The organism is Pantoea wallisii, from assembly GCF_002095485.1.
GTDB lineage: Bacteria > Pseudomonadota > Gammaproteobacteria > Enterobacterales > Enterobacteriaceae > Pantoea > Pantoea wallisii.
In genome coordinates this window covers 1-57,032 of record NZ_MLFS01000026.1, presented here as the reverse complement: position 1 = coordinate 57,032, position 57,032 = coordinate 1, and the positions used below count along the sequence as shown (strand labels likewise).

Genomic DNA, 57,032 nt, shown 5'->3' with positions numbered 1-57,032 from the left:
CGAAGCTGGCGCGCGGCAACTATCGCTACAGTCTGTCGCCGGGCGAAGCGGGGCCGTACCCCTCCAGCTGGCGCGCGCGCGACGCGGTGCGCTCCCTGCAGGAGACGCTCGGCGGGCGCTATCAGATGAGCATTCATGCGATTCCGGGGCCGCGAGAGCATATTCAGGTACATCTGACGCTACACGATGGCGCACCGCTCACGCTCGATCTCTGGCCGCGTATGCCGGCAATTGCGCGCTGGCTGCCGCTGGTGCTGATTGGTCAGCTGCTGCTGCTGCTGTGCTGCGCATGGCTGGCGGTGCGGCAGGTGGTGCGGCCGTTTATGCGCTTTACCCAGGCGGTCGATGCGCTCAAACCGGCTGCCAGCAACGCCCAGCTGATGGCAGAGAATGGCCCGGATGAAGTGCAGCAGGCGGCGCGCGCGTTTAACGCTATGCAGCTGCGGATTCAGGAACACCTCAAAGCGCGCGCGCAAATTCTCGCGGCCATCTCCCACGATCTGCAAACCCCGATTACGCGCATGAAGCTGCGGGTGGAGATGGCGGAACAGCCTGAGCTGCGCGACAAGCTGCTGAGCGATCTCGATAACATGAGCCGTCTGGTACGCGAGGGCATCGCCTATGCGCGCTCATCGGAAGTGCTGGAGGAGAAGCGCCAGAGCGTCAGCCTCAACGCGCTGCTGGATAGCGTGGTCTGTGACTATCAGGATGTTGGCAAAGCGGTGAACTTTGTACCGTGCACGGGCCATGACACCTTCGCCGTGCGGCCGCAGGCGCTACGGCGCATCATGACCAATTTGATCGACAATGCGCTGAAGTTCGGCGGCGAAGCGGAGGTTGAACTCTGTTCACCCCAGGGTGACAGCGTGGAGATTCGGGTACGTGATAACGGGCCCGGCATCCCGGAAGAGGCGTTACAGGCGGTGCTGGAGCCATTCTATCGTGTGGAGAGTTCACGCAATCGCCACACCGGCGGTACCGGGCTCGGCCTGGCGATCGCCACCCAACTGGTGAGCCAGATGGCAGGTAGCCTGCAGTTGCGTAACCGGGCTGCTGGCGGGCTGGAGGCGTGCATCATCCTGCGGCAGCAGGATGTGTAACCTGATGTATCTCCCTGCCCGTTACACACATAACCCGACAAAACGGCGTTGCGCCGACACAGCCTGAACACATGCGGTGGATGTAATAGACGTACTGCCGGACGCGCAGACGTTTATCCACCGTATGAGGTTCTCTATGACACTGCTTATCGCTTTTCTCGCCGGGATGCTGACGCTGCTCAGCCCCTGTACCTTACCGATTATTCCTTTTGTATTTGCCAGCGTACGCGGCCGTCGCGGACAGCTGCTGGCACTGCTGAGCGGGATGGTCTTAATGTTCACGCTGGTGGCGCTGCTGGTATCGCTCACCAGTCACTGGGTCAGTCAGGTCACCAGCATTGGTCGCTATCTGGCGCTGCTGTTCCTGGCGCTGGCCGCGCTGACGTTAATCTCCACGCGTATCGCCCAACGCGTCACCCGGCCGTTTGTCGCGCTGGGTAACCGCCTCAACGATGCCAGCCAGCGGCGTAGCGGCGTGCTCGCCGCGCTGCTGGCTGGCCTGGCAACCGGTCTGCTGTGGTCGCCCTGTGCCGGACCGGTGCTGGGCGCGATCCTCAGCCTGGCCGTCGTGGGCGACCATCCGCTGTCGGTTGGCGTGTTACTGTTGGCGTATGGCAGCGGTGCCGCGCTGATGCTGGCGCTGCTCTATTTTGCCGGACGCTCGCTGGTAGCGCGACTGCGTCCGGGGCTGGCGATGAGTGCGCGGCTGCGTCAGGCGGCGGGCGTGCTGATGCTCGCCTCGGTAGGCGTGATCGTGACCGGCTCACAGAGCCAGCTGCAGGCAGCGCCCGCTTTTGCCCTGAACCTGGAGCAGCAGCTGAGCCAGTGGCTGACCACGCCGGCACCCAAAGTGCGCCTGGAGCCGGTGAGCCTGCCGCAAACCAGCAGCGCCTTACCGTCGCTGGAGGGGGGCACGGCCTGGCTGAACGGGACGCCGGTGACGCCTGCCACGCTAAAGGGCAAAGTGGTACTGGTCGATTTCTGGACCTGGGATTGCATTAACTGCCAGCATACGCTGCCGCACGTGCGCGACTGGGCCAATAAGTATCAACGTGACGGGTTGGTGGTCGTCGGCGTGCACACGCCGGAGTACCCGTGGGAGCGGGATGAAAAGGCGCTGCAGCGCGCGATTACGCGCTGGCAGCTGCCATATACCGTAGTGGCGGATAACAATTACAGCATCTGGAACCGTTTTGGTAATCAGTACTGGCCCGCGCACTACATCTTCGATGCACACGGCCAGCTGCGCTACACCGCGTTTGGTGAAGGCAACTATGAAGAGCAGGAGAAGGTGATTCAGCAGTTGCTGAAAGAGGCGCGAGCATGACAGGCATGGCGGCCCGCCCGGACCGCCAGATCAACCGCAACCCGCCTCAGGCGAGCGTCAGCGCACGCGGCTCAAGAAACGCGCTGATGCCCCACTGGCCCATCTCCCGGCCAATGCCGGAGTGACGGAAGCCGCCAAACGGCGCGCGAGGTTCGTGCGCCAGCGTATTGATCATCACGCGTCCGGCCAGAATCTGTTCACCCACTTCCCGCGCACGCTGTTCATCTTTACCGATCACCAGCGCCGACAGGCCGTAATCGGTGTCGTTAGCAAGGGCGATAGCGTCGGCTTCGTCGCGATAGCTGATGATGCTGAGCACCGGGCCGAAGATCTCTTCGCGTGCAATGGTCATATCATTCGTGACATCCGTGAACAGCGTGGGTCGGATATACCAGCCCTGGCGCAGGCCCGCCGGGCGGCCGGGTCCACCCGCCAGCAGACGCGCACCCTGCTGCTCGCCCAGCGCAATATAGTGCTGCACGCGCTGCCACTGCTTCTCATTCACCATCGGCCCGATGGTGGTGGCTGCCTCTGCGGGATCGCCGGAGATCTGAGCCTCGACGGCGGCCGCCAGCGCGCGTTCGAACTCCGCTTTGCGCTGCACCGGTACCAGAATGCGCGTGCCGGCGATGCAGGCCTGCCCGCTATTGATGAAGCCGGCCTGCACGGCCAGCTCAGCGGCCTGCGCAGCATCGGCATCCGGCAGAATCAGGGTCGGTGATTTGCCGCCCAGCTCCAGCGTGACGCGTTTAAAGGTGTCAGCGGCGCTGCGCAAAATCGCTTTGCCGGTCGCGGTAGAACCGGTAAAGGAGATCTTCGCCACCTGCGGATGTGTGCTGATGGCGCTGCCGGTGGTGTCGCCGCGGCCGGTGACGATATTGAACACGCCGGCGGGCAAACCGGCGCGGTGCAGCGCTTCTGCAATCACTCTGGTCTGTAACAGGCTAAACTCGCTGGGTTTGATGACCGTGGTGCAGCCCGCCGCAATGGCGGTTGCCAGTTTATGGCAGATAAAACCCGCATTGCTGTTCCAGGGGGTGATCAGCCCGGCAACGCCCAGCGGCACCATCCGCACGCGGGCGCGTCCGGCCTGCTGTTCAAACGGATACACCCGCAGTTCATCAATAACGCTGCGAATCACGCTGGCCGGGTAAGTGCTCATCCACGCGGAGCGCGAAGCGGGGGCGCCGTACTCCTCCAGCACTGCGGCGTGCAGCTCATCCTGGCAGCGGGTGACGGCCTCATACATCTGCTCCAGCAGCGCAAGACGTTGCGCCACGCTGGTTTGGGCAAAGGCAGGGAAGGCGGCGTGTGCCGCAGCAATGGCGCGTTCGGCATCACGGGCATCGGCAAGGCGTGCTCTGCCTATTACGCTGCCGTCAGCAGGTTTGATAATATCCAGCCATTCGTTCCCCGCCGGGGTAACAAAACGGCCATTAATGTAGATGTGTTCGATGACGTGCATGGCTAAGCTCCTGAGGGAATATTGCGTGGCTGAAAACGTAACATGCTCCCGCTGTAGCGATAATCCGCCTTGCCCTGCAAAGGGTATTACGTGAAACGGAATAATCCATGAACCGGACAGGTATCACTGAACTGGAGATCGTGCTGGCGGTAGCGCGGCGCGGTACCTTTACCGCAGCCGCCAGCGAGCTGGAGATGTCACCTTCGGCGGTGACCAACGCCATTGCCGGGCTGGAGCAGCGGCTGGGTGCGCGCCTGTTTAATCGCACCACCCGCAGCGTGGCGCTGACCGAGGCCGGGCAACGCTATGTAGAGAAAATTACCCCGGCGCTGGCGATGATCCGCCGTGCGGCAGAGGAGATCGCCAGCGAACCGGACGATCCCGCCGGGACGCTGCGCCTCAACGTGCCGCCAGAGAGCCACTCGCTGTGGTATTCCTCTATTCTGCTGCCTTTTTTACAGCGCTACCCGCGCATCCGCGTGGATATGTATAGCCAGCGCAGGAAAGTGGACATTGTGGCCGAGGGATTCGATGCCGGGATTCGGCTGGCTGAGGATGTGCCTGCCGATATGATTGCGTTAACGCTCACGCCTGCGCTGCGCATGGTTGTGGTGGCATCGCCGGACTATCTGGCCCGCGTGGCGGCGCCCCAGACACCGGAAGCGCTGCGCGAGCACGCTCTGCTGTGCATGCGGATGTCGGATGGCAGCGTCTATCGCTGGGAGCTGGCTAACCAGCAGCAGCGCTATAAATTGCAGGGGGATGTGCGCTTTGCGGTGAGCGATATGGCTTCCCTGCACCAGGCGGCGCTGGCGGGATTAGGCGTTGCCTGCCTGTCGGAGCTGCATATTATGGCGGATCTCCAGGCGGGCCGGTTAGTACAGCTGCTGCCCGCATGGCAGGTTAACCTTGGCGCGCTCTGTTTATATTATCCCGGTCACCGGCTGGTGCCTCCGGCGCTACGGGCGCTCACCGCATTTATCTGTGAACGACGATGAAAACGCCCGGCTGGCGGGATGATGTGGGTTTGGTTGTCGTGGCGCGCTTTCGGATCGCCATCACAGGATCATGGGGGTAACCGTCGTAGTGGCGACCCGACAGGGCCGCCAGCGGGCATAAAACACAATCTTCACCGTCATCAGCCCTGTAACAGCTTCAGCACCTGCTGCGGCAGCTGATTGGCCTGCGCCAGTAGCGAAGTGCTGGCCTGTTGCAGAATCTGCTGACGCGACATATTTGACACCTCCGTCGCGTAATCTGCATCCTGGATGCGTGAGCGCGCGGCGGCGATAGCGGACGTTGCGCTACTCTGCAGCGTCTGCGCGGAGGTTAACCGGTTGGCAATGGCACCAAACTGCGTGCGCTGGCTATCCACCCGGGCGATAGCGCGATCGAGCGTCGCGAGCGGATCATCAGGATGCTTCAGGCGGATCGCTGTGCCCATCTCTGACACGCGCGTCGTGGTGATATTGGACGACACATCCGTGGTGGATGAGATGCCGGCCTGGAAGTAAATCTGCACATCACCCACGCCCTGCAGCGTTTTCAGCATCATCATGCCGGTATTATCATTACTGACAAAGGTGGCCGTCTTATCCAGCGTACCGTTCGGCACATCCATATAGTATGCGCCGTCGGCATCGAGCCTGAGCACGTCACTGCTGCTGTTGCCCTCGGTATCGGTGTAACGCACCTCCACGTTTGCCGGATCCAGCGTGATATAAGAGGTGCCGGTCACGCTGTTGACCGCTGAAAAACTGTTAATGCTGCTGGCGCTGCTTGCCGCCACGTTGAGCGTGTTGCTGCTGCCGTCAGAGCTGGCGGTCACGCTGGCATTGTAATAGCGGTAGTTGCCGCCGCCGTTATCCACTTCCAGCACATACTGCGACCCGCTGCGCAGCAGACGGCCGTTACTGATGGCATTGCCGCTGGCATCACTGAAGTTGACGGTCGCGCTGCTCAGCGCGATATCCGGTGTGCTGGTCACGGCTGCTGGCGGCGTAGCAAAATCGCTGTCGGTTTTTGACGGCGCGCTGCTCATCTGCGCCGTGATGGCGCCGCTGCTGCCAAAGCTTAGGGTCGCCGGGTAGTAGGTGCTGTTTTGCTCAATGTAGTACTGACCGTTATCCAGCGTTAAGGTCGCGGGCGGCGTGGAACCTAATGCGTTGCCGCTATCGTCCTGGAAATTGACTGCCGGAATGCTACGGGCGGGCACGCTGCTTACCGTGTTGTACAGCGGTGTCGGCGCGCCGCGACTGATCAGCACGTTACCCGCCGCCGTGGCCGTATCCCAGCGCGCGCTGACCGCCGCAAGGTAGTAGAGTGGCTTACCGTCAGTGTCGGTGCTCTGGATATACTGGCGATTATTGGCGCTGCTGCTCACCAGCTGAGACGCATTGCCCGCCGGCGAGTAGTTAACGGTAATGGCCGGATTGGAAAAGGCCATATTGGTGGCAAGTCCAATCAGCGTTGTCACGTTGGTCACTTTGCCGCTGATACCGCTGATCACCAAATCCTTCAGGCCCAGCGCATCCACGTCGAAACCCGGCGCAGAGAGATCCAGCATGATCTTTTCGTTATCGTTAGCGCCCACCTGGAAGCCAAGTTTCCCGGCGCTGCCGTCAAGCAGCCGGATGCCGTTAAAACTGGAGGTGGTATTCAGACGATCGATCTCTTTCAGATTGAGGTTGATCTCCGCCTGAATTGCATCTGAATCACTCTGTGAGTTGGTGCTGTTCAGCCCCTGCACCGCCAGCTGACGAACACGCTGCAGGCGGTTGTTGATCTCATCCAGTGCGCTCTCTGCGGTCTCTACCAGCGATAAACCGTCGCCGGTATTGCGCTGCGCCACGGCTAATCCGCTCTGCTGACTGCTGAAACGGTTAGAGATGGCCTGGCCTGCTGCATCGTCGCGCGCACTGTTAATCCGCATCCCTGAGGATAAATTACGAATCGCCTCGCTCAGCGCCGCGCCGCTTTTAGCGGACTGCTTGTTGGCACTGAGAGCTGGCATGTTGGTTTGCAGACTGATCATTTCGGGCTCACTGATAAAGGCACTGTTAGCGTTATCGGCATACGCGGGCTTTCTTTAAAAAATATTTGGGCTAAGGCACTCGTCCTGGCCCCAGGTCAGGGAAATTTTCAGCAGAAAATCGCGCAAAATTGCCTTAAGAGTACGATAACGATCTCTGTTTTTATCGGGTGTGGCGGTTTATCCAGTTTGCGCTTGACGACTACTAAATCTGGCAGGTCCGACGGTTTCTGCTGTCTATTCTGGCGGGCCCGGCTTGCACTTCGGCCGCATCTCAGGTGAAATAGCGGCCATGCAATCGTTTGCGTGCATGTTTCATGCGTTTTTGCTGCTTTAATCGCCATGTTGCGCATTTTTACTCCCTTTGTGATGCATGTCTTGCATTCAGCCCAACCGGAAAAGCGAAAAGCGGTTAGCATGTGCGCGGTGACTGGCCGGGGCGATTGACGTGCCCGTATCCTGATTGTCAGCCGTTGTGCCGGCTGCATGTTGAAGATGATTTTGGAGAGACAGATGGACAACTCACAAACCGGTACCCTGGGTACGGTTGAGGCTGCTGCTAAGGGCTGGCAGAAGAGTGACACCGTATGGATGCTGGGCCTGTACGGCACGGCGATTGGCGCTGGCGTGCTGTTCCTGCCCATTAACGCCGGGGCAGGCGGCCTGATGCCGCTGATTATCATGGCGCTGCTGGCGTTTCCGATGACGTTCTTTGCGCACCGCGCGCTGACCCGCTTTGTGCTCTCCGGTAAAAACCCTGGTGCAGATATTACCGACGTGGTGGAGGAGCACTTTGGCCGCGGCGCCGGTAAAATTATTACCTTGCTCTATTTCTTTGCTATCTATCCCATCCTGCTGATGTACAGCGTGGCGATCACCAATACCGTCGATAACTTTATCGTGCACCAGCTTGGGCTGGTAGCGCCGCCGCGCGCGCTGCTGGCGCTGATTCTGATCATCGGCATGATGACGGTGGTGCGCTTTGGTGAGCAGATGATCGTCAAAGCGATGAGCGTGCTGGTGTTCCCGTTTGTTGCCGTGCTGATGCTGCTGGCGGTTTATCTGGTGCCGCACTGGCACGGGGCCGCGCTGGAGACGCTTTCATTCAGCCATAGCAGCAACGGCAGCACGCTCTGGATGACGCTGTGGCTGGCCATTCCGGTGATGGTGTTCTCCTTTAACCACTCACCGATTATCTCGTCGTTTGCGGTGGCGAAGCGCGCTGAGTACGGGGCAGGGGCAGAGAAGCGGTGCTCGCGCATTCTCGCCAGCGCTCACCTGATGATGGTGGTTACCGTGATGTTCTTTGTCTTCAGCTGCGTGCTAAGCCTCTCGCCGGCTGATTTACAGGCGGCAAAAGCGCAGAACATCACCATCCTGAGCTATCTGGCTAACCATTTTGATGTACCGATGATTGCATGGCTGGGGCCGATTGTGGCGATTGTCGCGATCACCAAATCCTTCCTTGGTCACTACCTGGGCGCGCGCGAAGGCTTTAACGGCATGGTGGTTAAGTCGTTACGCAGCCGCGGCAAAAGCATTACGCCGCAGAAAATGAACCGTATCACTACGCTGTTTATGCTGCTGACAACCTGGCTGGTGGCGACGCTCAACCCGAGCATTCTTGGCATGATTGAGACGCTGGGCGGTCCGGTCATTGCCATGATTCTGTTCCTGATGCCGATGTATGCGATTCAGAAAGTTCCGGCGATGCGCCAGTACAGCGGCAAAATCAGCAATGTGTTTGTAGTGATAGTGGGTGTGCTGGCGATCTCATCGATTGCCTATTCGCTGCTAAGTTAAGGTACGAGTAGCAGCGGCAGCGCGTGGCGCTTCGCCGCTGTTACCCTGGCGACCCGTTGGGCCGCCATTCTCCTGTCGGGCAAATCAGACGGCTGCAGTTTTGAACACGCTCATCGACTGCGCCAGACGATCGGCCTGCTCCTGCAGGGCCTGCGAGGCGGCTGATGCCTCCTGGACCAGTGCGGCGTTCTGCTGCGTTACGGCTTCCATCTGAGTAATCGCCAGGTTGATCTCACTGATGCCGCTACTCTGTTCGCTGCTGGCGATGGTGATTTCACTCATGATCTCCGCCACGCTTTTCACGCTGCTGACCACTTCACCAATGGTAGAGCCGGCGTGCGTGACCAGCTGATTACCTTCATCCACCTTCACAACGGAGTCCTCAATCAGCACCTTGATCTCTTTAGCGGCGGACGCGGAACGCTGCGCCAGATTGCGTACCTCGCTGGCGACAACGGCGAATCCGCGCCCCTGCTCGCCGGCGCGCGCGGCTTCCACCGCCGCATTAAGCGACAGAATGTTAGTCTGAAAGGCGATAGAGTCAATGACGCTGATGATATCGACGATCTTCTTCGATGACAGCGCAATGGCCTCCATCTTCTCAATCACCTGCTCCATCACTTCACCGCCCTCTTTCGCCACGCCGGATGTCTTCGCCACCAGCGAGTTGGCTTCACGCGCGTTCTCCGCGTTGTGTTTCACCGTTGCCGTCATCTGCTCCATCGCGGAGGCGGTCTCTTCCAGCGAGCTGGCCTGCTGCTCGGTGCGTGAAGAGAGGTCGATATTGCCGCTGGAGATCTGATTTGACGCCACGGCGATGGTATCGGAACCGGCGCGCACGTTAGAGACGATGGTCAGCAGATTATCGTTCATGGTTTGCAGCGCCTGCATCAGCGCCCCGGTCTCATCTTTGCTGCGCACCTGAATGTGTGAGCTCAGATCGCCCGCGGCAACTTTGCCCGCGATGGCCACCGCTTCATTAAGCGGCTGCACAATGGAGCGCGTCAGCATAAAGCCCAGTACAATGGCTGCAGCGATGGCGATCGCTGAGAAGATCAGCGTAACCTCAATCGCCACCGATCCATCTTTAATGATGCCGAGCCCCTCCTGCTGCAGCTGGTTCGACTGGGAATCTGCAAACGCCACCGCGCTGTTCAGATAGGCATTCTGCGTGCTGGTGATCTTCTTCAGGACGTAGTAGCTGGCTTCGTCCGCTTTACCGGCGCGAACCAGATCGAGCACCTCATTTTTCTGCTGCTCAAACAGCTGGCTGGCAGCCAGAAGACCGGCGATCTTCTTCTTACCTACCGCAGTGATCTGGATCGCTTCGATCCTCTTCATCGCCCTATTGGTCTGCGCGGTCGCCTCTGCCAGCTGCTGGTAGCGCTGCACGTTGAACTCGGGACGCGTGGTATCAATGACAATACCGCGCAGATATTTAATCTGATCGTTAACGCCGTCGCGCACTTCAAAGCCAAGGCGCACTTTGACATAGCGATCTTCAACGATAGTGGTGATGCCGCTTTTAATATTGTTGATTTTCATGATGGAGGTCACGCCTACTACCACCAGCAGTGCCACGACTAAACCAAAGGCGATGCCCAAACGGACGCCGACCTTCATATTTTTCAGGCTCAACATTGGTTCTCCCTGTGATGTTAAAAAGTACGGATATAAAACGCAAAAGCCGGCAAGTTACCGGCAGTATCTCGATGTTCTGTATAGAAAAGATGCTTCTGAACGTCAGCGTGCTGGTATGGCAGTACTGGCGCAGGCGCTACAGTTATCGGTTGCTAATGTGTTAACTTTAATTTTTTGATGTGCGTCACAAAATGGTAAGGCGGGCTAACGCTTGAGTTATCGATGGTCCGGAAAAAGGGAGCGCATGGCGTTGAGACGAGGCGTAAAAAAGGCGCGAAAGTCGCGCCTCAGGGAGAGCAGAATCGGGCGAGCGGCTTAGCGCTTCTTCTCCAGCACACCGTGAATCACGCTGGAGAGTTCGTTGATCTCAAACTTCGCTACGTAGCCGTCAGCACCCACTTTGCGCACGTGATCTTCGTTGGCGCTACCGGATAGCGAAGAGTGAATAACCACCGGGATCTGACGCAGCCCTTCGCCGCGCTTAATGTTACGCGTCAGGGTAAATCCATCCATCTCCGGCATTTCAAGATCGGTCAGTACCAGCGCAATTTTATCGTTGATCGATTCGCCGTTGGCCTGCGCCTCTTTTTGCATTTCGCTGATTTTTATCCAGGCTTCCAGGCCGGTATTAAACATCATGGCCGGAATGCCCATGCTCTTCAGTCCCTGCTCCAGTAGCTGACGCGCCACTTTGGAGTCTTCAGCGACAATCGCCACCTGACCCGGCTTAAGGTTGAAGTTTTTCACCGTCTCTTCACCCGGCTCCACGCCGCGCACGGAAGGATGATGTCATACAGAATCTGCTCAACGTCCAGCACCAGCGCCAGATTATTGCTCTGCCCGTCGGTATCGAGACAGGCGATGCTGGTGATGTTACGGCTGCCGATGCCCGCTTCTGCGGTGTGCACCTGGTTCCAGTCAAGACGGACAATGTTCTCCACTGACTCCACCGCAAACGCCTGCGTGCTACGGGCATATTCAGTCACCAGCAGGAGATTCAGGCCGGTTTCCGGTTTGCAGCCGGTGATCGCCGGCAGATCAATAACCGGAATAAACTGGCCGCGGATGCTCGCCATCCCCAGCAGCGGCGAGTGCATGCCGGCGGCGCGGGTAATGGTGGGCATCGGCACAATTTCACGCAGTTTGAATACGTTGATGCCGTACAGCTCAGATTTGCCTTTCAGCTGATCGGAACCCAACCGGAATAGCAGCAGTTCGAACTTATTGGAAAGCGCAAGATTGGCGCGTTCATCGATCTCTTTCTGAAAATTATCCATCATGGCCTCGGGGCAGAATCTGGGCGGAAAAAGGGCAGGGCAAAAGTGCCATGATTAACTTATCGGCAGCGAGGGGAAAAAATGAAGGGAGCAGAAGTGAAATTTTAGCGCAAGGGCGATCGCCCTCACGCCTGGCTGTAACTATTTCAGCAGGATAGCGCGTACGCTTTTGCCTTTGATCTTGCCCTCTTTCAGCTTGATCAGGGCTTTCTTTGCCAGTGCGGCGTCAATGGCGACATAAGCGTGCGTCTGCGTCAGATCGATTTTACCGATACGATCGCCACTGAAACCCGCTTCACCGGTCAGCGCGCCCAGAATATCCCCCGGGCGGATCTTGGCTTTGCGGCCGCCATCAATGCATAACGTCATCATGGCGGCGGGCAGCGGTTGTGCGGCGTGGCCTTTCAGCGTGCCAGACGGCACCCAGTTCAGCTTCTGCTGCAGATAATCTTCCAGTGCATGCGCGCGCACCATCTCATCGGCCGCGACAAAACTGACTGCGAGACCTTTCTCACCCGCGCGGCCAGTACGCCCGATGCGGTGAATGTGCACTTCCGGGTCCCAGGCCAGCTGGAAATTGACCACCAGCGCCAGTGATTTGATATCCAGTCCGCGCGCGGCAACATCGGTGGCAATCAGTACGCGAATGCTGCCATTGGCGAAGCGAATCAGCACACGCTCACGGTCGCGCTGCTCCAGATCGCCGTGCAGCGCCAGTGCGCTGATGTCGCGATCGTTAAGCACCGCGGCGATGTCATCACATTCGCGCTTGGTGTTGCAGAACACCACGCAGGAGGCTGGCTGCTGCTGGCTCAGCAGGGCGCACAGTAGCTGGCTACGCTCGCTGGCACTGGCTTCAATAAACTGTTGTTCAATGGCCGGCAGTTCAGTCGCATCTTCAGTGGCAACCGCCAGCGCATCACGCTGAAAGCGCTGGCTCAGGCTGGCGATGGTGTCAGGCCAGGTGGCGGAGAACAGCAGCGTCTGGCGCGCTTCAGGGGTAAAGCCAATGATCGCTTCCATATCATCCCGGAAGCCCATCTCCAGCATGCGGTCTGCTTCATCCAGCACCAGCGTTTGCAGCTGAGTCAGATCCAGATTATCGCGCTTGAGGTGATCAAGGATACGTCCCGGCGTACCCACGACAATGTGCGGCGCGTGCACCAGTGAGTCACGCTGCGCGCTCATGGGCTGGCCGCCGCACAGCGTCAGAATTTTAATATTACGGGTGAAGCGGGCCAGCTGACGCAGAACGTTACTGACCTGATCGGCCAGTTCGCGCGTCGGGCACAGGATCAGCGCCTGGGTATGGAAGCGGCTGTTATCGATGCGGTTGAGTAGGCCCACACCAAAAGCAGCCGTTTTGCCACTGCCGGTTTTCGCCTGCGCACGCACGTCGCGCCCGTCAAGAATCGCGGGCAGGGAGGCCGCCTGAATCGGCGTCATGGCGTCGAAGCCCATCTCGCGCAGGTTGTCGAGCTGGCTGGAAGGCAGTTGCGTCAGGGTAGAAAAAGCAGTCACAAAAATGTCTCTGATAGCAGGGAGGATGGCGGCGGCCAGTCTGGCAGAAAGGGCCGCTATCGGCAATGGCAAATCGCGCGACCCAGAGCGGTACGAAAACCTCTGGCAGATGGATCGTGCGAATAAAATTACAGCAGTAATTATCGCAAAGTTTTAATGAATTTTCCGAATTTCGCTACTGCCGCTCTGACGCCGCATCTTGCGTTTTCAAGGCAGGAAATGAAATTAGCCGCAAAGAAAAGGGCCGGATGGCGCGATATCCCGGCAATTTCATTGATGTTGTGCTTATATTTTCATGCCGGTGCGTAAATTCTGATTAAAAAATTGCCGCGCATTGCTTTATATTTAGCGCGCCATTTGGCGATCGATTAAAACTTCAGAGGTCATTTCATTGAGTCATTACGTCCAGGGACAAAACGAGGACATTCTGAAAATCGTCGGCCGCGCCGTGTTAACCCTGCACCTGCATGGAGAGTCCTTATCCTCGGATAAAGTCAGCTCGATGATTGCCTGTTACGCGGAAGAAGAGCCTGTCAGTGACGATGAGCACCAGCGTTTGTATGCGCTGGCCATTCAGATGTTATCGTAATCCAGCATCCAGATGGGGCGCGTGCCGCCCCGGTTTCGTCTCACAGCCTCCGCACGGAGGCTTTTTGCATTGGATGTGTTGTCTCAGCCTGTCACGCGGCAAAGACCGGCTTACCTTTGCTGAAGGTGGCGCGTACCGGTGAGATGCGAGCGATGGCTTCAGCAGAGCAGCTGGCCTCCACCAGCATCATGCTGGCTTCATCCTGCAGCATCGGCCACTGACGTTCGCCACGATCAGACAGCGGTAACAGCCCGCCGGTGGCGATATGCAGCGCACGGCTCAGGCCAAACTCATCCGAACCCCGGTAAAGCTGCGCGTAAAGATTCGCTTTCTCCAGCATGCTGCCAGTGCCAAACGGCGACCAGTGATCGATGACGCTATCGGTGCCTGTCATGACCGTGACGCCCGCGGCCTGGAGCTGTGGCAGCGGCATCGTCAGTTTGCCAATCGGAAGGGTTGAGGCCACGCTCATCTGCTGCTCCGCCATGCCGGTAATCAGCTGATCCAGCGCGCTGCCCTCCAGCGTCGCGAGGGCAAAACCGTGGCTCAGCGTCACTTTGCCTTTTAGCGACGGGTTTTTAGCGATGGTATCGACCATATACTGAATCGCCGCGACACCGGAGGCGCTGGTTTCATGCAGATGGATATCCACGCCGCGATCGAAATCCAGAGCGATTTGGAACATCGCATCCAGTGACGCCTCCATCGCGTTATCAACGTTGGTGGGATCCAGCCCGCCGACATACTGCACGCCCATCTGCATCGCTTCACGCATCAAACCATCCACCTGCGAATGCAGTAAACCGTGCTGCGGAAAAGCAACAATTTCGCAGGGGAACGCCGGGTTTTTTGCCAGCGCCAGTTGCAGATGCTCCAGGCTCTGCAGACCGCTGACCGGATCGATGTTGCAGTGGCTGCGCGCTTCGGTTGTCCCTTTGCTGTGCAGCAGGCCAATCAGTGCTTCAGCGCGCGCCTGCGAAGTGGGCAGCAGTTGAGGGATCAGCACCTGCTCGCGCGCAATCATATCCATAATGGTTTTGCCCTGGCGCGGGCGCGGAGCCTGCCACGGCCCGCCGTAGAAGGTTTTATCCAGGTGAATATGCATATCACGGGTGCGCGGCAGCAGCAGCGCGCCTGCCGCATCCCACTGCGGTCGCTGTGCGTTACGCGCCGTGCCGGCCGCCTCAATTGCGCTGAATTTACCCTCGCGTACCGTGAGATCATACAGCGCGGTACGCGTAGCAATTACCGCATTGCCGTCGCGCTCAAAGCCCTCTTCGAGGCGGACATTCAGCAGCTGATAGTGGTCGCTGACCGGCAAGGGCGCCTGCGGTTGTTGAGTCGGGGCAGCGGCCGTCTGTGCGGCATAGCTCATGCCGGCAGCCATCAGGCTACCGGCGGCGGTAAGACGGACGCTCTGGCTCAAAAAGTCGCGCCGGCTGGGGGAAGTCATGCTCATCAGAGGCTCCTTTTACAGGGGAAACGCCTAATCTGGCAAAACCGCGGCCGTCGCGCTGCGATATTTCCCACTGCTAAGCAGTGGAAAAATCACTGCCACTGCAGATGACAGAACGCCACTAACGCGGCGGCCAGCGACTGCTGCAGCGCATCCTGCGGCGCACGGCAGAACAGCGCCAGTTCGAAATGGGTAACAGGCGGCAAGCCTTGTGCGTCACCGATAACGCGATGGCCGGGCTGACGGCAGCTGGCAGGCAGTAGCGTGAGGCCCAAACCGGCGGCGCTGGCGCTGGCGAGGGCGACCAGGCTGGCGCTGCTGTAACTGATGCGCCAGCTGCGACCGAGGCTATCCAGCGTCTGACACATCTCTTCGCGATACAACCCGAGCTGCGGAAACACCACCAGCGGCACGGGCGTCTGCTCAAAGCAGGGGTGCGCGGCACTGTCCAGCCAGAGCAGCGGTTCCGGACGCGAAGCCAGCGGGCGCTCACCGCCCGGCTGCTTGATCAGCATAATATCCAGCTCTTCACGCTGCCATGCCCGATGGAGATCGACATACATGCCGCTCATGACATCCAGGCGCAGTTGGGGATGGGCGCGGCTGAACTGCGCCAGCAGGCCGGCGGTGGGCGCTGCAAAATCTTCCGGCACGCCCAGGCGCAGAATGCCGTCACGCCATGTATTGTTCAGGACATCGTGCGCTTCGCCATTCAGGGCAATGATACGCCGCGCATAGCCGAGCAGCTTTTCCCCCTCTTCGGTTAGCACGACCTGGTGCGAGGTCCGCTCCAGCAGCGCTTTACCCACCATCTCCTCCAGCCGCCGCACCTGCTGGCTAACGGTAGATTGTGAAAGGTGCACGCGCGCGGCGGCGCGGGTAAAGCTGGCGGTTTCACAGACGGCAACAAAGCTCAGCAGCTGCTGCGGGGTAAACATAGGCTGGCGATTCATTTTTCCACTGCTCGCTATGGTGATATTTCATTTCCAAATAGTATCGTCTGCGGTAATCCTGACAAGCTTTCCACAGCAGAGTGATATATGAATCGACAATCCAGCGGACTGACGCTTGCGGCACTGGTGCTGGCCGGGCTGAATATGCGTCCGTTACTGACCTCCGTCAGCCCGTTACTTGGACAGCTGCGCCAGGCGATGGGCCTGACGCCGCTCATGGCTTCACTGCTGCCCGCCGTGCCAATGATCATGATGGGGGTGGTGGCGCTGATGAGTGCTTCACTGATGCAGCGGGTTTCGCTGCAGCGTCTGTTACTGGCCGGGTTAACGCTGCTGCTGCTGGCGCTGGCGGCGCGGGGCGCGATCGATGACGGCCGCTGGCTGGTGGTCAGCGCGCTCTTCGCCGGGCTCGGCGTGGGCGTGGTGCAGATGGCGATGCCGGGCCTGATTCGCCAGCGTTTTGCCCGGCACAGCGCCCCGGTAACCGGCCTGTGGGCTGGTGCGCTGATGGGCGGCGGCGGTCTCGCGGCGGCGCTGTCGCCATGGCTGAGCGCACAGCTTGGCTGGTCGCTGGCGTTGGCCGGCTGGGCGCTGCCCGTGCTGCTGGCGGTTGCGCTGTGGCGATACGTGTGCGTACCGGAGGGACCACGCGCCGCGAATGCAGCAGTGCCGTCGCTCTGGCGTAAGCCGCGCGCCTGGGCGCTGGCGCTGAGCTTTGGGCTGGTGAACGGCGGCTACGCCACCTGCGTGGCGTGGCTGCCGGATGCCTATCATGCGCTCGGCTGGTCAGCGCAGGCGGGCGGCTCGCTGTTAGGGGTGATGATTTTGTGCCAGGTGGCTGGCGCGCTGCTGATGCCGCTGCTGGCGCGCAGAGCCGACCGCCGGCCTCAGCTGATCGTCAGCCTGGCCTGTCAGTTAGCCGGCATGGGTGGTTTTCTTTGCGCACCGCTGCTGGCGCCGTGGCTCTGGGCCGCCATCGCCGGCTTTGGTCTTGGCGCGGCGTTTCCGCTGGCGATTGTGCTGGCGCTGGATCACCTGCCGCATCCGCAGGCCGGTGCGCGGCTGGTGGCTTTTATGCAGGGCGCGGGTTTTATCATCGCAGGCTGCATGCCCTTTATCGCCGGACAGCTACAGGCGGTGACGCACAGCTTTCACAGCGTCTGGCTGCTGCAGAGCGCCATTACGCTGGGCCTGATTGCGCTAAATCTGCGCTTTCATCCGCACAGCTACCGTCGCGCTTTTGGTTCAACCAGCTGATAATTGGTCCTACCAAACACGTTGAAATGTTGCCACATCGTCACATATCGCGAAAAATAACGCCTGCTTCGTTGCAATGACTTAACAATGCATTAACTATCTGGAGCCAGAAAGCCCGCCTGCTGAAATGTGGTCCTACCAATTTCACTGAGAAGAGGGCAAATCCCTGCGGCGCACCCTAGATTTTGCCGATGCGCTGCAGCAATCTGGTGATCTCTGGAGAAAACGGCATGCAGGTGTGGCAACAAAATTACGATCCGCTCAACAATCTCTGGCTATCCAGCCTGGTCGCGGTCATTCCGATTGTATTCTTCTTCTTCGCGCTGATTAAGCTCAAGCTAAAAGGCTATCAGGCGGGCACTGCCACTGTGGTGCTGGCGCTGCTGGTGGCGCTGCTGCTGTATGGCATGCCAGTGGGGCAGGCGCTGGCTTCGGTGGTGTATGGCTTTTTCTACGGTCTGTGGCCGATTGCGTGGATCATTGTGGCAGCGGTGTTTGTCTACAAGATCTCAGTGAAAACGGGCCAGTTCGATATTATCCGCGCTCCATTCTTTCGATAACCCCCGATCAGCGTCTGCAAATGCTGATTGTCGGCTTCTCGTTTGGGGCCTTTCTTGAGGGCGCTGCGGGCTTTGGCGCACCGGTAGCGATCACCGCAGCGCTGCTGGTCGGACTGGGTTTTAAGCCGCTCTACGCGGCCGGGCTCTGCCTGATCGTTAACACGGCGCCGGTGGCGTTTGGCGCCATGGGCATTCCCATCATCGTCGCCGGACAGGTGACCGGGCTGGACAGTTTTCAGATTGGGCAGATGGCCGGACGTCAACTGCCGTTCCTTACCCTGATTGTGCTGTTCTGGATTATGGCGATCATGGATGGCTGGCGCGGCATCAAAGAGACCTGGCCGGCGGTGATCGTGGCAGGCGGCTCGTTTGCGATTGCGCAGTTCCTCAGCTCTAACTTCCTTGGCCCGGAGCTGCCGGATATCATTTCGTCTTTGGCTTCGCTCATCTGTCTGACGCTGTTTCTGCGTCGCTGGCAGCCGGTACGTATTTTTCGCTTCGATGAAGAGACGGCGGTGGATCCCACGCGCAGTGGACCGCGCTATACCCTGGGCCAGATTGTGCGTGCATGGATGCCGTTCCTGTTCCTGACGGCGACCGTCACGCTGTGGAGCATTCCCCCGTTTAAAGCGCTGTTTGCCAAAGGTGGCGCGCTGTATGACTGGGTATTCACCGTGCCGGTCCCGCTGCTGCATGAGCTGGTGGCGCGCATGCCACCTGTGGTCAGTGCGGCCACGCCGTATGCCGCGCTGTTTAAATTTGATGTGGTCTCGGCGACCGGGACGGCGATTCTGGTGGCAGCGATTTTGTCGGTGATCTGGCTGCGTATGAAGCCGCGGGCAGCCCTTGCCACGTTTGCAGAGACGCTAAAGGAGCTGGCGCTGCCGATTTACTCCATCGGGATGGTGCTGGCGTTCGCCTTTATCTCTAACTACTCCGGCCTTTCGGCCACGCTGGCACTGGCGCTGGCGCACACCGGGCAGGCGTTCACCTTCTTCTCGCCGTTTCTCGGCTGGCTGGGCGTCTTCCTGACGGGTTCGGATACCTCCTCAAACGCGCTCTTCGCTGCGCTGCAGGCCACGACGGCGCAGCAGATTGGCGTCTCGGATGTGCTATTGGTCGCCGCCAATACCACGGGCGGCGTCACCGGAAAAATGATCTCACCGCAGTCGATTGCCATCGCCTGTGCCGCCGTCGGGCTGGTGGGTAAAGAGTCCGATCTGTTCCGCTTTACCGTCAAACACAGCCTGATTTTTACCTGCATGGTCGGGGTTATTACCACACTGCAGGCTTACGTACTGACCTGGATGATTCCATGATTGAACCCTCGCCGCGCTTAGCGGATACGCTGCGGGCGCGGCTTAGCGCCTGGATAGATGACCACCAGCTGCAACCGGGCATGCGTTTACCCTCGGAACGGGCGCTGGCTGCGGCGTTTGGTGCCTCGCGCTCGTCGATCCGTGAGGCGATCCAGCAGTTGATCAGCAGCGGCGTATTGATCAGTAAACGGGGCGGCGGCACCTGGCTGCGCCAGCCGCAGGAACCCTGGTCAGAGCAGCGCATCGTGGAGCCGATTCGTCAGCTGCTGGCGGCCGATCCCGACTACCGCTGGGATATCCTGGAAGCGCGTCATGCCATCGAAGCCAGCACCGCCTGGCACGCCGCACTGCGCGCCACGGAAGCCGATAAAGAGCGGCTGCGGCTGGCTTTTGACGCGCTGCTCAGGATGAATGACTGCGACGACCCCGATATCGCCGCGCAGGCCGATCTGCGTTTTCACCTCGCGATTGCCGAAGCCTCACACAATCTGGTGCTGCTGCAGACCATGCGCGGCTTTTTCGACCTGCTGCAATCGTCGGTGCTGCACAGCCGCCAGCGCATGTACACCCAGCCGGTGATCTTCAATCAGCTTAACGCGCAGCATCAGGCGATGTTCGATGCGGTAATGGCGGGCGATGCCGAAGCGGCACGCCAGGCGGCGATGGATCACCTTGGCTTTGTTCATACCACCATGAAAACGCTGCATGAAGATGAAGCCCGCCAGGCGCGCATAACCCGCCTGCCCGGTGAGACGCCAGCGAATCGCAAGGAGACCAACTGATGATCATTTCTGCTGCCAGTGACTATCGCGCTGCCGCGCAACGTATCCTGCCGCCGTTCCTGTTTCACTATCTGGATGGCGGGGCCTACGCTGAACACACCCTGCGGCGCAACGTGGCCGATCTCTCTGATGTTGCGCTGCGCCAGCGCGTACTGAAAAACATGTCCGCGCTGAGCCTCGAAACCAAACTGTTCAACGAAACGCTGTCGATGCCGGTTGCGCTGGCCCCGGTCGGGCTGTGCGGGATGTATGCGCGGCGCGGCGAAGTGCAGGCGGCGCGGGCAGCCGCGCTGAAAGGCATTCCGTTTACGCTCTCAACCGTCTCCCTTTGCCCGATTGAGGAGGTCGCGCCGGCGATCAATCGCCCGATGTGGTTCCAGCTCTATGTGCTGCGCGATCGCGGCTTTATGCGCAATGCGCTGGAGCGTGCCAAAGCCGCCGGCTGTACCACGCTGGTGTTTACCGTTGATATGCCCACGCCGGGCGCACGCTACCGTGATGCGCACTCTGGCATGAGCGGCCCGAATGCTGCGCTGCGTCGCTACTGGCAGGCGGTCACGCATCCGCAGTGGGCCTGGGATGTCGGCCTGCACGGCCGCCCGCACGATCTCGGCAACATCTCGACTTACCTCGGTAAACCTACCGGTCTGGAAGATTACATCGGCTGGCTGGCCAATAACTTCGATCCCTCTATTTCGTGGAAAGACCTTGAGTGGATCCGCGAGTTCTGGGACGGCCCGATGGTGATTAAAGGCATTCTGGATGCAGAGGATGCGCGCGATGCGGTGCGCTTTGGCGCCGATGGCATTGTGGTCTCCAATCACGGCGGACGTCAGCTGGATGGTGTGCTCTCATCGGCGCGCGCGCTGCCCGCCATCGCCGATGCGGTAAAGGGCGATATCACTATCCTGGCCGACAGCGGTATTCGCAATGGCCTTGATGTGGTGCGCATGATTGCGCTGGGGGCGGATAGCGTGCTGCTGGGGCGCGCCTTTATCTATGCGCTGGCGACGCACGGTCAGCGCGGGGTGGAGAACCTGCTCAACCTGATTGAGAAAGAGATGAAAGTGGCGATGACGCTAACGGGGGCAAAATCTATTGCAGAGATCACCCAGGATTCACTGGTGCAGGCTAACGCGCTGCTTAGCGAGGCCGGACTAAGTCCGGCGCGTGCGCACAAGGTGAGCTGAATCGGGCAAAGCGGGCAGGCTTGTCTATACTGAATACCTGTCTGACTAACAGGAGGAATGACATGACCATTCATAAGAAAGGATCGGCCCATTGGGAAGGCGACATCAAAGGCAAAGGCACCGTGAGCACCGAGAGCGGCGTGCTGAACAATCAGCCTTATGGATTTAATACCCGTTTTGAAGGCGAGAAGGGCACCAACCCGGAAGAGCTGATTGGTGCAGCGCATGCGGCCTGCTTCTCTATGGCACTGTCGCTCATGCTGGGCCAGGCCGGTCATCCGCCGGAAAGCATCGACACCACTGCAGATGTCTCGCTGGACAAAAAAGGCGAAGGCTTCGCGATCACCAAAATTGCGCTGACCAGCACCATCGGGCTGCCGGGCATTGATAACGCGAAGTTTGATGAGATCATTCAGAAAGCCAAAGCCGGCTGCCCGGTTTCACAGGTGCTGAATGCGGAGATCACGCTCGATTATACGCTGAATAATTAATCGCCCTGCGGGGTGACCAGCGGTAGACTATGCGATGCGCCTGTGGGCGCATCGTTGCTTTCTGCTGTCCGGAGGATACGTGGCAAAAAAACTGGCTGCGACAAAACACTGGAAAATGATTGTGGTGCTGCTGTGCATCTGCGGCGCGCTGATGCTGATCCGCTGGGCGGCCATGATATGGGGCTGAAGGATTGGGTCTGCCGTCACAAGCTGGGCGTGCTGATGATGGTGATACTGGTGCTGGAGCTGGTGCACTATCTGCTGACGGCTTCATGGCTGCCGTGGCAGTTCTGAAGCCTCAGGCGTACTCACTCTCATGCAGCGACTGACGCACATTACGCACGCTGCTGCGCGCAATGCGATACGCTTTGTCCGGATCGCCCGCGACAAACTCAAAGGTGGGCGAATAGTAAAAGGGCAGCCAGCCGCCGAAGCCGCTCTCCCACTCCCAGCGCACCGGGCAGGGCCAAAGAATGCCATCATACAAAATGTAATAAACCCAGCGTCCGTTGGGACGACGGGGGCGAGTTTTCTTCATGGGGTTCACAACGATAATAGTGTAAAACAGCTTATATTTTGAACGCTGCAAGCCATTCTTGCAACGCTGTTTGCGTGAAAAATGTGCGACTATGACAAAAAGACGACGCCATTAACGGTGCACTTCACCACAGAGTAACACCACATTGGGCCGGACCTTATGAATGCGATCGGCCATCTGTTCACAGGCGGCTTTTGTGGGATAGATACGCTCCGATACCGGCAGGGCATCACAGGCATCATGCCCGCACGCGCTCACTAACAATACAAAACCAATCAACATAACCGACTCCTTTTTGCCCCTTTCTGCGCTACGGACCAGGGGGCCGTGTGTTCCTTTTTTTAATCAAGTATAGCTAAACCGCTTAAACGTCAATTACCCGTCAGAGCGGCTTTTTTGTCCGAACAGGCGGATGATAACCAGCGGTGCGCCCATTCACAGCATAATCTGGGCTAAACTGTGCGACACAAACACACTGAGGAGTAATGAACCGATGTCTCATGAGATTGCCCATCCGGCGAGCAGCCCGAAGCAGGCTGCCTTGCAGCTGGTGATTGAACTGGTACGCGCTGGCAAACTGAGCCCGCTGCATGGCGACGCTTCAAATATGATCTCTATCTACGAACAATTTAAAGCGCATTTCGAAGCCGATAAGCAGAAAGATTCCGCCATCTCCTGATCGCCCCTCCGGCACGGCGCGCAGCAGCGCGCCGTTGTTTGTGCTTTCACTCCCGCGTATTTGCATAATCTCTCTGATCAATTATTGCATCACTAATAAAATTTCAGTGCGGTGTTTGATATTTCTCACAAATCCTTAAACCAAATCTGAAACCGGTTGCAGAAAATCTTTAGGCTGTGTATTCGTTAATTAAACCTCACCTAAAGGAACGCATCATGCCAAAGATTTTACTCTGCTGTGCCGCCGGAATGTCCACCAGCATGGTGGTGCAAAAAATGGAGAAAGCCGCGAAGGAGCAGGGCGTCGATGTTGAGATAAAAGCAGTTGGGATTGAAGAGTTTAATGATGAAATTGCCCACTATGACTGCTGTCTGCTGGGGCCACAGATTAAATACAAGATGGCGGACTTCCAGCCGCTGGCGCAGCAGTTAAATAAACCTATTTCCGTCATAAATAGCATGGATTACGGCATGATGAATGGCGCAAAAATATTAGAGGATTCACTTAAGCTGATTCACGCCTGAGTACCTGGCCGCCCGCAAAATAATTGTCTGAGCCTGTGGCGATCTCTGCAGGCTTATTCTCTTGTCGCCTGATGCAAGGAGCTCACTCATGAGCAGCATTAGTGAATCGTTATTTGGTGTGATTGAAAATCGCATCAGCCCGCTGGCCGGGCGTCTCTCCAGTCAGCGCCATGTGATCGCTATTCGCGATGGGTTTATCGCTTCAATGCCCTTTCTGATTGTTGGCTCGTTTATGCTGCTGTTCGCGCATCCGCCGTTTTCTGCCGACAGCTCATGGGCGTTTGCTCAGTGGTGGCTGGGGATGGTGAAAGTACACGAAGCGCAGATCATGATGCCCTATAACATGACGATGGGCATCATGGCGCTCTATATCGCCAGCGCCATCGCTTACAACCTGGCCAACAGCTATAAGATGAACGGCTTTATGGCAGCCAGCCTGTCGCTGATGGCCTTCCTGGTGGTGGCTGCCCCGCAGAGTGATAAAACCCTGCCGGTGGGATCACTCGGTGGCGAAGGGATCTTTACCGCGATTCTGGTGGCGCTGTTTGCCACCGAGCTGATGCATTTTCTGCAGAAGCGCAACATCGGCTTTAAGCTGCCGGAGCAGGTACCGCCGAAAATCCGCCAGTCGTTTGATCTGCTGATCCCTATCATCGCCATCTTTCTCACGCTGTTTCCGCTCAGCCTGTGGGTGCAGGCGCAGTTTGGCATGCTGTTACCGCAGGCGATCATGGCCATTTTTGCGCCGATCATCTCTGCATCCGATTCGCTGCCGGCGGTGCTGGTGGCTGTATTGCTGTGCCATATGCTGTGGTTTGCCGGCATCCACGGCGCCGTGATCGTCGGCGGGATTTTGCAGGCGTTCTGGCTGACTAATCTGGGGCTTAACCAGCAGGCACTCAACGCCGGCGAACCGATTAGCCATGTGTTTATCGAACCCTTCTGGCAGTTCTTTATTGTGATTGGCGGCTCCGGCTCAACCATGGGCTTAGTCCTGCTCTATCTGCGCAGTCAGTCGGCGCACCTGCGCTCTATCGGCAAGCTGAGCATCGTGCCGAGCATATTCAATATCAATGAGCCGGTGATTTTTGGTTCGCCGGTGGTCATGAACCCGATTCTGTTTATCCCGTTTCTCTGTGCGCCGCTGGTGAATGCGGTGATCGCCTGGACAGCCACCAAAACCAATCTGATCAACCATGTGGTGTCGCTGGCACCGTGGACGACGCCTGCACCGATCGGCGCGGCCTGGTCAACCGGCTGGGACTGGCGCGTCATCGTATTGATCGCGGTGCTGGTCGCAATCGCCACGCTGATCTACTACCCGTTTTTCAAAATGTATGAACGTCAGCTGCTGCTGCAGGAGCAGGAACAAGCCGTCGTAGCGCAACCGGTTAAGGAGTCATGATGGAAATTGATGAAAGTACGGTAATGGAGCTGATCATTCAGGCAGGAGAGGCCCGCTCCTGTTCGATGGAGGCGCTGCGGGCGGCACGACAACAGGACTGGACGCGCGCCGACGCGATGCTGACGGAGGCCACCCAGGCGGCAAAAGCCGCGCACCGCATTCAGACTGAACTGATCGGGGCAGACGAAGGCTGCGGCAAAATCCCGGTGAACCTGATCATGGTGCACGCGCAGGATCACCTGATGAACGCCATGCTCTGCCGTGAACTGGCGGAAGAGATCATCCAGCTGCGGCGCGAACTGGCCGCATGTTAATAAGGAGAGTGCATGCAACATCATAACCCTGGCGCGTTTCCGGACGGTTTTCTGTGGGGCGCATCAACTTCGGCGTATCAGGTGGAGGGCGCATGGAATGAGGACGGCAAAGGGCCATCGGTAATCGATAAAGCCACCTTCCATGACGGCATTACGGATTTCACCGTCACCAGCGATCACTATCACCGCTTTAAAGAGGATATCGCGCTGCTGGCGGAGATGGGACTGAAAACGTATCGCTTCTCAATTGCCTGGAGCCGCCTCTATCCGGACGGCGATGGCGAACTCAATCCGGCGGGTGTGGCCTTCTATCAGCAACTGATTAATGAGATCTGCCGTCAGGGGATTGAGCCATTGGTTACGCTGTACCACTTTGACCTGCCGTGGGCGCTGCAGCAGGATGGCGGCTGGTCGAACCGCCGTACCGTGGCGGCCTTTGAACGCTTCGCCATAACCTGCTTTGAGCAGTATGGTCAGCAGGTGAAGTACTGGCTGACCATCAATGAGCAGAACATGATGATCCTCAAAGGCGATGTGATCGGCACGCTGCCGCCGGGCACGCCGGACCCGCAGAGAACCTTGTACCAGCAGAATCACCATATGATGCTGGCGCAGGCCAAAGCGATGGTCGCCTGTCATCAACGTCTGCCACAGGCCAAAATCGGCCCGGCACCTAACATCTCCTGTATCTATGCCGCCAGCGCCCGGCCTGAAGATGTGCTGGCAGCGGATAACTTTTCCGCCCTGCGTAACTGGCTGTATCTCGATCTGGCCGTGCATGGCCGTTACAACAATGTGGTATGGGCCTTTCTGCAACAGCGTGGCTGGCTCCCCACTATTGAAGCCGACGATATGGCGACCATTGCTGCCGGTAAGCCGGACTTTATCGCCTTTAACTACTACGCGTCCGCCACGGTCAGCGCCGACATGCCGGAGGTCGCGCGTGGCGAGCTGAACAGCAAGCAACAGGCCGATCAGCAGATGGCAGGCATCGATAAAACGGTATATGTGGGTTGCAACAATCCGCATCTGAAGCAGAACCAGTTTGGCTGGTATATCGATCCGGTGGGTTTCCGCATCACCGCGCGTGAGATCTATGCGCGCTATGCGCTGCCGCTGATCGTCACCGAAAACGGCCTCGGCGCATTTGATACGCTGGAGGCGGGTAACAAAATCTATGACGACTACCGTATCGCCTATTTACGTGAGCATATTGCGCAGCTGCGGCTGGCGATTGCGGATGGGGTCGAGCTGTTTGGCTACTGTCCGTGGTCAGCGATCGATCTGGTGAGCACGCATCAAGGGATCAGCAAGCGCTATGGCTTTGTCTACGTTAATCGCGATGAGCAGGATTTGAAGGATCTGGCGCGCTACCGCAAGAAGAGTTTCTTCTGGTATCAGCAGCTCATAGCCAGCAACGGGACGACGCCTGATGCGCAGATAGAGTATTGACGATGACCCTGCGGATCTGGCGGCCCTGCGGCGGGTCGCTACTCCGAAACAAAAGCGTTGGATGTTCAGAAACAGCGACATGATGATAAAGGGAAGAGGGGAGCGTGAGGTAAGCCCGGACGTCACGCGGCAGGGATGCCGCGCGACGAGGCCCGCATGAACGCGGCCGTTAACGTTCCGTGCGTGCTCATGCGCTCCTCTGACCATACTCAGTAGCCGCAGCGATGAAATGTGTACAGTTACCGGCCTTTAAATGGCCCATCGGCAACCGAAGCGCGTTCGATTAACCGTCCGCTAAAAGGCGGCAGCGGGTTCACATCCTCACCTTCCAGCATCGCCACCAGCTGCGCCAGCGTATGCTGAATCATCTCCGCCACCGGCACATGCACGGTGGTCAACGGCGGCAGGAAAAATTCCGCCATGCGAATATCGTCGAACCCCATCAGTGACACATCCTGCGGCAACCGTCGACCGGCAGCACTCAGCGCCAGTGCGGCACCAATCGCCATGTCATCATTACTCGCCATTAACGCACTGAACGGCACGCCGGAGGCCAGCAGCTGCCGGGTCGCCAGCTGGCCGCTCTCTGGCGTCCACGCACCTGGCAACACGCGCTCATCGGCAAACGGCAACGCATGCGCCGTCAGCGCCTGGCGATACCCCGCCAAACGGGCGGCGGCAGTTGGCGAGCCGGGCAGGCCGCTGATAAACGCAATCTCATGATGGCCGCGCTCAATCAGGTAACTCACCGCATCAAACGTATTTTGCTGGTGCGAGGCCCAAACACAGTGCTCAGGGTGCTGCTGCAGCTGGCGATTCACCACCATAATCGGGATATCGTGCTGATCGATAATGGCTTCCAGCGCGGCGGTATCAAGAAAGCGGGGATAGATAATGATGGCGTCACAACGTAGATCGAGCAGAAACTCAATGGCCGCGCGCTCATCATCAGCACAGGTTTTACCGTCGGCAAGAATCAGCTGGCGGCCGTAATTGTTGGTTAACGTGGCGGTTTGATACAGCAGTTCACTAAAGTAGGGGCCGTTAAATAGCGAATGCGTCACGATAAGGCCAATATTCTGCGACTTCTGCGTGGCCAGGCTGCGCGCCAGCAGGTTGGGCCGGTAGCCGGTCTCCTCAATCGCCTTAAACACCTTCTGCTGCGTGGTTTTACTGACATAGCGATTGCCCGCCAGCACGCGCGACACGGTTGCTTTAGAAACGCCAGCCTTACGGGCTACATCCAGCATGGTAATCATCAGCGTTACGACCATCATTCCTTAATGCTTAAAACGCGATACTACCTGAAATCGCTGGCAAATTAAGGGCGGCGTGAATAAACAGTGAGGGCGATCAGGCGTAAAACCAGGCGGGCAAAATAGCGATAAGATTATTCAGCGTATGCAGGAAGATCGGCAGCGCCAGGCTACTGCTGCGCAGGCGTGCATAGCACAGCAGCAGAGAGAACAGCGTCAGCGCCACTACGGTTTCCCAGTGCACGTACTGCGTATGCATGGCGGCAAACAGCAGCGACGTCAGCAGCATACAGGCAAAGCGGCTCTTCGGTGCCCACAGCAGAAATGCCTGCAGCAGGAAGCCGCGGAACAGCACCTCTTCGAATACCGGCGCCAGCAAGACCGCCGTCAGCAGCAGGATCAGCATTGAGGTACGCCCCTGCTGGCTCTGCTCAATCAGCCAGCCCTCCGGCTGTAAAAACTGCGTTTGTGCCACCATCAGCACAAACAGCGCGCCGATAAATAGCAGCGCCTGACCGGGACGCAGAAAACCGAGCGGAATATCCGTGCGGCGCTGGCAGTAAAAACGGTAGAGCGGATAGATCACCGCGAACTCAAACAGACACAGCACCGGCACCAGTAAACCGTTATTACGCAGCGCCCCATAGTTGGGGAACAGCGTAATCAGCATGGTAACGAGGTAATAAACCACAAAGCTACCAACGTAGAACAGCGTTAACGTAACTTTGTCGGATTGGGTGTCCATAGGCGACTCAGCGGGCAGAGGAAACCGCATAGTAGCAATGGCGATCACCGCTGTCGAGGTGCGTAGCCGGACATTTCTGCCTGTACAAATATTCCACCCTGAAGACTAAATCTGTCGCCCGCTGCGCCGATAACCGAAAAAACGATGACAGGGCCGCGCGGCCAGCGCGACCACCTTTTTGCTGCCTCTGTTTCGCGAGCACGACGCATGAATTCTGAGTATCATCGGCACGTCAGCTTAGCTGCCAGAGCCAATATGGAAGCACACACGGTGCGCATCACGCGGCGCAGCTTACGCACGCTCTCCTCGCTACTGTTTGGCGTAATGCTGCTCTCCATGCTGCTGGTGTTGATTGTCGCCCACAGGCAGAACGCCGAAGCGATGCACCAGGATGAGAACCTGCTGCGCCAGGCGTGGCAGACGCAGCAGCATGAGCTGCTCACCAATGTACGCGACTACGCCACCTGGGGCGAAGCGTGGAAAAACCTGCACCTGACCGTGAACAAAGCGTGGGCGTGGGATGAAGAGAACTTTGGCGCCGATCTCTACAAAGAGTATCACTACGATGGCGTGTTCGTGATTGATGGCGCAGACCAGACGCGCTATACGCTGGTGCGCGGTGCACTGTCGGACGCGTCGCTGGAGAGCTGGCTGGGCGCACAGAGCGCCGGGCTGATCGCTGCCGCGCGCAGGCAGCCGCTGCAGGGCGTTGTGCACAGCGCCCTGATTAATCAACAACCGGCCATGATTGCGGCTATTCCGATTAGCGTTGGCAAAGTGCCGAATCTGCCGAACCGCCTGGCCCACCGTCCGTAATGGTGTTCATCAATATCTTCACGCCTGATAAATTACTGGCGCTGGGGAGTGCGCTTAACGTGCAGCACCCCCGGATAGCAAGCGACCTGAGCGATGCACTGATTGAGCCGCGCATGGTGGAGCCGACACTGAGCGGAGAACCGCTGGTAATTCGCTGGCAGCCGCGACAGCCGGGCATGGGGTTGATCTGGCTGGTCATGCCGCTACTGCTGTTTACCGCGCTGGCGATTGCGCTGGTCACGCGCCGGGTAATTCGTCACGCATTACATAATGCAGTGATCTCCGATCGGCGCTTTGAAATGCTGGTTATCAGCCAGCGCGAGCTGGCCAACAGTGAAGAGCGTTTCCGCGACCTCGCCGAGGCAGCCTCGGACTGGATTTGGGAGATCGACGATCAGGGCCGCCTCTGCTATCTCTCATCACGCTTCACGCGCGTGACCGGGCATGACGTGAAACCCTGGCTGGGGCGCCACCTCGATCAGCTCCTGAGCCACCCCAGCCATTCGCTGGTGGCATCGCTGATACGACAGTGTGACGATGTGCAGCAGACGCCGCAGCGCTGCCAGTTTCTCTCTGCCAGCGGCGAGCGGCGGATTGGTCAGCTGGCGGCAAAAGCGATTGTGCGTAACGGCCTGCGCGTCGGTTTTCGCGGCACGGTGTCCGATGTCACGCACGAAGTGGACGCTGAGGCGCGCATTCAGTTTCTGTCGCGCCATGACATGCTCACCGGGCTGGCGAACCGCATGCAGCTGCAGGAGTTTCTCACCGGCCATCTGGAGAGCGTAACGGAAGAGGAGCCGATCTACGTCATCAGCTTCGATCTCGATCAGTTCAAACCGATTAACGATACCTGGGGCCATACGGTTGGCGATGTGGTGCTGAATCAAACCTCGCAGCGGCTACAAAACCTGATCGGCCCGGGCGAACTGGCGGCCCGGCTGGGCGGTGACGAATTTATCCTGATTCTGCGGGCCAGCAGTCGCGCGGCGGTGGAGTATCGCTGCCGCGCCTTGCAGCGTGCGGTACACCAGCCGATTATCAGCGGTTCACATCAGCTCAACCTGACCGCCAGCATGGGCATTGTCTGCGCACCGCAGGATGCCGCGCAGCCGGAAGCGCTGCTGAGGCTGGCAGATATTGCGTTGGGCCAGGCCCGTAGCGACGGGCGCGATCGCTGGGTGTGGTACTCAACTGATATGGCCAGCCATTTGCAGTCGAAACGTGACATGGTGCAGGCGATCGAAGATGCGCTGCGTACCGATGCGTTTACGCTGCACTACCAGCCGCGCTATCAGCTGCAAAGTAGGCAGCTGGCAGGGGCAGAAGCGCTGATTCGCTGGCAAAACAGTGACGATCAGTGGATTACGCCGGATCGCTTTATCCCGTTAGCCGAGGAGAACGGGCTCATCGCCGCCATCAGTGATTGGGTGCTGATGCGCGCCTGTCACGATGCGCGTGACTGGGGCGAGCCACGCTACGTCTCCGTCAACATTTCGCCGGTCGAGTTTCGCCATCCCGGGCTGGTGGAGCGCGTAGCGCATGCGCTGGCGCAGAGCGGTTTACCGGCAACGCGGCTGGAACTGGAGATCACTGAAAACGTCACGTTTGAAGATCCGGATCGCGCGCTGGAGATTATGCAGGGGCTGCGGGCGCTGGGCGTACGGCTGACGGTGGATGATTTCGGCACCGGCTATGCGGCGTTGGGATACCTGAAAACCTTCCCCTTCAACGGCCTGAAAATCGATCGGTCATGGATGAAGGAGTTTCCTGAATCAAAACAAGCGCAATCCGTGGTGGCGGGTATCGTCGGTCTGGCGCGTGCCTTTGCGCTCACCATTACGGCGGAGGGAATTGAGACAGAAGCGCAGTTGAACGAGCTGAAAGCGCTCTCCTGCGAAGAGGGGCAGGGCTACTTTCTGGGGCGGCCGATGCCGCTGAGCACGTTCAACGCGCGTCTGCATCAGGAGCAAAATCAGGCTTAGCGGACCCGCACGGCGACGAATGTCATCAACGCGGCGAAGCCAATAAAGATTATCAGTTCCATCACTGCCTCCTCAGATAATTCTTAGTTAATTGTAGTGTCTGAATGCGTATTTTTTAGACAGAGTGTGCGATTAATCTGAAGGAGTGAGAGAAAGATCGCGCTTTTACCGCACTTATACGACGAGTCTGCTGGAAAAATTTCCGCTTCACGGGCACGCTTTGCTACTCTCTGCAAACCGGTTGTCTATTAATCCAGGAGGAAAAACTCGTGACCCATTATGGAAAAGCGCTGCTGCTCACGGCGATGTTCGCCTTAACCGCCTGCCAGTCTGCCAGCAAAACGGACACGGCCGCAGCGGCCAGCCACGATCCGGAAACCGATCAGTGCGGCGCCTCGCAGTTTCAGAATTACGTGGGCCAGCCGCTGAAAGCCCTCGACAACAAGCGTTTTGATGTACCGGTACGTGCCATTCCGTGGAACGGTGCGGCCACCATGGACTTTAATCTGCGTCGCCTGAACTTCATGGGCGATCGCAGCGGCAACATCTCTCAGGTTTACTGCGGATAAAACGAAACAGACATCGCATTGTCATTGGGCTGTCATAGCGCCGGGCGAGGATAGCTGCGCATTACGAAGATTTCCTCGTCACTCTCGAATATGCAATGCTCGTCTTGTTTATTCCCGCTCCGGCGGGAATTTTTTTACCTGCGGATTGCCGCTGCATGATGAATAAGCGATTTGAACGAGGAGCAATAATGAAAAACGTATCAAAATACCTGCTGTTAACCCTGCTGCTCAGCCCGCTGGCGCAGGCATCCAGTGAAGCCGCCTGGCAGCAATACGCTAAAACCCGGCAGCAGGCCTGCCTGAAAGCCAGCAGCCTCAACGCCGTGAAGGTGGTGGGCCAACCGGTTGAGTATGACGATAGCGTGGGCTACGATGCGCTGCTGCTGGAGGGGCGCTATCCGCAAAAGCATATGAAAAACCAGATCGGGCGTGAACTGTGCCTGTATCAGCGTCAGAGCGGCAGGGCGGCGGTAAGCGATGCCGACCACCTGCGAGCCGTAAAGTAGCCGCAAGGGCCGCTACGTCTGCGGCCCGGATTCGAGCAGCTGGGCCAGCAGATTGCGATAACTCTGCAGTCGCTGCTCATCCCCCTCAAATTCAAGCCGGGCGATCACGCGGGCAATCACCGCTTTGCTGGTGGCGGGTTGTCCGTCGTCCATCAGTTCACGCATGATCGCCGCCAGCAGATCGCTCTCATGCGGCGCGTGCCAGGCGGGGCTGTTAAAGTAGTCGGTAATCGCCCGACTGGCGCTATCAGGCTGCGTTCTCATAGCTGACCTCCGCAGAGACAACGATGCTCACCGCCTTGAATTGGCAGCATGGGAAATACGGGTTAAGCATGCGAACTGTCCAGAACGGGCAGCGCGTCGCCAGTGATAACTGGTGATTTTTTAAACATAGTTGCGGTGATGAATATTGTCAGTAATGAATAGACATATTTTTTCACGTTTAGTGAGTGTCGCGATGCGCTTATCTTGCGGAGATGAGTGTTATCGCACATAAAGCCACTACAAAACCGGCGCATCGCCCTATTTGCTGTGAGCAGAATCACGCTCAGCAGTGTAAAACTGCGTTTTTCCGCGCATGCCATGTTTTGCCGTCCGGCAATGTTGCAGGATTGTTAGACTGCAGCCTCCTCTTATTTTTTGATATCCGCGCCCATGTTACGCTCCCTTGAGTCCTGGAAGATCAACCTGATCTCGGTCTGGTTTGGCTGCTTCTTTACCGGACTGGCGATCAGCCAGATCATCCCCTTCCTGCCGCTGTATGTTGAAGAGCTGGGGATTCGCGGCGATAACGCGCTCAGCATCTGGTCCGGGCTCACGTTCAGTATCACCTTTATTGTCTCCGCTGCCGTCGCGCCACTCTGGGGCAGCCTTGCCGATCGTAAAGGGCGCAAGCTGATGCTGCTGCGCGCCTCCTTTGGCATGGGCGCGGTGATTTTGCTACAGGCTTTTGTTACGCAGGCGTGGCAGCTGCTGCTGCTGCGTGCGCTGATGGGACTCACCTCCGGCTATATACCCAACGCCATGGCGCTGGTGGCGGCGCAGGTGCCGCGCGAGCGCAGCGGCTGGGCGCTAAGCTGTGTCTCTACCGGGCAGATCGGCGGGGTGATCCTCGGACCGATGATTGGCGGGCTCCTGGCCGACTGGCTGGGCCTGCGCATGGTGTTTATCGTGACCGCCGTGCTGCTGATGGTGAGTTTTCTCGTTACGCTCTTCCTGATCAGAGAAACCGGCTACACGCCCGTCAGCAAGCAGGACAAACTGAGCGGCCGTGATGTGTTCCGCAGCCTCGATAATCCGCGCCTGATGATCTGCCTGTTCGTCACCACCATGGTGATTCAGATGTGTAACGGCTCGGTGAACCCAATCCTGACGCTTTTTGTACGTGAGCTGGCGCCGGACGCGCAGAACATCGCGTTCCTTAGCGGCGTAATCGCCGCGCTGCCGGGCGTCTCCGCGCTGATAGCCGCACCGCGCCTCGGCAAACTTGGCGATCGCATTGGCACGCAGCGTATCCTGATCGCCACCATGATTGTCTCACTGCTGCTGCTGATCGCCATGTCGTTTGTCACCAGCGCAACGCAGCTGGGTGTGCTGCGTTTCCTGCTGGGTTTCGCCGACGGCGCGATGATGCCTGCCGTACAGACGCTGCTGGTGCGCCACTCACGCGATAACGTCACCGGGCGCATCTTCGGGTATAACCAGTCCTTTATGTACCTTGGCAACGTCGCCGGGCCGCTGCTCGGCGCGGCGGTATCGGCTGTCACCGGCTATCGCTGGGTCTTTTTTGCCACGGCGATCGTGGTGCTGCTCAACGTGGTGTTACTGCAGCGCTTCTACCGCCGGCCGAAAACCGAGCTACCCGTGCGCCGGTGATTTAGCGCACTCGCCCGGACGCTGCGACTGGCGCAGCGTCAGCGCGTATTGCCAGCGCCGTCCGGAGAGTAAAAACTCCGGGCTGACGCTCGGGCTCCAGGAGTCATCGCCGCCGACGCCCATATGGAAGCCGTCGAGATGCAGCCAGCAGCCCGCTTCGGCGTGCAGCAGATGGCGGTGCGACGTATCACGCAGCTGTTCAAGGCTGTAGCGGCTAAGCGAGAAGGCGAAATTACCACTAACCTGCCAGCTTCCGCTGTCGAGCTGACGCGTACCGCAGCGCAGGCCATTCTCACCCGGGAACACATAGGCGGTGCTGAGTGCCGCCAGCGGCAGTTGCCAGCGGGAAAACTGTGCCGCCAGCTGCCGATCCGGATAGTTTTCATGCGGGCCCAGGCCGAGCCAGCTCACCTGCTGCGGTGCCCTGACCAGCTGACAGCGCAGACCAACGCGTGCCGGCGGCGGCAGGCCGGCCGCCTGCTCAACCTCAACGCTAAGCGAGACGTCGCCGCTGCCGCTGATAACGTAGCGCTTATGGCTGGTGAATAACGGCTCGCCGTTGCTCATCCACTGATGCCAGGTTTCGATCTGCACAGCGTGCTTCAGGCTGTCGATGTGCATCTCCAGCAACTGTGCTTCAGCCTGGTCATAACCGGCGCGTTTCCAGCGCTCCACCCAGGCGTTGGGATCGACATTTGCGGCTTCGCTGGTACCGATATCGTTATCAATCGGCGCGCGAATAAAGCACTCCTGCAGCGGCGTCAGCATGGTCTCCTCATCATTGACCCACCACTGCACCAGCTCACCGCTACGACGCGAAAAGTGCCAGCGCTGGTGCGGCAGCACCACGGCAACCAGATCGTGATGGGTGGTGACCTCCGGTGCCGTCACGCTGAGCGGGAAGGCGCGCGCGGGCAGGGCGGCAGGCAGACGCCACTGATCCCAGGCGACGCGGGCACCCGCTTCTGACCACGGCGTGGCGTCGGCTGATGCACGGCCAGATTGAGCCACGCCTCGCCCTGCAGCGGCCCGGGTTGCGGCACGGTAAAACTCTGGCTGCCCTGCGCAGGCAGATCGAGCGGCCACTCACCGCGGGCAATGGGCTGGCCCTCCTGCTCAATCGTCCAGTACAGCACTTCGTTATCGCTGTGGCGGAACAGATATTCGCTGGTCACGGTGAAGCGCCAGGGATCGGTGGCATCGGGCTGAAACTGGAAGAACTGCTGCGCACGCTGTGCTTCAAACAGCGCCGGGTGCGGTGAACGATCGGCGAACACCAGACCATTCATGCAGAACTGGCGGTCATTGGGGGAGTCGCCAAAATCCCCGCCGTAAGCCTGCCACGGCTGCTGATTTTCGTCATAGCGCGTCAGGCTCTGATCTACCCAATCCCAGACAAAGCCGCCCTGCAGGCGGGGAAACTGCCGAAACGCCTGCCAGTATTTGGCAAAGCCGCCCAGGCTGTTACCCATGGCGTGCGCATATTCACACAGAATCAGCGGACGCTGTTCGCCCGGCAGACCAATCCACTTTTTCAGCGACCACTTCGGCACCGCAGGGAAGGGTTGATCCTGATCGACGCGCGCATACATCGGGCAGACAATGTCGGTGGCGGCAGTGTTGGCGCCGCCGCCTTCGTACTGTACCGGACGGGTCGCATCGCTGCTTTTAACCCACTGCCAAAGCGCGTCATGCGTACTGCCGTGGCCCGATTCATTGCCCAGCGACCAGATAATAATGCAGGCGTGATTACGGTCGCGCTGCACCATACGCGTGACGCGCTCGCTGTAAGCGGCGAACCAGCGCGGGTCGGCGGAGAGTCGATTCATCGGCTGCATGCCGTGGGTCTCAATGTTGGCCTCATCCACCACGTACAGACCATAGCGATCGCACAGGCGATACCACAGCGGGTGGTTGGGATAGTGCGCGCAGCGCACCGCATTGAAGTTGTGGCGCTTCATCAGTTCGATGTCGCGGCGCATGCTGGCCTCATCCACCACCTGACCCTTTTCCGGATGGTGCTCGTGACGGTTGACGCCGCGAATCAGCAACGGTTTACCGTTAAGGCATAGCTGGCCGTGCTCAATGGAGACGCGGCGGAAACCGACATCATAGGCTTCCGCTTCAATCAGCGTATCGTTCTCATCCAGCAAAGCGACGACGGCGCGATAGAGATGCGGTGTTTCAGCGCTCCACAGCAGCGGCTGCATAATTGGCAAAATCAGCAGCGCGCGCTCGGGATAGTGACCGCGTTCGTCAACGATGCTGCTGCCCGGTGCCTGCTGCTGCTGTGCAATACATTCGTCGCCGCGCCACAGGCTGACGCGCAGGCGCAGCTGGCTGAGGGCGCGATCGCCCGGCTGGATGTTGACGCTGACGCGCAGATCGCCGCGAAGATACTCCGGGCTTAGCGCGGTCTCTATCTGCACATCACTGAGCCGGGTGGCGGGTTTATGCAGCAGGGTCACATCGCGGAAAATACCGCTCATGCGCCACATATCCTGATCTTCCAGATAGCTGCCGTCGCTCCAGCGCAGCACCATAACGGCCAGCCGGTTCTGCCCGGGCCGTAGCGCATGGCTGAGGTCAAACTCTGCAGGCAGACGACTATCCTGCGAATAGCCAATCCATTCGCCGTTGCACCACAGGAAGAACGCAGAGTTGACGCCGTCAAACACGATGCGCGTCTGGCCCGAGCCAGACCAACTCTCATCGACTTTGAATGTGAGCGAATAACATCCGGTAGGATTTTCCCGGGGCACAAAGGGTGGATTGACCGGAATCGGGTACTGTACGTTGGTATAGATTGGCGCGTCATAACCGTGCAGCTGCCAGTTGGCGGGCACCGGAATGGAGGCTGCTCCCGGTAGATCCTGCAGCAGCCAGCTTTGTGGCACCGCTTCCGGTCGGGCAAAGTAGCTGAATGTCCACTGGCCGTTGAGAAGCTGACATGACGAGGAGGGGCGATCGTCGCGCGCGCTGATCTCATCACGCCAGCTGGCGAAGGGCGGGTGCGCATCCAGGCGGTTAAGGCTGGTAATCACAGGGTTTTCCCAGTCGCGGCGCGCCAGGATGTCACTCAGAGAAGCAGCAGCTAAATTCATGGTACCCTCTCACTCATTGTAGTGCGCTCACATTGCGCGAAAATACGGTAGCTGTAAAGCAGCTATTACGTGTTATGCGCATCGTGACACGCCTGCAAACGCGCTCCGATTTTTTACGTCTTGATCTGTGGGTTTTTTGCCGGGCTCGTGTCACTAAAACGTTAAGCGTAGTGAGCAGAGATGAATAGCGCCGGGTTGCGGAGAATTCTGTATTGTCGGGCCATTTGCTGCCTCATACACTCAGCCCGTTTTCACTCTTCAGAGGTAATTATGGTGCGTATTATTAAACTGACTGCCGTCCTGGCACTGGTTACTGCGTTAAGCGGTTGTCTTTTCCCGCCGCCGGGCGGTGGCGGTGGTGGCTGGGGTGGTCCGGGTGGCGGCGGTCCGGGCCACGGCTATCAGGGACCACGTTAATTCCGCGCCAGCGGTGACGTAAACCAGACCTGCGAAACGTTTCAACCGCGGCACCGATCGCCAGTGAAACGTTTCGCCGCTAAATAGTGAAATTTATTCGTTTTTTTACGCTTCGCCTGGCGCGCTTTTTTCCGGAAACGCGGGCGAAAACGCTTGTTGTTTTATTCCTCTCAATGCTAACGTCAGGTCTCCCTCTCTCACCGGGTTAAGCGCATGAAAAACCTGATTGCGGAACTCCTGCTCAAACTGGCAGAAAAAGAAGAAGAGTCTAAAGAGTTAGTCGTCCAGGTTGAGGCATTAGAGATTGTGCTGACGGCCATGCTGCGAAAACTCGATCCTCACCATTTCGATGAGATCGTCACCGGTATTGAAACCGCTATGCCGCCTCTGGCACCGGGCGCGGAAACCACAGATACCCTCATGCTGCGAAATTACGTGGAAAAACTGCTGAAGCACCCCCGAATATAATTCTGCCTTTTTTGTTCTGTCAGACTCTTTTCCGCTTTGCTTATTCCGTGCCATGCTTAACAGGTAATCATTTCACGGAGATACCGGCTATGAAATCGTGGTTATCAGTAATGATGGCAGCAGGTCTGCTGCTGGCGGGCGGCGCAGGCGCGGCGGAAAAAACCGCGCAGCAGGAGACGATGGCGCTGTGTAGTCAGCACGCTGCCACACAAAATCTTAAAGGGGATGCGCGTAAAAGCTTTATGAGCGAATGCCTGAAGAGAGACAGCAAAGCGGGTAATATGACACCGCAACAAATGAAAATGAAAAGCTGTAATAGTGCAGCAGGCGATAAAAATCTCACCGGTGATGAACGTAAAACCTTTATGAGTAGCTGCCTGAAAAAAAGCGCATAACGTGACAAGCGGCCTGCGTGCCGCTTTTTTTATCCCCCGCATCAACTCGTTTAGCTCTGGTTTATAAAGCCCGCAGGAAACGGCACGCGCTGCCAAAACTTTACAAACAGCATACCTAAAATCCTCCTCCTTCCACTTTATCTCCTCTGCGCGTTGTAGCGCACAGATCTATTTAACGTGCAACATAAGGAACCCGTTGTATGGTCGCTGCGATCATTCTTGGTATTTTTATTATTAGCGTCATCTATGCCCATTCACGTGGTGTGGAAAAACAGAAATTTTCCCGACAGCTATTTGATCACTCCACGTTTATGGCCCCGATAAATATGTTTATGACCGGCCTGTCGACACTGCCGGCGAAAAAACCTTACTTTCCGACAGAAGATTTCCCCGAGTTACGTCAGCTCACGGAGAACTGGCAGGTTATCCGTGATGAGGCAATCCGGCTGCAGGATCACATAAAGGTGGCGCAGACGCATAACGATGCCGGGTTCAATACGTTCTTCAAACGCGGCTGGAAACGGTTCTACCTGAAGTGGTATGGCGAGGCGCACCCGTCAGCGCGTGAGTTATGTCCGGTGACGACCGCTCTGGTCAGCCGCATTCCCGGCGTTAAAGCGGCGATGTTTGCCGAACTCCCGCCCGGCAGCCATCTGGGCAAGCATCGCGATCCTTATGCGGGATCGGTGCGTTATCATCTGGGACTGCAGACGCCAAACGACGATCGCTGCTTTATTGAGGTTGACCGGCAGCGCCACAGCTGGCGCGATGGTGAAGCGGTAATCTTTGATGAAACCTACGTGCACTGGGCGCAGAACGAGAGCGAACAGACGCGTATTATTCTGTTCTGCGATATCGAACGGCCAATGAAGTGGCGCTGGGCGCAGGCAGTTAACCATTGGGTGGGTTCAACGCTGATGTCAGCGGCGGCATCTCCGAACGATGAGAGTGATCGGACTGGCTACATCAACCGTATCTTCAAATATGTCTATGCGCTGCGCGATGCCGGCCAAAACCTGAAAAAACGTAATCGTCGTCTCTATTACTGGGTGAAGCATGGGCTGATCGCGGCCATCTTTGCGGCTATCATCGTTCCCAGCGTATTCCTCTGACAGCTTCTGATCCCTCCTGAAAGCGGCGGATAAACAGTGTGTTATCCGCCATTGCACGCTGTTTTTCAGCTAAATCCCCATGTTTTGCCACACTTACTGTTTGCAGGGTTTTGTTGCATCGATACCGATAACAGAGAAGGAGCCTGATGTGAGCTATCAAACTGTCGTGGAACTTAAGGCGCTGGCGCAGCGGAAACCCACCAAATTTACCGTCGGCGATACCGATATGGTGCTGGTCCGGGACGGCGATCGCGTACAGGCACTGCAGGCGAAGTGCCCGCATGCGGGCGCGCCGCTGGAGCAGGGCGCGGTGTGCGACGACAAGCTGATCTGCCCGTGGCACAAAGCGGTGTTTCAGCTGAACGATGGCAAAATGTGCGAGCCCCTGGCGCTGGCTAACCTTAAGCGTTACCCGGTGCGTATTGAGCAGGGTAAAGTGCTGATTAACCCACAGGCGATGTCGCCGGCCCGCGCGCCGGCTACGCAGGGGCAAACGCCCGTGTATGTAATTCTGGGCTCGGGTGCCGCCGGCAGCGCGGCAATCTGGACGCTGCGTGATGAGGGCTTTAGCGGGCAGATTGTGCGTGTTGAGCGCGAAACCGCCGCCCCTTATGACCGCACCACGCTCAGTAAATTTGTGCCATCGGGCAAAATGGCAATTGAAGAGGTGCCCAAACTGCTCGGGCAGGATGTGCTGGGACCGGTGACGTTGCGCCAGGGCGATGTTGCACAGCTCAATGCCCGGCAACAAACCCTGCTGCTGAAGGATGGCCAGCAGGTGAAATTCGATAAGCTGCTGCTGGCTACCGGCGGCGTGCCGCAGCCGCTGGATATTCCCGGCAGCAATCTCGACGGCGTGCATGTCCTGCGTTCACTCAATCAGGCCGATGCGCTGCTGAAGCAGGTGGATGAAACGCAGCAGCTGGCGGTCATCGGTAACAGCTTTATCGGTATGGAAGTTGCGGGCGCGCTGCGCAATCGCAATGTCGATGTCACGGTGATTGCCCGTCATCCGCTGCCGTTTGCGAAACAGTTTGGCGAAGAGATTGGCCGCCATTTTTACGATCTGCACCGCAGTAACGGCGTGAAGTTTGTGGAGGGTGAGCCGGAGGCCCTTGAGGGCGAGGGCAGCGTGAGCGCCGTGCGGCTGAAGGGCGGTAAAACCGTACCTGCCAGCCTGGTACTCTGTGGCACCGGCGTGGCACCGGCGACGGATTTCATCCACGATCTCCCTCTGCAGGAGGACGGCAGCCTGCTGACAGACGATCAGTTGCGCATCACGGAGAACATCTGGGTAGCCGGGGATATCGCCAGCTATCCGGTCGCGCAGGGCGTGCAGCGGATTGAGCACTACCGCGTGGCGCATCAGCAGGGGCGCATTGCCGCGCTGAATATGCTGGGCAAAGGGATTGCATACGATCGCGTCCCGTTTTTCTGGACCGCGCACTACGGCACGCGCTACGAATATCTGGGACACGCAGAGGAGTGGGATAGCTATCGCCTGCTGGGATCGCTACAGGAGAAGCGCTTTATCGCCTTTTACTGTCAGCGGGGTGTTATTGCCGCTGTCTGCTCCGCCGGGATGTACACCCTGACTGCCGCGCTGGTGCATGAAATGCAGCAGCCGCTGACGCTGGAGCAGGGGGTGGCGCTGTACGAGGCTTATCAGGGGTAAACGGGCAATATTATACGTGCGCCACCTCTTCCGGCTGTAGGGAGAGGTGGCGCTCTGCGCAACGTTACTGCTTGCTTAGCGCTTCGGACTTCGCCATGCACTGCTGCATGGCGTTGATAACCGCCGCGCGGAAACCACTCTCCTCCAGCGCCTTAACGGCTTCGATGGTGGTGCCACCCGGTGAACAGACCATATCCTTGAGTTCGCCCGGATGCTTTCCGGTCTCCAGCACCATCTGCGCAGAGCCTTTCACCGCCTGGGCCGCAAACTGGTAGGCCTGCGCACGCGGCATACCGCCCAGCACCGCCGCATCCGCCATCGCTTCGATAAACATAAACACATAGGCCGGCGCTGAACCGCTCACGCCGACCACGGCGTGAATCAGGTATTCACTGACACGGCTGCCTTGCCGAAGCTTTCAAAGATGGTGACAACTTCATCGATCTCCGGTTGCTCAACCAGCACGTTAGGGGTAATTGACGTCATGCCTTCACCCACCAGTGAAGGTGTATTCGGCATCACGCGGATAATTTTGCGATCGTGGCCGAGCACCGACGCCAGCGAGTCCAGCGTCACGCCTGCGGCAATCGAGACCACCAGCGCATCCTTTTTCAGCTGGCCAGCCAGATCTTTCAGCACTTTGAGAATCACATTGGGTTTAACCGCGCCGAACAGGATGTCCACTTCACGCGCCATGCTCTCTGCGCTCTCAGCGGCAGTGACGCCGTACTGCTGCGCCATCGCCTGATTGATTTCGGCTTTACGATCGTGCACCCATATATTGGCCGGGGCTATCTGCCGCTGTTGACCAGGCCGCTGATGATGGCTTTTGCCATGTTGCCGCAGCCGACAAACCCGATTTTCTTCTCCAGCATCGCTCTATCCTTAACGTGGTTCGTTTTCTCAGTGGCTTAGCTTACGTCAGACACCATGAATAACAAGTCGCGCACAAATAACATTTGCCATTCCTGCACAGCACGGCAAGATCGGCGACATTTCCCGTCAACAAGGATCTCTCATGTCAATTTGGGTTGATGCCGATGCCTGTCCGAATGTCATCAAAGAAGTGCTTTACCGCGCCGCCGAGCGCACCCGTGTGACGGTGACGTTTGTCGCCAACCAGCCGCTGCGTGTACCGGGCTCGCCCTGGCTGAAAACGCTGCAGGTCGCTGCGGGGTTTGATGTGGCAGATAATGAAATTGTTAAGCGCGTGCAGCCGGGTGAGCTGGTGATAACGGGTGATATTCCGCTGGCCGCCGAGGTGCTGGAGAAGGGGGCCGCTGCGCTTAACCCGCGCGGTGAGCGCTACTCGCCGGATACTATTCGCCAGCGCTTAACCATGCGTGACTTTATGGAGACGATGCGCGCCAGCGGCATTCAGAGCGGCGGCCCGTCGGCGCTGAGCCCACGTGACCGCCAGCAGTTTGCTAATGAACTGGATAAGTGGCTGCGTCAGCGCTAATCAAACGAAGCTGTCGTCGTCATCGCTGTAGTCGCCGCCGCCAAAGTCGCTGAAGTCGTTGTTATCCGCGAAGCGGTTATCGTCCCAGCTGGCGTTATCGTTGAGGAAGGCGTTGTTGCTGTCGTTGCCATCACCACCGTTAAAGGTATCGAGATTGTTATCAACCTGCGGCAACGCCGGTTCGTTGATAATGTTAACGATCTCCTCCGGCTGTGAGTGATGGAACATGCTGGTTAGCATATCGGCCATCACCACACCACCGGCAACGCCTACGGCTGTCTGCAACGCGCCACCGAGAAAACCGGTGCCGCGCGCAGGCGGTGCGGCGTATTGCGGTTGTGGTGGGGCCTGCTGCGGCTGCTGCGGGGCACTGTTCCAGGCTGGCTGCTGCTGGCGGGAGCCGCTGCCAAACAGGCTCGACAGAAAACCGCCGCTGCTCTGCTGCGGTGCCTGCTGCTGCGCCTGCGCGAGGCGACTTTCCAGATCGGACACCTGGGCATTCAGCTTTTTCATCGCCGCTTCCTGGATCAGGATCGCCTGCGCCATATAGTACGGCGCGCCCGGCTGGCTTTGTAAAAACTGCTTAATCAGCTGCTCGGCGCCGGCATCGCGCGGGCCGCTCTGGGTCTCTGCCTGTTTCAGTCGGCTGAACAGGCTCTCAATCAATTGTTGTTCCTGGCTCTGCATGATGAACCTCCGTTTTGCGAGATACTTCACTATATGCGGGCGGCGCGGCGGAAAGTAAATCTCCGGCCTGGTAAGGAAATGTTGCCCGCGCTTACACTTTACACCATGCACGAAATGCGCATGTAATTCCTGATTAAATTCAAATGATTAACTTTTTACCGTACTGAAAGACGCGTAATTCGTGCTTCCCGGCTGGCTGATAAAATAAAATCCAGGTATTATGCGACGCATTATTGACCTGATGACCTTGCCCGTGCGGCAGAATACGGCGGAGGATGAGCCCGGATGTCATTACCCATCTATCTGATCGGCGCACGCGGTTGCGGTAAAACCACTATCGGCCAGGCGCTTTCACAGGCGCTGGGTTACGCCTTTCAGGATACCGATCACCATCTGCAGCTCGCCACGCAGCGCAGCGTGGCTGATATCGTGGCGGCTGAGGGCTGGGACAGCTTTCGCGCCCGTGAAACCGAATCTTTACGCGCCGTCACTGCGCCGGACACGGTGATCGCCACCGGCGGCGGAATGGTGCTGGCAGAAGTCAATCGTCGCTTCATGCGCGAGCACGGGCAGGTTATCTGGCTGAATGCGCCATCTGACGTGCTGGCCGGTAGGCTTGAGCGCCAGCCGGAGGCGGCACAGCGTCCCACCCTTACGGGGCGGCCGATCGCTGAAGAGATGCACGATATCCTGCGCGAGCGTGCGCACCTCTATCGTCAGGCTGCACATCATGAAGTCAATGCGATGCAGCCCCCGGAGCGGGTTGTCGAACAAATTTTGCAGTCGCTCTCTCTCGCCCGCGCCAGCTGATTCTCCTCAGAATTTTCCCTCTTTGTTTGCAGCGATCCGCATTTGTCTATACTGAATAACAGACAGGGGATCGCCACTGTCGTGTGGACATCTGACATAAGAGGGAAATATATGCCAACCAGACCACCCTATCCACGAGAAGCGCGCATTGTCGCGGTAGAGAAAGGCCAGAGCGGAAATACCGTTACCTGGTATGAATTACGTGCCGACCATCCACGTCCTGACACGTTAATAAGCGAACATAAAACGGAAGCGGAAGCGCAGGATGCCAAAGACCGCTATGAGGATGTGGAAAAAGAATAGTGGCTGTGGGCAGGGATGCCTGCACGTTATTCATTACGCCCCGTCGCTAAATAAATTTTTTCTCCGCATGTTGATCCACCATAATATGCGGTGAAAGGTACACAGCTTCCTTTTTCATTCCAATCCTGCCTGATAACGTCATCTGTTTTTCCCTTTCCTCCTTATTTTATGCTGTCTTAATTTCAGTGGGATTTGTCCGGCTCAAAATTTGCGCTTGACCCCTGAAACGTTGCGCTTTACTTTCGGGGTATTGATACAGGAACTCGGTTCCATATAGTGAAACTAACGCCATGACCACCCTCGAAAATGCGGCTGCCGTTCTCAGGCTGTTTCAGCGCTTTGGCGTCACGCAGGGCCATCCGGGCCTGACGTTTACCGAAGTGGTCGAGGCCATTGGTCTGCCGAAAAGCACCGTTTCACGTCTGCTGGCGACCATGGAAAGTGAAGGTTTACTGGAGCGCGATCCCGAAAGTCGCTGCTTCCGGGTTGGCCGGGTTCTGCTCTCCGTGGCCGGGCATTTTCTCTCGACGCCGCTGGTAGATAGCGCGTCTGCCGCCATGGCGCGACTGGCGGCCAGCAGCGGGTGTATGGGCTATATCTCAGTACTGGATGGCGACGATGTGCTGGTGATGCGCATGTATCATGGCCGGTTCTTCACCCAGCTGGTGACGCCGCCCGGTACGCGGGTTTCCGTTACCGGTACGTCAACCGGCCGCGTGCTGCTGGCCCAGCTAAGCGATGAGCAGGTGCGCGAGCGTTTTGCCGATAACTGGCAGGCTGCTTCGCTCAACTCTCCGCTTAACCTGGATGCGCTGTGTCATGAGCTGGCGCTGATCCGTCAGCAGGGCTGGGCACTGGCGCGTAATGAAACCCTGCCAGGTATCAGTTCGCTGGCGGTGGCCGTAACGAATAAACATCGTGGCGAAAGCGCCGCGTTGTGTCTCTCATTTCTTTCACAGGAAGCCGCTCCGGGTTATCCGGAAGCGCTGCTCAGTGAATTGCGCACAACAGCTGCACTGATGGCTGAAAAATACGGCGCATAGTCCCTGAAAAAACAGGGCGACCCTCATTTTGCTTTTAAGGCGTAATACTTCGCGCCACACCGGGGAAATAGCAGGTCTTCGGACCTGCTTATTTCAATAATCAGGGAACGATTAATAAAAACGTTGATGTCCCGCGTGTCGGGCACGGCGAAATAATACGTTTTCGCAGGGTGAAAATACGGGGAAAATATGCGTCAGGTTAATCCACTTAAAAGTTTCGGCGTGGGTTTCATGCTGGTTCTGCTCTCGGTAGCAGGTGCCATTATCGGGGTTCAGCTGATCACCACCATCGGGGTAACCCCCAACACTTCTATTATTGGCGCGCTCTTTGCCATGCTGCTGGCGCGTATTCCGCTGCAGTGGTTCCGCCGCTACCGTTCGGTTGAAGTCCAGAACCTGGCTCAGACAGCCATCTCTTCCGCCACCTTTGGCGCCGCAAACAGCCTGCTGATGCCGATTGCGGTTCCCTGGGCGCTGGGAGAGCCACAGCTGGTGCTGCCGCTGTTTATCGGCGTCAGCGCGGCGATGCTGCTGGATGCCTACCTACTGTATCGCCTGTTTGATACCCGCATCTTTCCGGCCAGCAACGCCTGGCCACCGGGCGTGGCCGCTGCAGAGGCGATTAAAGCCGGCGATAAGGGCGGTCGTCAGGCGTGGCTGCTGGTGGCCGGTATTGTCGGCGGCATTGTGGGCTCCATGCTTAAGATCCCGATGTCAGCCTTTGGGACCGCCTTTATCGGTAATATCTGGGCGCTGACCATGCTGGGGATCGGTTTCCTGCTGCGCGCCTATGCGCAACCGGTTGCCGGCATTGATATCAACGCGCTCTACATTCCGCACGGCGTGATGGTGGGCGCAGGCCTGGTAGCACTGATTCAGGTGGTACAGGTGATCCGCAGCCGGCGTAGTGATCAGCTCAGCGTCAGCCGCAGCGACAATGAAGTAAAGCGCGCGCTGGGGTTGGGCACGGTGGGCTATATCGTTATCTCGGCGCTGCTGGCGCTGGCAGGTGGCCTGTGGAGCGAAATGGGCCTGCCGATGCTGGTGCTGTTTATCCTCTATGCCGCGTTTGCCGCCTTCGTTCACGAGCTGATTGTCGGCATCGCCGCGATGCACTCCGGCTGGTTCCCGGCCTTTGCGGTTGCGCTGATCACCCTGATTCTTGGCATTCTGCTCGGCTTCCCGCCCCTGGCGCTGTGCCTGCTGTGTGGCTTCACGGCGGCGACCGGGCCGGCTTTCGCTGACATGGGCTACGATCTCAAAGCGGGTTTCATCCTGCGTGGCAACGGCGCGGATGTGCAGCATGAGCTGTGGGGACGTCGCATTCAGCTGATTGCCGCGATGATCGCGTTTGCCATCTCTATTCCGGTGGTGTGGTACGCGCATACGCTGTTTTTCGCTGAAAACCTGCTGCCGCCGGTGGCGCGCGTCTATGCCAAAACCATTCAGGCCGGCGCCGAGCCGGGCATCGCCGGTAACCTGCTGATGTGGGCCATTCCGGGCGCGATTATTCAGCTGATTGGCGGACCAAAGCGCCAGCTCGGCGTGCTGCTGGCCACCGGCCTCCTAATCAACAACGCTGCCGCCGGCTGGGCCGTGCTGGTGGGGATCGCGCTGCGTATTCTGATTCTGCGCGTATGGGGCGAGCGGGGACGTTCACCGATGGAGGTCATGGCCGCCGGATTTATCGCGGGCGATGCGCTCTACAGCTTTTTCCATTCACTTTTCGCCAGTAGCAGTAAGAAATAACCAGGGAAATCCAGATGAGTTTACAGCAGACACTGCAGGTTTTTGAGTTGCTCGATAGCGCGTATGTTGATGGTCAGCAGGTGGTGGATCTGTTCGCCGCCTATCCGAACGTCACCGCCCGCTTTACGCGCGTCAGTGGCGCTAAAGGGCGTACCGATTTCGTGCGCATCGATATTCCGGGCACCCACGGTAAGCGCAGCGGCGGCAGTGCGCCGACGCTGGGGATTATCGGCCGTCTCGGCGGTATCGGCGCGCGGCCAACGCGTATCGGCATGGTGTCGGATGCGGATGGCGCGGTCGCAGCCGTGAGCAGCGCGCTGAAGCTGGCGCAGATGCAGCTCAAAGGTGACGTGCTGGCGGGCGACGTGATCGTAACGACGCATATCTGCCCGGATGCGCCAACCCGCCCGCACGAGCCGGTCGATTTCATGGATTCACCGTGCGATGACATCACCATGAACGATAACGAGGTGGTCGAGGGCGTTGACGCGATCCTGTCAATCGACACGACCAAAGGCAATCGCATCATTAACCACAAAGGCTATGCCCTGTCACCGACGGTGAAAGAGGGCTATATCCTGCGCGTTTCAGAAGATCTGCTGCGCATTATGGAGATGACCAGCGGCCAGCCGGCAGTGACGTTCCCGATCACCACCCAGGACATTACGCCGTACGGCAACGGTGTGTACCACCTTAACAGCATCCTGCAACCCTCCACGGCGACCGATGTGCCGGTGGTGGGCGTCGCCATCTGTGCCGAGTCCGTGGTACCCGGCTGCGGCACCGGAGCCAGCCATGAGGTGGATATCGCTGCCGCGGTGCGCTTTGCGGTTGAGGTAGCGAAAGAGTTTGGACGTGAAACCTGCCACTTCTACGATGCGGAAGAGTACGCGCTGCTGCTCTCGCTGTATGGCAGCCTCAGCCACCTGCGTACGCGGAAAGCATAAGTATGGAAAAATCCCTGGTAACCTTAACCATTGGTCAGTCGCCGCGTAGCGATATTTTGCCGCTGCTGGAGGCGCATCTGCCGGCAGAGCAGGTGGCGCATGCCGGCTTACTGGATGACCTGACGCTGGCTGAAGTGGAGCAGTTATATGCGCCAGCGCCGGGTGAAAAAGTGCTGGTATCACGTCTGCTCGGCGGCGAGCAGGTGCGGCTCTCCGCAACGAAAGTGGAGCAGGGATTACAGCGCAGCATCAGCCAGCTTGAGCAGCAGGGCTACGGCACCATTCTGCTGCTCTGCACTGGCGCGTTCGGCACGCTGAAAACCGAGTCGGCGCTGCTGCTTGAGCCTGACCGGATCATCCCGCCGCTGGTGAACGCCATCGTACAGCAGCATAAGGTGGGGATCGTGGTACCGGTGGCGGAGCAGATTGCTGAACAGGCCAGCAAGTGGCGCAATCTCGCGACCGCGCCGTGCTTTGCCGTTGCCAGCCCCTACCTGGCGCAGCAGAGCGATCTGATTGAAGCCGGGCTCTCGCTGCAGGAGCAGGGAGCCGATGTGGTGGTGCTGGATTGCATTGGTTATCACCAGAAGCACCGCGATTTCCTGCAGAAAATGCTGGGCATCCCGGTCCTGCTGTCGAATGTGCTGGTGGCGAAGCTGGCGGCTGAACTTATCGTCTGAACGAAGTGGATCACAACTTGCGCAGCAGGGCGCTAATTTGCGTGACAGATCAGCGAGTTCACTTGTAATCTGCCAGTAACCCTAATGTGCTGTGAGGAAGTAATATGCTCAACGTAAGTGAGTATTTCGACGGAAAAGTGAAATCCATTGGTTTCGACAGCGTAACCATTGGTCGTGCCAGCGTTGGCGTGATGGCGGAAGGTGAATACACCTTCGGCACCGGACAGCCGGAAGAGATGACGGTGGTGAGTGGCGCGCTGAAAGTGCTGCTGCCGGGCGAAGCTGAGTGGAAATGGTACGAAGCCGGTTCCGTGTTTAACGTACCGGGCCACAGCGAATTCCATCTGCAGGTGGCGGAGCCGACATCTTATCTGTGCCGTTATTTATAATTTACCCGCCATACCCCGGATTGCAGATGCGTTGCTGCGCATGCTTGCCGCCCTCCTGCAATCCGAACTATTTAACGTAAATCTACTGCACATGAACCACGTCAATCAGCACGCCTCAACAGGCGTGCTGATTTTTCGTTTATCTCGTCATGCATTAACGCTGCGCTTCGCCGCCTAACGCTTCAACCAGGTTGCTGATGAGCGCCGCCAGCTCGCTGGTCATCAGAATAAAATCAGCATCGAAACGCTGAGCGAAATCGTCGCGGTCGATGTCATCATTCTGCTCGCGCAGGGTATCGCTGAACTTCAGGCGTTTCACTGACGCGTCATCAGCTATCACGAACTGGATGCGCTCCTGCCAGTCGAGCGCCAGTTTGGTCACCACTTTGCCCGCTTCAATATGGGTGGCGATCTCATCCGAGATCAGATCCTGCTTCTTGCAGCGAATTACGCCGCCATCCTCCAGAATCGCCTTCAGCTCGGCTTCGTCCATCAGCGTGAAGCCGGCCGGCATCTCGCCCGAACGCACCCACTCGGTCAGCGTCAGCTCGATGGGATTCTCCAGCGTCAGCGGCACTACCGGCAGGGAACCGATGCTTTTACGCAGCAGCGCCAGCGTATCTTCCGCTTTTTTAGCACTGGCGCAGTCCACGATGATCAGATTATTGACGGTATCGATCCACATAAACGTCTGGCTGAAACGGCTGAAGGCGCGCGGCAGCAGGCTGTGCAGCACCTCATCTTTCAGCGAATCTTTCTCGGTCTTCTTCAGCTTACGGCTCTGTTCCGCTTCAAGCTTCTCGATTTTAGCTTCCAGCGCCTGTTTAACCACCGGCGAAGGCAGGATTTTCTGCTCGGTGCGCGCGCAAATCACGATCTGACCGTTAATCACATGCGTCAGCGCCTCGCTGCGGTTGCCCATCGGCGATACCCAGCCGGTTTTCGCCATATCCTGACTGCCGCACGGCGAGAAGGTAAAGGCGTCGAGCTGTTTTTCCAGATCGTCTGCGGACAGCGGAATGTCACGATTCAGACGATAAACCATCATATTTTTAAACCACAACATCAGGATTCCTTACCGTGGGTGCGATCGGGCGCACAAGTCTCAAACAGTCAGCGCGCATGATAGCGAAACATCGGATGGGTTTCATTGCCTTTCCCGATTCAGCCTTCTACTGTATCTGTCACCTGAATGGATAATGAGGAGTAGATCGTGCGTATCGGTATTGATTTAGGCGGCACCAAAATTGAAGTAATAGCGCTGTCTGACGCGGGCGAGGAGCTGTTCCGCCACCGGGTGAACACCCCGCGTGACGACTACGCCGCCACGGTGCAGGCGATCGTGGATTTAGTGCGGCTGGCGGAAGAGAACACCGGTCAGCAGGGCACGGTCGGTATCGGTATCCCCGGCACACTCTCTCCTTATACCCAGCGGGTGAAAAATGCCAACTCTACCTGGCTCAACGGCCAGCCGCTGGATAAGGATCTGGCGGAGGCGCTGAATCGTGACGTGCGCATCGCCAACGACGCCAACTGCCTGGCGGTTTCCGAAGCGGTGGATGGTGCAGGCGCGGGCCAGCCGCTGGTGTTCGCGGTAATTATCGGCACCGGCTCCGGCGCCGGCGTGGCGATTAACGGTGAATCGCGTATTGGTGGCAACGGCAATGCCGGCGAGTGGGGCCATAACCCGCTGCCGTGGATGGATGAAGATGAACTGCGCCATCGCGCGGAAGTTCCCTGTTACTGTGGCTTGCAGGGCTGTATTGAGACGTTTGTCTCCGGCACCGGCTTTGCCATTGATTACCAGCGTCTGAGCGGTAAGGCGTTAAAAGGCGCGGAGATCATCAGACTGATTGAGCAGCAGGACCCGGTCGCCGAGCTGGCGATGAGCCGCTACGAAATGCGCCTGGCGAAATCGCTGGCGCAGGTGGTGAACCTGCTCGATCCGGATGTGATCGTCCTTGGCGGCGGCATGAGCAATAACGATCGTCTGTACCAGACCGTGCCGGCGCTGATGAAGCAGTGGGTATTTGGCCGCGAGTGTGAAACCCCGGTACTGAAAGCGCTGCACGGCGACTCCAGCGGCGTACGCGGCGCAGCGTGGCTGTGGCCACTGAAGGTTTAAACGCGGTACCTCTGCGGGTGCCGCTTAACCGGTGCCTGCCTGATGCGGCGCAAAACCAAACCACGCCGGCTGGGTGCGGTCCGGCGGGGGCGGCAGCGTTTTTGCCTGACCGATCAGCTGCCACGCGCGCAGGCACAGGGCTTCATCGCCCTGGGTTTGCGTGACTGCATACCGCCCGCTGCGCTGCCACTCCAGCCGCACCAGGCACTGCTGCCCCGCATAGCGCCCGGCATCCTGAAAACGCTTATTCAGCTGCTGCTGCATCGTTTCACTCCACTGACACGACGCGCTGCCTGGCGCGCGCTGCGGCTGACACAGATTCGCGATACTCTCCTGGCCAGCTGGCGGTGTACTCTGGCAGGCGCTAAGCGCAGCAATAATAATCAACCCACCTGATAATCCCGCGATTTTATTAATTAAATTCACTCATCAACCTGCATTTTTATTAAAGATTGGGTGCTCTGCTGCCGACAGTCTACAGACCGCATCCGGGAATGCTATGGCATTACTCTGACTGTCGGCATAACCAGAATTAGCCGCCCCAGGCGGTTTTCCTCTCTTTTATTCATGGACCAGAAATGCAGAAGAAATATGCCCTCGCGGCACTCTCCTTATTCAGCGCCGCAATGATGAGCGGCTGCGCCACCGAATCCTCCCGCGCCATTGAAGCACCGCAGGTGCGTGCGGCCAGCCAGCCGGCCTATCAGGGTGTTCGCAGCCCTATCGCCGTCGGGCAGTTTGATAACCGATCGTCGTACATGAACGGGATCTTTTCGGATGGCGTGGATCGCCTGGGGAATCAATCCAAAACGATCCTGATCACCCATCTGCAGCAGACCAACCGTTTTAACGTACTGGATCGCAGCAACCTTAAAGAGCTGCAGCAGGAAGCGGATTTCAAACACAGCCAGCAGAACATTAAAGGCGCTAACTACATCATCACCGGCGACATCACCGAATTTGGCCGTAAAGAGGTGGGCGATCAACAGCTGTGGGGCATCCTGGGCCGCGGCAAGAGCCAGATCGCTTACGCCAAAGTGAATCTCAACGTGGTTGACGTCACCACCTCTGAAGTGGTGTACAGCGTGCAGGGCGCGGGTGAATACCAGCTGTCGGCACGTGAAGTGATCGGTTTTGGCGGTACCGCCAGCTACGACTCAACGCTGAACGGCAAAGTGATGGATCTGGCCATTCGTGAAGCGGTCGATCATCTGGTTGATGGCATCAGCAACGGCGCATGGCGCCCGACTAAATAAGGATATTGATAATGAAATTACTGCAATTGAGTGCTGCGCTGATCGCCGCTGGCGTGCTGGCTGGCTGTGCACCAAAAGGTCCTGAGCCGCTCTACTACTGGGGTGATTACCAACAGCAGGTTTACAGCTATTACAAGCAGGATAGCGATCCGTTAAAGCAGATTGATGCGCTGAATCTGGATATTGAAAAAGCGAAAGCCGTGAATAAACCGGTTGCGCCAGGCCTGCATGCCCAGCTTGGGCTGCTGTATGCCAAAACCGGCAGCACCGATAAAGCGTTCAGCCAGTTTGCTCTCGAGAAACAGCTGTTCCCGGAATCTGCACCGTACATGGACTTTCTGATGAAGAAAAAAGGAGTGACCCAATGAAAAAGCTGATTGCTGCCTGTGGTGTGTTAGCTGCGCTGTTGTTGACTGGTTGTGCGCCACATAAACCCTATGACTACAGCGCCTTCCGCGCCAGTAAGCCGGCCTCGATTCTGGTGCTGCCGGCGGATAACCGTGCGCCTGATATCAATGCGTCCCACAGTGTGACCTCCCTGGTCACGCAGCCGCTGGCGGAAGCGGGTTATTACGTGTTCCCGGTCGCGGTAGTGGAAGAGACGTTCCAGCAGAACGGCCTGACCAGCGGCCATGAGATTCAGGCCGTAAGCCCACAGCGCCTGCACGATATCTTCCATGCCGACAGCGCCCTGTATATCTCTATTACCGATTACGGCAGCAGCTACCTGGTGGTTGATTCCGTGACCACCGTGACGGCCAGCGCGCGTCTGGTTGATCTGCGCAGTGGCAAAGAGCTGTGGCAGGGCACGGCCAGCGCAAATGATTCCGAGGGTGGCAATAACGGTAACGCCGGTATTATCGGCATGCTGGTCTCGGCGGCCGTGAAGCAGATTAGCAGCAGCGTCGGCGATAAAGCCCACACGGTGGCCAATGTCACCAGCATGCGCCTGTTAGCACACAACGAGCAGGGCGGATTGTTAACCGGCCCGCGTTATAAGGCTGCGGTAGCGCGTTAATCCGCGGGCACGGAGGTGGCAGCACCGTACGCCACCTCCGTGTTTTTAGCTTTTTATAAAACACGTTTATCCGTCGTGGCGCCCCGCAGCCGCTATAGCCAGCACTTACGCCTCTGGCAACTCCAGCTTGCTATAGCCCAGGCCATTCATCTTACGCACTTTAATCTGTACCGGAATACGCTCTTTCATCGCCTCTACATGGCTGATCACGCCAATGGTTTTGCCGCTGGCGTTCAATGCATCCAGCGCATCCAGCGCGGCATCCAGCGTCTCGGCATCCAGCGTGCCAAAGCCCTCATCCAGGAACAGCGATTCAATGCGCGTTTTGTGGCTTACCAGATCGGAGAGCGCCAATGCCAGCGCCAGACTCACCAGAAAACTCTCGCCACCCGAAAGCGTGCGCGTATCGCGTGTGGCATCGGCCTGCCAGGTATCAACCACCTCCAGCTCCAGCTCATCGCTGAGACGACGCTGCAGCAGATAGCGGCCATGCAGGCGATCCAGCTGTCGGTTCGCCAGCCAGACCAGATGATCAAGCGTTAAGCCCTGTGCAAAGCGGCGGAATTTATCGCCTTTAGCGGAGCCAATAAGGTCATTGAGGCGACCCAGCTGGGCCAGCTCGCGCTCGTCAGCGGCGATTTGTGCCAGCAGCGTTGCTGCTGCTGCGCTGCTGTGCATCACTGTGCAGCTGCTGCTGTGCTTCACCTTGCTGGCGTGCGTTATCGCGCAGTGCGATACGCAGAGTTTGCAACTGCTCGTCAAGCGTCGCCGCCACGGCTTCACTGAGCGCCGCCGGACGCTGCTGCTGGTGAGTAGCCAGACGCTGGGACAGCTGCTGGCTGAGCGTCATACACTGCTGATGTTGCTGCGTCAGCGCCTGTAGCTGCTGGCGCAGTTGTTGCATCGTCTGCTCTGGCAGCAGTGCCGCACGCAGCGCGGCTTCATCGGCGAAGTCGCTCTGCTGCAGCGCCTGCCGGAGAGCCTGCTCCGCCGCCTGTGTGCGTTCGGCCTGCTGCTGTTGCTGGCTCACAATCTGTTCACACTGGCCATTCAGGCTGTGTAACTGGCTTTGCGCCTGCTGCCACTGCTGTAACTGCTGCGCCAGCGCCTGTTCATGCTGCTGTATGGCGGCCTGCTGCTGCTGGCGGGCATCGGTGACGGTGCGATCGCCAAATAGCTGCTGACGCTGTTGCTGCTGCACCTGCTGTTGCTGCTGCAGCGTTGCCAGCGTGTGCTGCAGTACATCAAGCTGCTGCTGTTCACGCGTCACCGTCTGTTGCAGGCTCTGCTGCTCGCTGTCGGCCTTTGCCAGCTGCGGCTGTAGTTCTGCAAGTAACCGCTCACTCTCCTGCCACTGCTGCCAGCGCTGCTGCAGCGTGGCCAGCCAGCTCTCACGCTGTTCGGCAGCAGGCAGGCTGAACGCGTGGGCAGCAAGCTGTTGTTCCAGCTGCTGCGCCAGTTGTGCGGTGGCCGTGCGCTCACGCGCAGCGCGCTGGTCAAGCTCCTCCAGCTGCTGCTGCACGCCGAGGATGCGCTGCTGATCCAGCTGCTGCTGTTGCTGATGCTGCTGCCAGCGCTGCTGCTGTTGCAGATGCGCATCTTTGGCCTGCTGCAGGCTACGCGCTGCGTTTTCCCGCGCCTGTAACTGCTGCTGCTGCTGCGCTTCCTGCGCCTCCTGCTGCTGTTGCCAGGCCGTAAAGTGATCCTGTTGCTCCAGCGTGCAGGTAAGTGCCAGCTCACCGCACAGCGCCTGCCACTGCGTATTTGCGACGGCAATCTGCTGATCCAGCTCGCCAATCTCCTGCTGTAGCGCCTGCTGCTGCTGCTGCGCCAGCTTCTGCTGTTCGCCTTTGGCCGTGCCGGACTCTTTCAGCTGCGCCACCCGGCTCTCCAGCACCGCCAGCCGCTGCTGATTTTCATTCAGCTGCAGCTGTTGATATTGGGCAATCGCCGGGTGCTGGCATGAGCCGCAGAGCGGGCAGGGCTGATCCGGCTGCAGCTTTGCCCGCTCGTCGGCCAGCTGGGCGATGGTGCGCTCCAGCTCGCAGAGGCGGCGCACGTCCAGCAGCGACTGATGTTCGCGTTTGTACTCCTCACGTAGCGTCTGTAGCGCCAGCTCCGCCTGCTGGTACTGCTGCTGAAGCTGCGTCAGCTTCTGCTGGCGCTGCGTGCGCAGCGGCTGTAGCGAACGCCACTGCGCCGCCAGCAGGGTAAGTTGCTGGCGCGGCCCGCGCTGTTGCTGATGCTGCGCCAGCGCCGTGCGCAGGGCTGCACTCCCGATCTCCGCTTCAAGTGAAGTAAGCGCCTGCTCCGCCTGCTGACGCTGCTGGCTGGCGCTTGCCTCAGCCTGCTGTAACGGCAGCGCCGCCTGTTCACGTTGCGCCAGCGCCTGCTGATGCCGGGCCAGCTGCTCCTGCTGTTGCTGCTGTTGCGCACTAAGCTGGGCCAGCGTCTGTTCATGCTCGCTCAGGCGTGAGAGCTCCGCCTGCCAGCGCATCAGCGCCGGACCCCAATCAGCCACAGGCGCTTCGTGCGTGCGGTACGCTTGCTGCCGGATAAGCTGCTGCTGTAAGCGTTCACTTGTCTGCTGATGCTGACGGAGCGCGAGCTGGCTATGCGTCAGCGCCTGTTGCTGCGCACTCTCCAGTCGCTGCTGCTCACGCAGCTGCTCTGCCCGGTTATGGATCTGCTGGTCGAGCGGGATGATCTGCTCAGTGAGCAGCGTCTCCAGCTGCTGCTGTTCCGCCTGTGCCCGATCGCGTGCCTGCAGCGCCGCCTGATAGTGGCTTTCGCCGCGCATCAGCGCGTCCCGGGCCTGCTGTTGCTGTTGGTGCAGCTGTTCAGCCTGCTGAACCAGCGCATGCCGATCGCCTTGCAGCTGTTCACGCTGCTGTAGCTTATCGCGTAATTTTTCGGCCGGCTCCGCGCGCGCCAGCCGCTGCCGATCGTCCGCGGCCTGTTGCCAGGCC

At 58.5% G+C, this 57,032-nt stretch carries 49 protein-coding genes and 6 pseudogenes; 37 read left to right on the top strand and 18 right to left on the bottom strand.

All coding sequences use genetic code 11. The features are described from left to right. On the top strand, positions 1-1,100 hold a 1,100-nt coding region (locus HA48_RS11230; protein ID WP_128601386.1), incomplete at its 5' end, for a sensor histidine kinase. Positions 1,101-1,236: 136 nt separating this feature from the next. After that, complete coding sequence (locus HA48_RS11225; RefSeq protein WP_128601385.1) at positions 1,237-2,427, top strand: cytochrome c biogenesis protein/redoxin; 1,191 nt, start codon at positions 1,237-1,239, stop codon at positions 2,425-2,427. Positions 2,428-2,473: 46 nt separating this feature from the next. On the opposite strand, the gene HA48_RS11220 is transcribed toward HA48_RS11225, so the two are convergent. Further along, positions 2,474-3,892 carry an aldehyde dehydrogenase family protein gene (locus tag HA48_RS11220; protein ID WP_128601384.1) on the bottom strand — a complete coding sequence of 473 codons (1,419 nt, stop codon included), beginning with the start codon at positions 3,890-3,892 and terminating at the stop codon, positions 2,474-2,476. Positions 3,893-3,999: 107 nt separating this feature from the next. Here HA48_RS11220 and HA48_RS11215 point away from each other — a divergent pair, with 107 nt between their 5' ends. Further along, positions 4,000-4,890, top strand: coding sequence for a LysR family transcriptional regulator (locus HA48_RS11215; protein ID WP_128601383.1), 891 nt, complete (start codon positions 4,000-4,002; stop codon positions 4,888-4,890). Positions 4,891-5,030: 140 nt separating this feature from the next. Here HA48_RS11215 and HA48_RS11210 read toward each other — a convergent pair whose 3' ends face one another. Next, complete coding sequence (locus HA48_RS11210) at positions 5,031-6,926, bottom strand: flagellin N-terminal helical domain-containing protein (protein ID WP_128601382.1); 1,896 nt, start codon at positions 6,924-6,926, stop codon at positions 5,031-5,033. 510 nt (positions 6,927-7,436) lie between these two features. On the opposite strand from HA48_RS11210, the gene HA48_RS11205 reads away from it, so the two are divergent. Further along, positions 7,437-8,726, top strand: coding sequence for an HAAAP family serine/threonine permease (locus HA48_RS11205; RefSeq protein WP_128601381.1), 1,290 nt, complete (start codon positions 7,437-7,439; stop codon positions 8,724-8,726). An 84-nt stretch (positions 8,727-8,810) separates the two neighbouring features. On the opposite strand, the gene HA48_RS11200 is transcribed toward HA48_RS11205, so the two are convergent. The 3 genes and pseudogenes from HA48_RS11200 to dbpA form a co-directional block, all read right to left on the bottom strand. Next, positions 8,811-10,367 (bottom strand): methyl-accepting chemotaxis protein, encoded by a 1,557-nt coding sequence (locus HA48_RS11200; protein WP_128601380.1) that lies wholly within the window; start codon positions 10,365-10,367, stop codon positions 8,811-8,813. A gap of 315 nt (positions 10,368-10,682) precedes the next feature. After that, a pseudogene (locus HA48_RS11195) lies at positions 10,683-11,644 on the bottom strand (chemotaxis protein). 141 nt (positions 11,645-11,785) lie between these two features. After that, positions 11,786-13,165 carry an ATP-dependent RNA helicase DbpA gene (gene dbpA, locus HA48_RS11190; RefSeq protein ID WP_128601379.1) on the bottom strand — a complete coding sequence of 460 codons (1,380 nt, stop codon included), beginning with the start codon at positions 13,163-13,165 and terminating at the stop codon, positions 11,786-11,788. A gap of 391 nt (positions 13,166-13,556) precedes the next feature. Here dbpA and HA48_RS11185 point away from each other — a divergent pair, with 391 nt between their 5' ends. Next, on the top strand, positions 13,557-13,754 hold the full coding sequence (locus HA48_RS11185) for a hypothetical protein (protein WP_128601378.1): 198 nt from the start codon (positions 13,557-13,559) through the stop codon (positions 13,752-13,754). 91 nt (positions 13,755-13,845) lie between these two features. On the opposite strand, the gene HA48_RS11180 is transcribed toward HA48_RS11185, so the two are convergent. Both HA48_RS11180 and HA48_RS11175 read right to left on the bottom strand, forming a co-directional pair. After that, positions 13,846-15,213: an amidohydrolase family protein gene (locus tag HA48_RS11180; RefSeq protein WP_128601377.1), complete on the bottom strand. Its 1,368-nt coding sequence runs from the start codon at positions 15,211-15,213 to the stop codon at positions 13,846-13,848. 89 nt (positions 15,214-15,302) lie between these two features. Continuing rightward, positions 15,303-16,163, bottom strand: a complete 861-nt coding sequence (locus tag HA48_RS11175; RefSeq protein WP_128601376.1) for a LysR family transcriptional regulator — start codon at positions 16,161-16,163, stop codon at positions 15,303-15,305. An 87-nt stretch (positions 16,164-16,250) separates the two neighbouring features. Here HA48_RS11175 and HA48_RS11170 point away from each other — a divergent pair, with 87 nt between their 5' ends. The 6 genes and pseudogenes from HA48_RS11170 (at position 16,251) to yniD (ending at position 21,949) form a co-directional block, all read left to right on the top strand. Then, positions 16,251-17,420, top strand: coding sequence for a cyanate transporter (locus HA48_RS11170; RefSeq protein ID WP_128601375.1), 1,170 nt, complete (start codon positions 16,251-16,253; stop codon positions 17,418-17,420). Positions 17,421-17,650: 230 nt separating this feature from the next. After that, positions 17,651-19,299 (top strand): annotated as a pseudogene (gene lldP, locus HA48_RS11165) (L-lactate permease). Continuing rightward, on the top strand, positions 19,296-20,081 hold the full coding sequence (lldR, locus tag HA48_RS11160; protein ID WP_128601374.1) for a transcriptional regulator LldR: 786 nt from the start codon (positions 19,296-19,298) through the stop codon (positions 20,079-20,081). The pseudogene lldP and the gene lldR overlap by 4 nt, the downstream one beginning before the upstream one ends. Beyond that, a complete protein-coding gene (lldD, locus tag HA48_RS11155; RefSeq protein WP_128601373.1) occupies positions 20,081-21,271 on the top strand; it encodes an FMN-dependent L-lactate dehydrogenase LldD in 1,191 nt (396 codons plus the stop codon). The genes lldR and lldD overlap by 1 nt, the downstream gene beginning before the upstream one ends. Before the next feature lie 62 nt (positions 21,272-21,333). Beyond that, positions 21,334-21,762: an OsmC family protein gene (locus HA48_RS11150; protein ID WP_128601372.1), complete on the top strand. Its 429-nt coding sequence runs from the start codon at positions 21,334-21,336 to the stop codon at positions 21,760-21,762. Positions 21,763-21,841: 79 nt separating this feature from the next. After that, entirely contained in the window at positions 21,842-21,949 is a 108-nt protein-coding gene (yniD, locus tag HA48_RS22475; protein WP_021507251.1) for a small membrane protein YniD, read from the top strand. A 111-nt stretch (positions 21,950-22,060) separates the two neighbouring features. Here the strand turns inward: yniD and HA48_RS11145 are convergent, their stop codons facing one another. Together HA48_RS11145 and HA48_RS22190 are read right to left on the bottom strand one after the other, a co-directional pair. Next, positions 22,061-22,300, bottom strand: a complete 240-nt coding sequence (locus HA48_RS11145) for a hypothetical protein (RefSeq protein WP_128601371.1) — start codon at positions 22,298-22,300, stop codon at positions 22,061-22,063. Positions 22,301-22,411: 111 nt separating this feature from the next. Continuing rightward, positions 22,412-22,582, bottom strand: coding sequence for a hypothetical protein (locus HA48_RS22190; protein ID WP_167377150.1), 171 nt, complete (start codon positions 22,580-22,582; stop codon positions 22,412-22,414). 211 nt (positions 22,583-22,793) lie between these two features. Between HA48_RS22190 and HA48_RS11140 the strand changes: the two genes are divergently transcribed. The 5 genes from HA48_RS11140 to HA48_RS11120 all read left to right on the top strand — a co-directional run bounded on the left by HA48_RS11140 (position 22,794) and on the right by HA48_RS11120 (position 26,674). Continuing rightward, positions 22,794-22,979, top strand: coding sequence for a hypothetical protein (locus HA48_RS11140; RefSeq protein WP_021507248.1), 186 nt, complete (start codon positions 22,794-22,796; stop codon positions 22,977-22,979). Positions 22,980-23,194: 215 nt separating this feature from the next. After that, positions 23,195-23,503 carry a PTS sugar transporter subunit IIB gene (locus HA48_RS11135; protein ID WP_128601370.1) on the top strand — a complete coding sequence of 103 codons (309 nt, stop codon included), beginning with the start codon at positions 23,195-23,197 and terminating at the stop codon, positions 23,501-23,503. Between the two features lie 88 nt (positions 23,504-23,591). Continuing rightward, entirely contained in the window at positions 23,592-24,908 is a 1,317-nt protein-coding gene (locus tag HA48_RS11130; RefSeq protein ID WP_128601369.1) for a PTS sugar transporter subunit IIC, read from the top strand. Further along, complete coding sequence (locus tag HA48_RS11125; protein WP_128601368.1) at positions 24,908-25,222, top strand: PTS lactose/cellobiose transporter subunit IIA; 315 nt, start codon at positions 24,908-24,910, stop codon at positions 25,220-25,222. Before HA48_RS11130 ends, HA48_RS11125 begins: the two co-directional genes overlap by 1 nt. A 12-nt stretch (positions 25,223-25,234) precedes the next feature. Then, positions 25,235-26,674 carry a glycoside hydrolase family 1 protein gene (locus HA48_RS11120; protein WP_128601367.1) on the top strand — a complete coding sequence of 480 codons (1,440 nt, stop codon included), beginning with the start codon at positions 25,235-25,237 and terminating at the stop codon, positions 26,672-26,674. A gap of 239 nt (positions 26,675-26,913) precedes the next feature. Here the strand turns inward: HA48_RS11120 and HA48_RS11115 are convergent, their stop codons facing one another. Both HA48_RS11115 and HA48_RS11110 read right to left on the bottom strand, forming a co-directional pair. After that, complete coding sequence (locus HA48_RS11115) at positions 26,914-27,933, bottom strand: LacI family DNA-binding transcriptional regulator (protein ID WP_128601387.1); 1,020 nt, start codon at positions 27,931-27,933, stop codon at positions 26,914-26,916. A 94-nt stretch (positions 27,934-28,027) separates the two neighbouring features. Beyond that, on the bottom strand, positions 28,028-28,675 hold the full coding sequence (locus tag HA48_RS11110) for a CPBP family intramembrane glutamic endopeptidase (protein WP_128601366.1): 648 nt from the start codon (positions 28,673-28,675) through the stop codon (positions 28,028-28,030). Between the two features lie 207 nt (positions 28,676-28,882). On the opposite strand from HA48_RS11110, the pseudogene HA48_RS11105 reads away from it, so the two are divergent. From HA48_RS11105 to HA48_RS11095, 3 genes and pseudogenes are all read left to right on the top strand, one after another. Then, a pseudogene (locus tag HA48_RS11105) lies at positions 28,883-31,473 on the top strand (bifunctional diguanylate cyclase/phosphodiesterase). 269 nt (positions 31,474-31,742) lie between these two features. Then, positions 31,743-32,042: an I78 family peptidase inhibitor gene (locus HA48_RS11100; protein ID WP_128601365.1), complete on the top strand. Its 300-nt coding sequence runs from the start codon at positions 31,743-31,745 to the stop codon at positions 32,040-32,042. A 188-nt stretch (positions 32,043-32,230) separates the two neighbouring features. Next, complete coding sequence (locus HA48_RS11095) at positions 32,231-32,548, top strand: hypothetical protein (protein ID WP_128601364.1); 318 nt, start codon at positions 32,231-32,233, stop codon at positions 32,546-32,548. A 12-nt stretch (positions 32,549-32,560) separates the two neighbouring features. Here HA48_RS11095 and HA48_RS11090 read toward each other — a convergent pair whose 3' ends face one another. Continuing rightward, positions 32,561-32,812 (bottom strand): biofilm development regulator YmgB/AriR family protein, encoded by a 252-nt coding sequence (locus HA48_RS11090; protein WP_128601363.1) that lies wholly within the window; start codon positions 32,810-32,812, stop codon positions 32,561-32,563. A gap of 390 nt (positions 32,813-33,202) precedes the next feature. Here HA48_RS11090 and HA48_RS11085 point away from each other — a divergent pair, with 390 nt between their 5' ends. Then, positions 33,203-34,423: a multidrug efflux MFS transporter gene (locus HA48_RS11085; protein WP_128601362.1), complete on the top strand. Its 1,221-nt coding sequence runs from the start codon at positions 33,203-33,205 to the stop codon at positions 34,421-34,423. Here HA48_RS11085 and HA48_RS11080 read toward each other — a convergent pair. Next, positions 34,406-37,527: pseudogene (locus HA48_RS11080) on the bottom strand (beta-galactosidase). The gene HA48_RS11085 and the pseudogene HA48_RS11080 overlap by 18 nt on opposite strands. A gap of 270 nt (positions 37,528-37,797) precedes the next feature. Between HA48_RS11080 and HA48_RS22185 the strand changes: the two are divergent. The 5 genes from HA48_RS22185 (at position 37,798) to HA48_RS11060 (ending at position 41,594) form a co-directional block, all read left to right on the top strand. Continuing rightward, positions 37,798-37,944, top strand: coding sequence for a hypothetical protein (locus HA48_RS22185; protein WP_167377149.1), 147 nt, complete (start codon positions 37,798-37,800; stop codon positions 37,942-37,944). Positions 37,945-38,157: 213 nt separating this feature from the next. Then, positions 38,158-38,412, top strand: coding sequence for an anti-adapter protein IraP (gene iraP / locus HA48_RS11075; protein ID WP_128601361.1), 255 nt, complete (start codon positions 38,158-38,160; stop codon positions 38,410-38,412). 89 nt (positions 38,413-38,501) lie between these two features. After that, positions 38,502-38,807 (top strand): PsiF family protein, encoded by a 306-nt coding sequence (locus HA48_RS11070; protein ID WP_128601360.1) that lies wholly within the window; start codon positions 38,502-38,504, stop codon positions 38,805-38,807. Between the two features lie 200 nt (positions 38,808-39,007). Then, the gene (lpxO, locus tag HA48_RS11065) at positions 39,008-39,919 is read left to right on the top strand and encodes a lipid A hydroxylase LpxO (RefSeq protein WP_128601359.1); all 912 of its coding nucleotides are present in this window, start codon (positions 39,008-39,010) and stop codon (positions 39,917-39,919) included. A 148-nt stretch (positions 39,920-40,067) separates the two neighbouring features. Next, positions 40,068-41,594: an FAD-dependent oxidoreductase gene (locus tag HA48_RS11060; protein WP_128601358.1), complete on the top strand. Its 1,527-nt coding sequence runs from the start codon at positions 40,068-40,070 to the stop codon at positions 41,592-41,594. Positions 41,595-41,658: 64 nt separating this feature from the next. On the opposite strand, the pseudogene proC reads toward HA48_RS11060, so the two are convergent. Beyond that, positions 41,659-42,469, bottom strand: a pseudogene (gene proC, locus HA48_RS11055) (pyrroline-5-carboxylate reductase). A 143-nt stretch (positions 42,470-42,612) separates the two neighbouring features. On the opposite strand from proC, the gene HA48_RS11050 reads away from it, so the two are divergent. Next, positions 42,613-43,056, top strand: a complete 444-nt coding sequence (locus HA48_RS11050) for a YaiI/YqxD family protein (protein ID WP_128601357.1) — start codon at positions 42,613-42,615, stop codon at positions 43,054-43,056. On the opposite strand, the gene HA48_RS11045 is transcribed toward HA48_RS11050, so the two are convergent. Continuing rightward, on the bottom strand, positions 43,057-43,743 hold the full coding sequence (locus HA48_RS11045) for a DUF2076 domain-containing protein (RefSeq protein WP_128601356.1): 687 nt from the start codon (positions 43,741-43,743) through the stop codon (positions 43,057-43,059). A gap of 285 nt (positions 43,744-44,028) precedes the next feature. Here HA48_RS11045 and aroL point away from each other — a divergent pair, with 285 nt between their 5' ends. The 7 genes from aroL to ppnP all read left to right on the top strand — a co-directional run bounded on the left by aroL (position 44,029) and on the right by ppnP (position 49,664). Further along, positions 44,029-44,553 carry a shikimate kinase AroL gene (gene aroL, locus HA48_RS11040; protein ID WP_128601355.1) on the top strand — a complete coding sequence of 175 codons (525 nt, stop codon included), beginning with the start codon at positions 44,029-44,031 and terminating at the stop codon, positions 44,551-44,553. A gap of 111 nt (positions 44,554-44,664) precedes the next feature. Next, positions 44,665-44,856: a YaiA family protein gene (locus HA48_RS11035; protein ID WP_128601354.1), complete on the top strand. Its 192-nt coding sequence runs from the start codon at positions 44,665-44,667 to the stop codon at positions 44,854-44,856. Positions 44,857-45,146: 290 nt separating this feature from the next. Then, entirely contained in the window at positions 45,147-45,899 is a 753-nt protein-coding gene (locus tag HA48_RS11030; protein WP_128601353.1) for an IclR family transcriptional regulator, read from the top strand. 189 nt (positions 45,900-46,088) lie between these two features. After that, positions 46,089-47,648, top strand: coding sequence for an OPT/YSL family transporter (locus tag HA48_RS11025; protein ID WP_128601352.1), 1,560 nt, complete (start codon positions 46,089-46,091; stop codon positions 47,646-47,648). A 14-nt stretch (positions 47,649-47,662) separates the two neighbouring features. Next, a complete protein-coding gene (locus tag HA48_RS11020) occupies positions 47,663-48,595 on the top strand; it encodes a DUF1177 domain-containing protein (protein WP_128601351.1) in 933 nt (310 codons plus the stop codon). A gap of 2 nt (positions 48,596-48,597) precedes the next feature. Continuing rightward, entirely contained in the window at positions 48,598-49,275 is a 678-nt protein-coding gene (locus HA48_RS11015) for an AroM family protein (protein ID WP_128601350.1), read from the top strand. 104 nt (positions 49,276-49,379) lie between these two features. Then, the gene (gene ppnP / locus HA48_RS11010; protein ID WP_010616577.1) at positions 49,380-49,664 is read left to right on the top strand and encodes a pyrimidine/purine nucleoside phosphorylase; all 285 of its coding nucleotides are present in this window, start codon (positions 49,380-49,382) and stop codon (positions 49,662-49,664) included. A gap of 154 nt (positions 49,665-49,818) precedes the next feature. On the opposite strand, the gene rdgC is transcribed toward ppnP, so the two are convergent. Continuing rightward, a complete protein-coding gene (rdgC, locus tag HA48_RS11005) occupies positions 49,819-50,730 on the bottom strand; it encodes a recombination-associated protein RdgC (protein WP_128601349.1) in 912 nt (303 codons plus the stop codon). 147 nt (positions 50,731-50,877) lie between these two features. Between rdgC and mak the strand changes: the two genes are divergently transcribed. Next, positions 50,878-51,789: a fructokinase gene (gene mak / locus HA48_RS11000; RefSeq protein WP_128601348.1), complete on the top strand. Its 912-nt coding sequence runs from the start codon at positions 50,878-50,880 to the stop codon at positions 51,787-51,789. A gap of 24 nt (positions 51,790-51,813) precedes the next feature. Here mak and HA48_RS10995 read toward each other — a convergent pair whose 3' ends face one another. Next, on the bottom strand, positions 51,814-52,215 hold the full coding sequence (locus HA48_RS10995; RefSeq protein WP_128601347.1) for a cell envelope integrity TolA C-terminal domain-containing protein: 402 nt from the start codon (positions 52,213-52,215) through the stop codon (positions 51,814-51,816). A 152-nt stretch (positions 52,216-52,367) separates the two neighbouring features. Between HA48_RS10995 and HA48_RS10990 the strand changes: the two genes are divergently transcribed. The 3 genes from HA48_RS10990 to HA48_RS10980 are packed head-to-tail and all read left to right on the top strand — an operon-like array spanning position 52,368 to position 54,063. Next, positions 52,368-53,045, top strand: a complete 678-nt coding sequence (locus tag HA48_RS10990; protein WP_128601346.1) for a CsgG/HfaB family protein — start codon at positions 52,368-52,370, stop codon at positions 53,043-53,045. Between the two features lie 11 nt (positions 53,046-53,056). Further along, positions 53,057-53,413, top strand: a complete 357-nt coding sequence (locus HA48_RS10985; protein WP_128601345.1) for a DUF4810 domain-containing protein — start codon at positions 53,057-53,059, stop codon at positions 53,411-53,413. Beyond that, positions 53,410-54,063, top strand: coding sequence for a DUF799 domain-containing protein (locus HA48_RS10980; protein WP_128601344.1), 654 nt, complete (start codon positions 53,410-53,412; stop codon positions 54,061-54,063). The genes HA48_RS10985 and HA48_RS10980 overlap by 4 nt, the downstream gene beginning before the upstream one ends. Before the next feature lie 105 nt (positions 54,064-54,168). Here the strand turns inward: HA48_RS10980 and HA48_RS10975 are convergent. After that, positions 54,169-57,032: pseudogene (locus HA48_RS10975) on the bottom strand (SbcC/MukB-like Walker B domain-containing protein); the annotation flags it as partial.

What these genes read in the sequence shown, in the direction of transcription:
- HA48_RS22185 (WP_167377149.1), top strand. Translation starts at nt 37,798, where the DNA reads ATGGTGCGTATTATTAAACTGACTGCCGTCCTGGCACTGGTTACTGCG.
- HA48_RS11175 (WP_128601376.1), bottom strand. Translation starts at nt 16,163, where the DNA reads ATGAATCGCCAGCCTATGTTTACCCCGCAGCAGCTGCTGAGCTTTGTT.
- rdgC (WP_128601349.1), bottom strand. Translation starts at nt 50,730, where the DNA reads ATGTTGTGGTTTAAAAATATGATGGTTTATCGTCTGAATCGTGACATT.
- lldD (WP_128601373.1), top strand. Translation starts at nt 20,081, where the DNA reads ATGATCATTTCTGCTGCCAGTGACTATCGCGCTGCCGCGCAACGTATC.
- HA48_RS11030 (WP_128601353.1), top strand. Translation starts at nt 45,147, where the DNA reads ATGACCACCCTCGAAAATGCGGCTGCCGTTCTCAGGCTGTTTCAGCGC.
- HA48_RS11015 (WP_128601350.1), top strand. Translation starts at nt 48,598, where the DNA reads ATGGAAAAATCCCTGGTAACCTTAACCATTGGTCAGTCGCCGCGTAGC.
- HA48_RS11070 (WP_128601360.1), top strand. Translation starts at nt 38,502, where the DNA reads ATGAAATCGTGGTTATCAGTAATGATGGCAGCAGGTCTGCTGCTGGCG.
- HA48_RS11125 (WP_128601368.1), top strand. Translation starts at nt 24,908, where the DNA reads ATGGAAATTGATGAAAGTACGGTAATGGAGCTGATCATTCAGGCAGGA.
- HA48_RS11035 (WP_128601354.1), top strand. Translation starts at nt 44,665, where the DNA reads ATGCCAACCAGACCACCCTATCCACGAGAAGCGCGCATTGTCGCGGTA.
- lldR (WP_128601374.1), top strand. Translation starts at nt 19,296, where the DNA reads ATGATTGAACCCTCGCCGCGCTTAGCGGATACGCTGCGGGCGCGGCTT.
- HA48_RS11225 (WP_128601385.1), top strand. Translation starts at nt 1,237, where the DNA reads ATGACACTGCTTATCGCTTTTCTCGCCGGGATGCTGACGCTGCTCAGC.
- HA48_RS11145 (WP_128601371.1), bottom strand. Translation starts at nt 22,300, where the DNA reads ATGAAGAAAACTCGCCCCCGTCGTCCCAACGGACGCTGGGTTTATTAC.
- HA48_RS11140 (WP_021507248.1), top strand. Translation starts at nt 22,794, where the DNA reads ATGTCTCATGAGATTGCCCATCCGGCGAGCAGCCCGAAGCAGGCTGCC.
- HA48_RS10990 (WP_128601346.1), top strand. Translation starts at nt 52,368, where the DNA reads ATGCAGAAGAAATATGCCCTCGCGGCACTCTCCTTATTCAGCGCCGCA.
- HA48_RS11130 (WP_128601369.1), top strand. Translation starts at nt 23,592, where the DNA reads ATGAGCAGCATTAGTGAATCGTTATTTGGTGTGATTGAAAATCGCATC.
- HA48_RS11025 (WP_128601352.1), top strand. Translation starts at nt 46,089, where the DNA reads ATGCGTCAGGTTAATCCACTTAAAAGTTTCGGCGTGGGTTTCATGCTG.
- HA48_RS11115 (WP_128601387.1), bottom strand. Translation starts at nt 27,933, where the DNA reads ATGATTACCATGCTGGATGTAGCCCGTAAGGCTGGCGTTTCTAAAGCA.
- HA48_RS11200 (WP_128601380.1), bottom strand. Translation starts at nt 10,367, where the DNA reads ATGTTGAGCCTGAAAAATATGAAGGTCGGCGTCCGTTTGGGCATCGCC.
- HA48_RS11170 (WP_128601375.1), top strand. Translation starts at nt 16,251, where the DNA reads ATGAATCGACAATCCAGCGGACTGACGCTTGCGGCACTGGTGCTGGCC.
- HA48_RS11050 (WP_128601357.1), top strand. Translation starts at nt 42,613, where the DNA reads ATGTCAATTTGGGTTGATGCCGATGCCTGTCCGAATGTCATCAAAGAA.
- HA48_RS10980 (WP_128601344.1), top strand. Translation starts at nt 53,410, where the DNA reads ATGAAAAAGCTGATTGCTGCCTGTGGTGTGTTAGCTGCGCTGTTGTTG.
- iraP (WP_128601361.1), top strand. Translation starts at nt 38,158, where the DNA reads ATGAAAAACCTGATTGCGGAACTCCTGCTCAAACTGGCAGAAAAAGAA.
- lpxO (WP_128601359.1), top strand. Translation starts at nt 39,008, where the DNA reads ATGGTCGCTGCGATCATTCTTGGTATTTTTATTATTAGCGTCATCTAT.
- HA48_RS11215 (WP_128601383.1), top strand. Translation starts at nt 4,000, where the DNA reads ATGAACCGGACAGGTATCACTGAACTGGAGATCGTGCTGGCGGTAGCG.
- HA48_RS11180 (WP_128601377.1), bottom strand. Translation starts at nt 15,213, where the DNA reads ATGAGCATGACTTCCCCCAGCCGGCGCGACTTTTTGAGCCAGAGCGTC.
- aroL (WP_128601355.1), top strand. Translation starts at nt 44,029, where the DNA reads ATGTCATTACCCATCTATCTGATCGGCGCACGCGGTTGCGGTAAAACC.
- HA48_RS11220 (WP_128601384.1), bottom strand. Translation starts at nt 3,892, where the DNA reads ATGCACGTCATCGAACACATCTACATTAATGGCCGTTTTGTTACCCCG.
- HA48_RS11120 (WP_128601367.1), top strand. Translation starts at nt 25,235, where the DNA reads ATGCAACATCATAACCCTGGCGCGTTTCCGGACGGTTTTCTGTGGGGC.
- HA48_RS11020 (WP_128601351.1), top strand. Translation starts at nt 47,663, where the DNA reads ATGAGTTTACAGCAGACACTGCAGGTTTTTGAGTTGCTCGATAGCGCG.
- HA48_RS10985 (WP_128601345.1), top strand. Translation starts at nt 53,057, where the DNA reads ATGAAATTACTGCAATTGAGTGCTGCGCTGATCGCCGCTGGCGTGCTG.
- HA48_RS11205 (WP_128601381.1), top strand. Translation starts at nt 7,437, where the DNA reads ATGGACAACTCACAAACCGGTACCCTGGGTACGGTTGAGGCTGCTGCT.
- HA48_RS11045 (WP_128601356.1), bottom strand. Translation starts at nt 43,743, where the DNA reads ATGCAGAGCCAGGAACAACAATTGATTGAGAGCCTGTTCAGCCGACTG.
- HA48_RS11150 (WP_128601372.1), top strand. Translation starts at nt 21,334, where the DNA reads ATGACCATTCATAAGAAAGGATCGGCCCATTGGGAAGGCGACATCAAA.
- HA48_RS11210 (WP_128601382.1), bottom strand. Translation starts at nt 6,926, where the DNA reads ATGATCAGTCTGCAAACCAACATGCCAGCTCTCAGTGCCAACAAGCAG.
- HA48_RS11135 (WP_128601370.1), top strand. Translation starts at nt 23,195, where the DNA reads ATGCCAAAGATTTTACTCTGCTGTGCCGCCGGAATGTCCACCAGCATG.
- HA48_RS11090 (WP_128601363.1), bottom strand. Translation starts at nt 32,812, where the DNA reads ATGAGAACGCAGCCTGATAGCGCCAGTCGGGCGATTACCGACTACTTT.
- HA48_RS11085 (WP_128601362.1), top strand. Translation starts at nt 33,203, where the DNA reads ATGTTACGCTCCCTTGAGTCCTGGAAGATCAACCTGATCTCGGTCTGG.
- HA48_RS11095 (WP_128601364.1), top strand. Translation starts at nt 32,231, where the DNA reads ATGAAAAACGTATCAAAATACCTGCTGTTAACCCTGCTGCTCAGCCCG.
- HA48_RS22190 (WP_167377150.1), bottom strand. Translation starts at nt 22,582, where the DNA reads ATGTTGATTGGTTTTGTATTGTTAGTGAGCGCGTGCGGGCATGATGCC.
- ppnP (WP_010616577.1), top strand. Translation starts at nt 49,380, where the DNA reads ATGCTCAACGTAAGTGAGTATTTCGACGGAAAAGTGAAATCCATTGGT.
- HA48_RS11110 (WP_128601366.1), bottom strand. Translation starts at nt 28,675, where the DNA reads ATGGACACCCAATCCGACAAAGTTACGTTAACGCTGTTCTACGTTGGT.